A 57,671-nucleotide genomic window follows, 5' to 3' on the forward strand; every position below is an offset into this window, starting at 1 on the left:
CTTAAGCGGCTCGGGTGCGAATTTGGTCTACACCCCCGATGTGGGCTTTAGCGGCAGCGATTCGTTTACCTACAGTGTTACGGATAACGCCGGTGCCGAATCCGACCCGGCTACCGTGTCTATTGCGGTAGAGGCCGAAGCCGTGCCGTCAGTGGCAATCACTTCGCCGGCCAGCGGCGCCGAGGTAACACCCGGCAGCGATGTGCAGGTGCAGTTCGCTTTGGATAACGCCAGCGGGGTCAGGGTGCGCGTTAACGACCTGGTAGTGACCGACGTTACCGATGGCAATATGGTGACGGTGACTGCGCCATCCGCTGAGGGCAGCTTTACCATCAGCGTGACCGCCTTGGATGACGGCGGTGCGGAAACTCAGGCCAGCTCGTCTATCACCCTGAATGCGGTGAGCGAGCCGACCAATACCGCCCCTGTGGCTTGTCTGAGCCCGCTCAATGCCGAGGTAAATACCGGAGAGGCGGTCAACTTTGACGCCAGCTGCTCTTCCGACCCCGACGGCGATGCGCTGAGCTTCAGCTGGGACTTTGGCAATGGCCAGAGTGCCCAGGGCAGCACCGCCTCGGTTAGCTACGCTCAGGCGGGTACTTACACCGTAAGCTTAACCGCTGACGATGGCACCGACAGCGACACCGCCTCAACCACAGTAACCGTGGGTGAAACCGGCGGTGGCGAAGGCGCTCTGTGTGAATTTGTGGTCAGCAACGAGTGGAACAGCGGTTACATCGGCCTGATTCGCATCACTAACCAGGGCGACAGCGTCATTAATGGTTGGAATGTGAACTGGCAGTTTACCGATGGGTCCACCATGACCAACAGCTGGAATGCGGTTATTTCTGGTAGCTCGCCCTACAGCGCTAGCGATATGGGCTGGAACAGTCAGATTCAGCCGGGCCAGACCGTAGAGTTTGGTATGCAGGTACAAAAAGGCGGTAGCAATGCTGTAGTGCCAAATGTAACAGGTTCTATTTGCCAGTAATCTGAACCGGTACAGGGAGGTACCACCGAGTAAAGGGCCGCGTAAGCGGCCCTTTTTTATTCCGGGATAAACATTTGAAAGGTCTTGTCGGCGATCAGCTCGCCGTCAATAGCGAGGGTAATACGCCAGGGGCCGGCTTTGTTTTCAATGGGCTCCCAAATGGTATCGCCAATAAAAAAGTTCCAGTCGTTCTGGCGAATGTATTCCTCACCGGCAAAGGGCGCGAGCGGTTTGCCGTCGTCATCGGGAATATTGGGGTGGTAAATACAGTACTGCAGCTTGCGGTTCTTGGCTTTTTTAATATTGACGATATAACCAAACTCAATCCCCACTTCACAGGGGATGTCGTGGGTCACTTTAATCAGTTCGGGCAGATGTTTGGATTGATGATCCCAGGGAGTGTAAATCCCCCAGTTGTTAATCCGCACTTCGGGTTTCTTTTTGGCCATAAGGTAAGACGGGTAAAAAACGGCCTATTATACCAGTCGGCAGGGTTTGCTTATAGTCAGTGGTTGGGCTCTGCGCTAAACTGCCGCCTATGAAATGGTTGCTGGCAGTTCTTATCGCGGTTTTTCTAACCCTACAGTATCGGCTGTGGGTAGGAGAGGGGAGCTACGCCCATCGTGCGCGTCTGGTTCAGGAAATTGAGCGCCAGCAAATAGAAAACGAACGCTTGCGTGATCGTAACAGGGTGTTGGCGGTTGAGGTGGAAAACCTTAAAAACGGCCTGGATGTTATTGAAGAGCGCGCCCGCAGCGATATGGGGATGATTAAAGAAGGCGAGACCTTTTTTATGACCCAGAAAGAACAGTGAGCCCCCATGAGTTGTGATCTTTTTTACGCGGTTGTGCCAGCCGCAGGCATAGGTAGCCGCATGGCCGCCGACATGCCCAAGCAGTATCTGCCTCTTGCTGGCAGCACCGTCATTGAGCAGACCCTGAAAAAACTATTATCTATTCCTAATATTGCCACGATTGTGGTGGCCATTTCGGCGCACGACACTTTCTGGCGCAACCTCAGTCTCTCCCAGCATCCGCGAATCCAAACGGTGACCGGCGGCGCCGAGCGGGCGCACTCGGTGTTGGCAGCGCTGAGCCATTTACAGGGTCAAGGTCTGCGAGGCCGGGTACTGGTGCATGATGCGGCGCGCCCGTGTGTACGCGTGGCCGATATTGAGCGTCTTATGGCTTGTGCCCAAGGTGGGATTTTGGCAGCGCCTGTGAGCGATACCCTAAAAAAATCTGGTGCTAACGGCGCAATAGAGAACACAGTGTCGCGCCAGGATTTATGGTCCGCTTTCACGCCGCAGATGTTTGAACTGGATGGCTTGCTACAGGCTTTGCAGGGGGCGCTTGATGCCGGTTTTGAGATTACCGACGAAGCCAGTGCGATGGAATGGGCGGGTCAGCGGCCAGAGTTGGTGGAGGGACATCGCGACAATATTAAAATTACCCGGCCAGAGGATTTACTGCTGGCCAATCTTATTTTGAGTCAACAGCTAAACAAAGGGTGAATATGCGCATAGGTCAGGGCTTTGATGTCCATAAGTTTGGCCCGGGTGAAAAAATAGTCATTGGCGGGGTGGTTATTCCATACAGCCAAGGGCTGGTGGCTCATTCCGATGGCGATGTGCTTTTGCACGCGCTGTGCGATGCATTGTTAGGCGCCTGCGGTTTAGGCGATATCGGCCAACATTTTCCCGATACCGACCCGCAGTACAAAGGCGCCAACAGTCGCGAGCTGTTGCGTTTGGTGTATCAGAAAATTCGCGCCGCCGGCTGGCAGCTGGGTAATGCGGATATGACTGTTATCGCCCAGGCGCCAAAAATGGCGCCGCATATTCCCGCCATGCGCCAGGCGATTGCCGATGATCTAAACAGCGCGGTATCGCAGGTGAATGTTAAGGCCACCACCACCGAAAAACTCGGCTTTACCGGCCGCGGCGAGGGTATTGCCGCCGAGGCTGTTGTGTTGCTGAGTCCACTGTAATGCAAACTTATTCACTGGATTTTCCGCGTGCTCATGGTGACCCTTTGGGCGAGGCCGGGTTTCGCGAGCAGTTGGAAGATTTCTACGTTAACGAAGACCTGGGCTTTACCTGCGATGGTAGCGGCGAGCATGTATACCTTCAGGTGGAAAAGCGCGGCGATAACACCGAGTGGCTGGCCCGAACCATCGCCCGGTTGGCAGGGGTCGAACCACGCGATGTGGGTTATTGCGGGCTTAAAGACCGCCACGGCGTTACGCGGCAGTGGTTCAGCGTGTATTTTCCCAAAGGCGACGAACCGGATTGGCAGGCTCTCAATAGTGAGTCGGTCACGCTGTTGCAGGTGTGCAGACACAGGCAAAAACTCAGACGCGGCCAGCATCGCAGTAATTGTTTTGTGATTTTATTGCGCAATTTTACGGCCGATAAAGCGGCTGTCGAAGCTCGCTTACAGCGTATCGCTCGGCACGGGGTGCCCAACTATTTTGGTGTGCAGCGCTTTGGTATCGATGGCGGCAATTTGGAGGCGGCCAACCGTATGCTGGTGGATGGCATTAAGGTGAAAAATCGCCACAAGCGTTCTTTATACCTCTCCGCTGCTCGCAGTTACCTGTTTAATCAGGTGCTGGCAAAGCGCATAGAAATGAATATTTGGCACAGCGAGATAGATGGCGACATCAAGCTCGACAACATTATTACCGGCCCTCTGTGGGGTAGGGGCAGGCTGGCGACCACGGCCGAGGCCGGGGCATTGGAAGAGGCCGCGCTGCGGCCCTGGCAGCATTGGCTGGAGCCTTTGGAGTTTACAGGCCTAAAGCAGGAGAGGCGCCTATTGATAAGTCAGCCCCAGGCCCTGAACTGGGATTGGCAGGGGCAGCATTTGCAGCTGGCGTTCTCGCTGGGCGTTGGGGCCTATGCTACGTCGCTGCTGCGTGAATTAATCGTCTAGCCCTTGCTGGTCTCTGGCAGCTGAGCAGGGGCGGATTTATGCTATAGTGGCGCCAGAAAAAATCCGACCGGTTTTGGGTAAAAGCCCGCTAAGTCGGCACTACGGGGTGAATATAGGCGTGAGTAACTTAATTTTAGAAGGCGTGGGTATGACCTCCCTGCGCACTCGCGAGCGGCTGGTGCAGCGCTTAATGGACCAGGGGGTCAGTGATTATAAAGTGCTGGATGTTATTCGCAGCACCCCCCGCCACTTGTTTCTCGACGAGGCTCTGTCCCACCGCGCTTACGAAGATTCCGCGCTACCGATCGGTTATGGGCAAACCCTGTCCCAGCCCTACATCGTTGCTCGCATGACAGAAATTTTGCTTGCCGCCAGTGGTACCAAGTTAAAACGAGTCTTGGAGGTTGGCACCGGCTCTGGCTATCAAACCGCTGTGTTGGCGCAGTTGGTCGAGCAGGTGTTCAGTGTCGAACGCATAAAACCCCTGCAGGATAGAGCGCGCCAAAGGCTTCGCGACTTGGGACTGCGTAACGTGCAACTTAGTCATGCCGATGGCGGCTTCGGTTGGCCATCCATGGGGCCTTTCGATGGCATACTCAGCACCGCTGCGCCACAGTTTGTCCCTGAAGAACTAAAACAGCAGTTGGCTCCCAATGGCGTGCTGGTGATTCCGGTAGGAGGGCAAGCGCAAAGCCTACATCTCGTTATTCGCGATGGCGACTCAGAAAAATTTATAACCCAAGAGCTGGAACCGGTGAAGTTTGTTCCGCTGTTATCGGGGACTACGCGTTAATGCTGTTGGAGGTGCTTAAGCGTTACGCCCCCACCTTTTTAAAAGGCATGGCGATGGGGGCGGCCGATGTGGTACCCGGTGTCTCCGGCGGTACCATCGCTTTTATCACGGGTATTTACGAGCGCTTACTCAAGGCTCTCAAATCTTTTACCCCGCAGGTGTTGCTGATATTAAAACGCGAAGGTCTGGCTGCCGCCTGGCGTCACGTGGATGGCAGCTTCTTAGTCGCCTTGTTTGGCGGGGTTTTGTTTAGCATTGCCACCTTATCTCACTTTATTGCTCAGGCGCTAAGTCATTATCCGTTGCAGGTGTGGGGCTTTTTCTGTGGGCTGATTGTCGCCTCTACGGTGTATTTGGCCCGCAGCTTGGATTTACTTCACCCGAAAACTCTTATCGCAGTAGTCTTGGGGATACTCGCAGCAATGGCCGTTGCGGTATTAAAGCCTGTGGCGGTGCCGGTAAATTCACTGACCGTGCTGGGCGCCGGTGCCGTAGCCATCTGCGCGATGATTCTACCCGGTGTTTCGGGCAGTTTTTTGCTGCTGGTTATGGGCATGTATCCTGTGTTTGTACGCGCCGTGACCGAGTTGGATTTTAAAATTCTGGTGCTATTTGGCAGCGGCTGTGTGCTTGGTTTGCTGTTGTTCTCTCATGTTTTGTACTGGTTATTACAGCACTGGCGACGCGTCACACTCGGGGTGCTAACAGGTTTTCTCGCCGGCTCGCTGGTGATTGTCTGGCCCTGGAAGCAAGTGTTGGTTGAGCGGGTCAACCGTCACGGTGAGACCGTGCCGGTCGTGCAAGAAAATATTTCACCCTGGTTGTATGAAGCGGCTACCGGCGTTTCCCCAGATCTTGGGTCGGTATCTCTGTGCGCAGCGCTGGGGTTTGCTTTGGTGCTGGTATTAGAAGTGGTGGGACGTAAGCGCAAAGATAGTATTTAACATATGGTTGTTGTGACTATCTGGCTTTGGCGCTTTTGCAAGATTTTTTTCTGAAATTTAAGATAAATTTCTAATAACCCCATATTGCTAATCGCAATTGTAAATAAGGTGGGGTGTGATTGGAGCCAAGACCGGGAGCCCGGAATGCTAACAGTGCGGTGGAGGACAAGGTGGCACCCAATTAGGCTGTTCATTATATTGAACATGCTGTTTTTGGCGGCTTGTTCCTCAGCGCCGCCTGCGCAAGTGGCAGACCGACAGCAGCCGCCCACGCGCAAGATTCTCGTGCATACAGTCGCCCCCAACGAAACCCTCTACAGCATTGCCTGGCGCTATGGCCTGGATTTTCGTCAGTTGGCCAGGCACAACGGCATAGGCCCACCTTATACCATTTACGCTTCGCAGCAGCTGCGCCTGGATGTAGATGACGCCTCGAAACGCAAACCACCACCGGCTATTGCAGTGCGCCAGCCCGCGCCTGAACCGGTGCGCACAACCGCGGTTAAATCGCCCAGTAGGCCGGCTCCGGCAACACCTGCCAAAGCGCCGCGTTCTGAAAATAAAACACCGAGCGTTAGCGATAACACGCCGCCGCCCATGCTTACCGGTCCGGTGAAGTGGCAGTGGCCTGCTCGTGGCAGAGTGATAGCGGGGTTTAGTTCTTCGAGCGGCCTGAATAAAGGTATTGATATTGGCGGCAAATTGGGGGAGCCTGTAGTGGCAGCCGCTGACGGGCATGTGGTTTACGCCGGTACGGGGCTGCGCGGGTACGGTAAGCTGGTTATCGTTAAGCATAATGAAACCTTTCTCAGTGCCTACGCCCACAACCGGGCGCTTCAGGTGAAAGAGGGAGAAAGTGTGAAAGGTGGCCAGCAGATTGCCGAACTAGGTTCTAGTGGTACCGATAAAGAGAAATTGCATTTTGAAATCAGGCGCGAGGGCAAGCCAGTAAATCCGCTAACGTATTTGCCCAAACGTTAGCAGAAAAGTTTATTGAACTTGCACGGCCTGTCTTAAAAATGAAACCTACAGGAAGTAGCTATACGAGTACCACTTGAGTTGACAAAGGTCGGCAAGAGGTATTTGCCGGAGAGGACCAATAAGGGGACCTTGCCATGCCAGTAGAAAACAGGGAAACAAGTAGTAACGAACGGGACGATATCTTGATTGCTCAGTCTGTAGAGTCTGACGTTGAAGAGGTCGTATTAGAAGAACCCAAAACCACCCCAAACCGTACCAAACGAAAACGACCGGACGATCAGTTCGCCGCCGATAACTCCAATCTCGATGCCACCCAGCTTTATTTAAATGAAATAGGCTTTTCGCCGCTGTTGACCGCCGAAGAAGAAGTGTACTTTTCTCGCAAGGCGCTCAAGGGTTGTGAGGCCTCGCGCAAGCGCATGATTGAAAGCAATTTGCGCTTGGTGGTTAAGATTTCGCGCCGCTATGTCAATCGAGGACTGGCCTTGCTGGACTTAATCGAAGAGGGCAACCTGGGTCTGATTCGCGCGGTAGAAAAGTTCGACCCCGAGCGGGGCTTTCGCTTCTCTACCTATGCAACCTGGTGGATTCGCCAGACCATCGAGCGGGCGATTATGAACCAGACCCGCACTATTCGGCTGCCGATTCATGTAGTCAAAGAATTAAACGTCTATTTGCGTGCCGCGCGTGAGCTGACTCAAAAACTCGATCATGAGCCTTCGGCGGATGAAATCGCTACCATGCTGGATAAGCCAGTGAGCGATGTAGAAAAAATGCTGGGGTTGAATGAGCGAGTCACCTCTGTGGATGTGCCCATCGGCAACTCATCGGATCGCACAATTGTCGATACTATCGCCGACGCGCAGGACACTGATCCGGCGTCGCTGATGCAAGACGACAATATGAACACCAGCCTGGACTTATGGCTCGACGATTTAAGCGAAAAGCAGCGCGAAGTTTTGGCGCGCCGCTTCGGCTTGCGCGGCCATGAGGTTAGCACCTTGGAAGAAGTGGGCAAGGCGATTGGTCTTACCCGCGAACGGGTGCGGCAAATTCAGGTTGAGGCACTGCGTCGGCTGCGGGATATTCTGGAAAAGCAGGGACTGAGCAGCGAGAATTTATTTGGTGCCTGAGCTTTGTTAAAACTCCAGCCCTAAAAAAACCGCGCCAGGCGCGGTTTTTTTAGGGCTGCTGCTTGAACGGTTTTAGCGCTCTAAGTATTGCAGTTTATTCTCAACACCATCCCATTCTTCGGCGTCTTCTGGCGCGTCTTTTTTCTCGGTGATATTGGGCCACACTTCTGCCAGCTCAGCGTTTAGCTCCAGATAAACTTCTTGCCCCTCTGGCAGCTCGTCTTCCGAGAAAATGGCGTCTACGGGGCATTCTGGTTCACACAGGGCGCAGTCGATACACTCGTCTGGGTGAATCACCAAAAAATTGGGGCCTTCGTAAAAGCAGTCGACCGGACAAACTTCCACACAGTCGGTGTGTTTACATTTAATGCAGTTATCCCCAACTACGAATGTCATTGTGTGACTCCACGGTTACCAGTAGTTTTAAAAGTGGGGCATTTTACCAGCATTTGCAAGTTTTGGTAGGGGCACAGAGGCCCCTAATTCCTTGTTTGTACAGGTATTTTGCGCGATTGAAAATCGTTTTTATTTACAGTGATTTCAATTGATAAAGTGCTTCCAATGCTTGTCTGGGTGTCAGCTCATCCGGGTCGAGTTTATCCAGTGCTTCTACCGCCGGATGGGGTGCGCTATCGAACAGGCTGGTTTGCATTGGCGAGTCGCTGCTCTTTTGGCTGGTAACCGGCACTGAGCTATCGCTTGGCGCTGAAGTTTGCTCGGGTAGCTGGTGGTGGTTTTGCTCCAAATTCGCCAGCTGCTGTTGAGCCTGAGTCAAGACGTCGGCGGGAATGCCAGCCAGCTTTGCCACCTGAATACCATAGCTTTTGCTGGCTGGCCCTTCTTGTACCTTGTGCATAAACACAATGGAGTCTTTGTGCTCGGTAGCGTTTAGGTGCACATTGGCGATTCCCGGCAAGGTGTCGGGCAGCTCGGTCAGCTCAAAATAATGGGTGGCAAACAGGGTAAACGCGCGCAGATTCTCGGCCAGATGCCGGGCGCAGGCCCACGCCAGCGCCAGCCCGTCAAAGGTGCTGGTGCCCCGGCCGATTTCGTCCATCAGCACCAGGCTTCGGTCGGTGGCGTTGTGCAGAATATTAGCCGTTTCGGTCATCTCTACCATAAAGGTAGAACGGCCACCGGCGAGATCGTCCGAGGAACCTATGCGGGTAAAAATACGATCGACCATACCAATGTGGGCGGCGGCCGCAGGCACGAAGCTGCCCACATGAGCTAGCAGCACAATCAAAGCCGTTTGCCGCATATAGGTCGATTTACCCCCCATGTTGGGGCCGGTGACGATCAGCATATGACGCTCGCGGCTGAAGTCTAAATCGTTGGGAACGAAAGGGCCGTCCAAAACATCTTCGACCACCAGGTGTCGGCCGCCGTCTATTTTTATGCCGGGCGCTTCATTGAGGGTCGGCTTGGCTAAGTCCAGCGCCTGGGCGCGTTCGGCAAAATTACACAGTACGTCCAGCTCGGACACCGCAGCGGCGGAATCTTGTAAGGGCAGTAGTTGCTGGTTGAGCAGCTCCAGTAGCTCCTCGTAGAGTGCTTTTTCGCGCGCCAGCGCGCGGCTTTTGGCAGACAGCGCTTTGTCTTCAAACTCTTTCAGTTCGGGAGTGATAAAGCGTTCGGCGTTTTTAAGTGTTTGCCGGCGAATATAATCCGCTGGCGCCTGGTCTGACTGGGCGCGAGTCAGCTCAATGTAGTACCCGTGCACGCGGTTGTAACCCACCTTCAGGGTGGAAATGCCTGTGCGCTCGCGCTCGCGGGTTTCCAAATCGACCAGGTATTGGCCGGCGTTTTCGCTGATGCCGCGCAGCTCGTCCAGCTCGCTATCGTAGCCCTCGGCAATCACACCGCCGTCACGAATGACCACCGGCGGATTCTCCACAATGGCGCGATCGAGCAGGTCAACTAAATCTGGAAAGGTGCTGATAGTGGCGGCCAGCTCCTGCAGACGCGGCGTCTGGCAATCATTCAGTGCCGACTGTAATTCGGGGTAGGTGGCAAGAGAAATAAACAGGCGCGACAAATCCCGTGGGCGGGTCGAGCGCAGAGCCAGGCGGCCGAGAATCCGCTCCATATCTCCGATGCGTTTTAACTTATCGCGTACCGGTTCAAAGCGATAATTGTCCGCGAGGGTTTCCACCGCATCCTGCCGGGCTAACAGTGTGTGCATATCCCGAAGCGGGCGATTGAGCCAGCGGCGCAGCAGCCGCGAGCCCATGGCGGTGGCGGTTTTATTTAGCACCGAGAAAAGTGTATTGTCGTCGCCACCGGTTAAGTTGAGGTCGATTTCCAAGTTGCGGCGTGTGGCTGAGTCCATGGCCACGGCTTCATCGCGATTTTCATGGCCTAGCGTGCGCACATGGGGCAGGGCGGTGCGCTGGGTTTCGCGGGCGTAGCTGAGCAGGCAGCCTGCGGCGGCGATGGCGGTCTGCAAATGGTCGCAGCCAAAGCCGGATAGGTCTTGGGTGCCAAACTGCTGCGTGAGCAGGCGCTCGGCGGTTTCCAGTTCAAATTCCCAGGGGCCGCGGCGACGCACACCTTTGCGGTTTTCGGTAATCTCGGGCAAATCCAGCTCGTCGCTGATTAATAGCTCCGCCGGGTTTAAGCGCTGCAGCTCGCCACTGGCGGCGTCTAGCCCGTCGACTTGCAACACCAAAAAGCGGCCACTGGCGATATCCAGTGAGGCGATGCCATAGGTTTCATCATCGCGGTGAACGGCGACCAATAAATTGTCGCGCCGTTCGTCCAGCAGCGCCTCATCGCTTACCGTACCGGGAGTGACCACGCGCACCACTTTGCGCTCGACCGGTCCTTTGCAGGTGGCCGGATCGCCAATCTGCTCGCAAATAGCCACCGACACCCCAGCGCGCACCAACCGCGCCAAATAGCTCTCGGCGGCGTGGTAAGGTACACCGGCCATGGGGATAGGCTCGCCAGCGGATTTACCGCGCGCGGTAAGAGTTACGTCCAGCAACTCGGCGGCTCTTTTGGCATCGTCAAAGAATAACTCGTAAAAGTCGCCCATGCGGTAGAACACCAGTTCGTGGGGATGCTCAGCCTTAATTTTTAAGTACTGCTGCATCATGGGTGTGTGCTGGGCTGATTTTGCGTTGCTCATAATTTGCTATCGGGTCGCTTTTCGCTGCTCTTAAGATGGACGCGCTAGGATACTTGGATGCCCCAGACAAGGCCAGTCCTGTGCACTGACGGGCTCCTAGAGGCAAGCGCTGAAGATCCGGTTTTCCGTTGGAGTGAACTGGCCGGTATAATCGCCGCAGTCGAGCCGCTTAGGCGGTTATTTGGGATGCAAATTGGAGTGTCTATGTCTGAACACGCGGTGGTGCTGGTCACTGGTGGTGCCGGTTATATCGGAAGCCATGTGTGCGTTGAGTTGCTGCAGGCGGGTTTTACGCCTGTGGTGGTGGATAATTTATGCAATAGCAATCGCGAGGTGATGGAGCGAGTTGAGTCCATCACCGGCACACGCCCCGAGCTTTACGTAGCTGATATTCGCGATCGGGCGGCACTGGATAAGATTTTTGCCGCGCACAATGTGACCGCGGTAATGCACTTTGCCGGCCTTAAAGCTGTGGGGGAGTCCACCACAATTCCTCTGTCTTACTATCAAAATAATGTCGCAGGCTCTTTGACGTTATTTGAAGCTATGGCCGCACACGAGGTATGGAATCTGATTTTCAGCTCCTCGGCCACTGTGTACGGTGATCCGGCTAGCGTGCCCATCGATGAAACCTTTCCCATTAGCGCTACTAACCCCTATGGCCGTACCAAGTTGATGGTGGAGGAAATATTGCGGGATATGTCGCGCGCGCCAGAGGCCCAGTGGAACACTACTTTGCTGCGTTATTTTAACCCTGTGGGGGCCCACGAATCCGGTTTGATCGGCGAAGACCCGCTGGGTATTCCCAACAATCTGGTGCCTTATATTGCTCAAGTGGCAGTGGGTAAGCTGCCCGCGCTGCAGGTGTTCGGCGATGACTATGACACCTCCGATGGCACCGGGGTACGCGATTATATTCATGTAGTGGATTTGGCTCGCGGCCATGTGGCGGCGCTGCAAAAACAACAGCAGCAACAGGCTGGTTGTCGTGTCTACAACTTGGGTACGGGCATTGGCTATTCGGTATTGCAGGTTATAGATGCCTTTGCCAAAGCCTGCGACAAGCAAATACCCTACAAAATTGCACCGCGCCGCGCCGGCGATATAGCCCGTTGCTATGCCAAAACTGATTTGGCAGCGCAGGAGTTAGGTTGGCAGGCTGAGTTTGGTATCGAGCGGATGATGCTAGATACATGGCGCTGGCAAAGTAATAACCCCAATGGCTATCGGCAAAACTGATAGCAGCTGTGAGAGAGACCATGACCGTATTAGAAGATAAAAGTCATCGCCGCTATAACCCCTTGCTGGGTGAATGGGTGTTGGTATCACCACACCGCGGCAAGCGCCCCTGGCAGGGGCAGCAAGAAGCGCCGCAGCCCGCAGGCGCCGCCAGCTACGATGAGAATTGCTATCTGTGCCCAAGCAATACCCGTATTACCGGCGATGTGAATCCAGATTATCGCGGCACCTTTGTATTTCAGAATGATTTTCCTGCGTTGCAAGCTGACAATGACCACGAACACTCAGACGATGAGTTGTTCCGGTATCACGCGGCCAGAGGTGAGGCCCGGGTGATTTGTTTTTCACCGGATCACAGTAAAAGTCTGCCGCAGCTGTCGCAATCCGAGCTGTGCGGGGTAATCGACACCTGGAGTGAACAGATGGCCGAGCTTGGTGCTCGCTACCCCTGGGTGCAGATTTTTGAAAACAAAGGCGCCGTAATGGGCTGCTCTAATCCGCACCCGCACGGTCAGGTCTGGGCGCAAGATTGTCTGCCCACCGAAGCTGAGAAAATCGATCGTAACTTAAAAGAGTATTATCAGCGCAACAACACAAATCTTTTGCTGGATTATGTCGAGCGCGAAATCGACAACAACCAGCGGGTGGTAGAGGTCAATCAACATTGGGCGGTGGTGGTGCCGTTCTGGGCCTGCTGGCCGTTTGAAGTCATCTTGTTGCCGCGCTTTACGGCATTGAGTTTTGCCGATTTAGACGCTGCACAGCGGCAGTCGCTGGCGAGTATTCTCAAGCTTTTTTTAACCCGCTACGACAATTTATTTCAGTGCAGCTTTCCCTATTCGATGGGGTGGCGGGCAGCTCCTTTTAACGGTGCAGACAATCGCCACTGGCAGCTCCACGCGAGCTTCTTTCCTCCGCTTTTGCGTAGCGCCAGTGTGAAAAAGTTTATGGTGGGTTACGAAATGCTGGCTGAAGCCCAGCGCGATATTACGCCAGAACAAGCCGCCCAACGTTTGCGTGCCCTGAGCACTGTCCATTATTCAGAGAGTTAAATGATGCGAGAAAAAATTGCCGACCGCTTTGCGTCGGTCTATAAAAACAATGCCCGCAATATCTACTTTGCCCCGGGGCGAGTCAATTTGATTGGTGAGCATACCGATTATAACGATGGTTTTGTATTTCCCTGCGCACTTAAGTTTGGTACTTACATTGCCACTTCTGGGCGCGATGATCGCTGCATCAGGGTGTGCGCGGGTAATTTTAACGACGAATTTAACCAGTGGACGCTGGACCAAAGCATCGAGCCCGACCCCAATTGCCTGTGGTCAAATTACCTGCGCGGTGTGTGTGCGCTGCTGTTGGCTCAGGGGCATCGTCTTACCGGGTTGGATGTCTATATCGAAGGCGATGTGCCCCGCGGCGCCGGACTCAGTTCTTCCGCCTCTTTGTCGGTCGCTTTCGCCAAGGCTTTAAGCGATATTAATGGGCTAAATCTGGGGGTGAGTGATCTGGCGCGTGTTGCCCAGGCGGCAGAAAATGATTTTGCCGGATGTAGCTGCGGCATAATGGACCAGCTGGCCTCTGCAGGGGGGAGAGCGGGGCATGCGCTTTTATTGGACTGCGAGGATCTCGGCTTCGAGCTGGTCAGTATTCCGGATGACCTTACTATCTTGATTATCGATTCGCGCGTCGAACGCAATCTGGTGGGTAGCGAGTATAACGATCGCCGCAGCGACTGCGAACGCGCGGCAAAAGCCCTGGGTGTTACAACACTGCGGCATACCAACTTGAGTGCGCTTGAGCAAGGCCGCAGCCAGCTTGATGAGCTTGCCTATCGCCGCGCTCGACATGTGTTGAGTGAAAACGAGCGCACTTTACGTTGTGCTGCTGCGCTCAAAGCGAACGATATGGCCGTGGTTTATCAAACCATGCGTGACTCGCACATTTCAATGCGTGATGACTTTGAAATTACCGTGCCTGCCATCGATTTTCTTGTCGCAACTGTGGATGCGCAGCTGAACAACGACGGCGGCGTGCGAATGACCGGTGGCGGATTTGGCGGTTGCGTGGTGGCCCTGGTGCCTAAAACCAAAGCGTCTGAAATTGAGACGATTGTCAAGACAGCATACTGCGAGGCTTATGGCATAGAGCCTAATATCTATCACTGCGAGGCAGAAGATGGGGCGCGAACTTTACTTGAGTAAGTTTTTGTTTGCATCAGTAGGCAAGAAAGCCGGTTTGGGTTAGCCTAAACCGGCTTTTTTATAAGGTGAATTCTAATGATAAAAATACCCTCGTTGTGCGCCTTTTGCGCATGGTTTTTCTTAATATTCAGTCCAGTGGCTAGCGCTGCCAAAGAGTCGCTAAATATAGGCCGCGATGCCAGCTTATGGATGAACGTGTCCAGCTTTGGCGAGGCCCACTGGCTGGGCAATGAAATTCACTTATTATCCACCGCCAATTGGTTTTTTCTAACCAAGAAACGCTACCGCGACTTTGAGCTGGAGCTGGAAGTCTTAGTGCCTCAGCTGGATGATGAATATGTCAACTCCGGCATTATTTTCCGCGCCCAAACCAAGTACTCAGACGATATTAACAGTCAATACGCCTTTGGCTATCAGGCCGAAGTAGACCCCAGCGATCGGCGCTGGAGCGGCGGTTTGTACGAACAGGCCACCGAGCGGCAATGGTTGTTTCCGCTGCACGATGAGCGCTCAAATCCGGGCGAGCATTTTAAAGAAAATTACTCGCCCCAGTGGAGCGATGAGAAATCCGCGGCGTTTAAAAACGGCCAGTGGAACCACTATAAAATTCGCGCCCAAGGGCCCGAGATAAAAATTTGGGTGAATGATGTACTAACCACTCACGTAAAAGACACGCACTTGTCTGAGGGGCATATTGGTATTCAGCATCATGGGAGTACCAGCTTTGCCGAGCGGGGCGATACCCGCAATACGGTTAAATTCCGCAATATTTATGTGCGTGAGCTTTAACCATGAAAAGACTGCTGTTTCCTGCTTTGCTGTTAAGCCTCGCCACTGTGGCCCACGCGCAGACCTTTCAAGGGGATCGCGACGGTCATCAAATGGAAGATGTAATTCCCAAAAGTGAAATCCCGCCGGCGCCCGTGTTAAATCCCGAGCAGGCCCTGAAAAGCTTACAGGTTCAACCAGGTTTTTCGGTGCAGTTGGTTGCCAGCGAACCTCAGGTGTTCAGTCCGGTGGCGCTGGCCTTTGATGCGGCGGGCCGGATTTGGGTGGCCGAAATGACCACCTATATGCCGGATATTCAAGGCAAGGGCGAGATGAAACCAGAGGGGAATATCGCCGTTTTGCAAGACACCGATGGCGATGGTCGGGTGGATAGTCGTCAGGTGCTCATTGATAATGTAATGCTGCCGCGCACCATCAGTGTGGCGGAGGGCGGACTCTTCTACGCCGATCATCAATCGCTGTATTTTGCCGAGATAAAGCATAAAGATGGCGAGATTGCGCTGGGCGTCCACGACATGGTGGATGCCACCTACGCGGCAAAAGGCAGTGTTGAGCACAAGCCCAATGGCATGCTCTATGGTATGGATGGCTGGTACTACAACGCCAAAAGTGATCAGCGCTACCTGACGCTTGCCCATGATGCGGCCATCCCCGACGGCGCCCACGAGATTTACCGCAACCAATACTGGAAACTGGTACGAAGCAATACCGACTACCGCGGCCAGTGGGGGGTTACCCAGGATGATTTTGGTCGGCTTTATCACAATGGCAACAGCTCGCCCATTCACGGCGAATACTTAAGGCCGGGCGCTCTGTTGCAAAATCCCGGTTTCTGGCCCGATATGCCCGCTCACAGTATTGGTGATAATCGCGTTTATCCCGCGCGTATGACACCAGGGGTCAATCGTGGCTATATGGAAGGCGTGTTGGTTCGCGAGGGTAAAGACCGGGGCAAGCTGGTTAATTTTACCGCCGCCAGTGCCAGTTTGGTGTATCGCGGCGATAATTTTCCGGCGCAATTTTATGGGCTGGGTTTAACCCCCGAGCCCGCGGCCAACTTAATCAGCGCCCGCACTATTATTGAAGGCGAGGGCAAGCTTAGTGGTAAAGCGCTGTTTGCCCCTGGTGAGCTGTTAACCAGTACCGATGAGCGTTTTCGCCCCGTCAGTTTATACAACGCGCCCGACGGTAGTGTTTATATTGTGGATATGTACCAGGGTATTTTGCAGCACAAAGACTTTTTAACCAGTTATTTGGCCGAGCAAATTAAAAGCCGCGAGTTGGATAAGCACAACAATACCATGGGCCGCATTTATCGCCTGCATTGGCCCGAAGCACCGCTGAATAAAACACCTGATTTAAACTCGCTAAGTGCCGAGCAATTGGTGCCTTTTATAAAACACCCCAACGCCTGGCACCGGGATACCGCCCGGCGGTTGTTGGTGCAACGCGGGGCCCAAGACATTGCACCTGCCGTGCGCAAGCAGCTACGGCAAAGTGACACGGTCTACGCCCAGGCCAATGGCTTGTGGACCTTGTACGGATTGCACGCCGTTGATCTGCAAACAGTGAAGCATTTTATTCGCTCGACGGATGATCGGATTGCTATGTTGGCCGCCGCCGTGGGGGAACGTTTGCCTAAGTCAGACCACAAGGCTTACTTAAAACTGCTGACGTCTATGGCGCAACAGGGATATCCGCGCGCATTGCAAGCGGCGGTCTCGGTTGCGGCTATCGACGGCGGCCACGAGCTCTCTCAGCGGATACTGGAAAACTATGCAGACCAACCCTATGTACGCGAGGCAGTGATCAGCGGATTGGGCAGTGAGTCTGCCGAGTTTATAAAACAATTGGATGGAGATTATCCCGACAAACAAAGCCAGGCACTTTTGGCCAACTTGGGCAAAAAACGCCAAGATGCCAACAATCGCGATTCGCTGAGTGCGGCCGCGCAAATGTTGTTCGACCAGGGTAAGCAGCTGTATCACGGCAAAGGCGCCTGTGCCGGCTGCCATGGTGAATACGGTAAAGGTATGCCGGGCCTTGGGCCCACATTCTGGGACAGTCAGTGGCTTCACAATAAGCAAACCTTGGCTAAGGTATTACTGCACGGTTTAACCGGCCCTATTTGGGTCGGGCCAGATTACTACAACCCTGCGGCGGTTATGCCGGGCTTTGCCGCGCGCGAAGACATCTCGGACAATGACTTGGCCGCTATCGCCGTGTTTATCCGCAACAGCTGGGGCAATAGCGTAAAAGCCGACGACAGCTTTACCCCCGAGGAAATCGCCCAGGTGCGCCGGGAAACCGCCGAGCGAAGTCAGCCCTACACCGCCAACGAGTTTTAGGGTATTTAACGGATGTTGCCTGCAATAAATTGGGCGTAGACTGAGGGTTTTCGTTATTTACGCCGTTTAGAGAGGTTAGAGTGAAAGCAGAGCAGCCGGTTAAAATCGTTGGCGGCGGTCCAAAAAAAGTTTTATACACGCTCCAGACCATTAAGCGCATCGGGTTGCTGGATTCGGCCAAAGCGCTCAAAAGCCATAACGCCTGCAAAGCCTGTGGTTTGGGTATGGGTGGGCAGCGCGGTGGCATGGTGAATGAAAAAGATGAATTCCCATCCGTGTGCAATAAAAGTATTCAGGCGCAGTCTACGGATATTCAACCGCCCATCCCCGCCGAGCTGTTTGCGCACAACTTATCTGAGTTTAATGAGCTGACAGACCGCGAGTTGGAAACCATGGGGCGTTTGAATACGCCCGTGTATAAGCCCGCAGGCAGTGATAAATATCAACCGATTGGCTGGGATGAAGCGCTGCAGATGGCGGCCAGCCGCCTGCGCGCGCAGCCCGCTGAGCAGAGCTTCTTTTATGCCTCGGGGCGCTCGTCCAACGAAGCCGGCTTTTTGCTGCAATTGATGGCGAGACTGTATGGGAGCAACAATGTTACCAATTGCTCCTACTACTGCCATCAAGCTACCGGTGTGGGGCTGCAGGGCACAGTCGGTACAGGCACCGCTACGGTGCAGCTGGAAGACTTGGCACATGCAGATATGGTCTTTGTGATCGGCGCAAACCCGGCATCGAACCACCCGCGCTTTATTCACCAGCTAAAAAATTGCCGCGACCGCGGCGGCAAGGTCATGGTGATTAACCCCGCTAAAGAGCCGGGCCTGGTGAAATTTGCCGTACCTAAAAGTCCCAAGTCCATGTTGGTGGGCGGTACTTTGATTGCCTCGCGTTTCTTGCAGCCTAATATCGGTTCCGATTTGGCGTTGCTCATGGCGCTTGCCAAAGTGTTACTCGAGACTGAAGCCTATGCGGCAGACTTTATCGCCAGTCACACCCGGGGTTTTACCCAGTACAGCGAGTATTTAGAAACCCTTGAGCTGGCTGATTTGTCTGCCCAGTGTGGTATTAGTGAACAGGATATTCGCGAGCTGGCGGCGGACTATGCCCGTGCTGAAAATGTGATTTTTGCCTGGGGTATGGGCATCACCCATCATCTGAATGGCGTTGATAATGTCGAGGCGATTGCCAATCTGGCGCTGTTACGTGGAATGTTGGGTAAACCGGGGGCAGGTTTGCTGCCCTTGCGCGGCCACAGTAATGTTCAGGGTATTGGCACCATCGGCGTAAAGCCGGTACTGGCCGACGATGTGTTGGCCGCCATAGAAAAGCATCTGGGGGTGAGTCTGCCGCGCCAGCCGGGCATGGATACCCTGGCGTGCCTGCGCGCTGCTGAGGCAGGCGGTATGCGCAGCGCCGTAATGATGGGGGGCAACTTATTTGCCGCCACGCCGGATACCGAGTTTGCACGTCGTGCACTCGATAGCGTGGACTTTAAACTCTACCTGACCACCACCCTAAACCGTGGCCATTTTAACGGTATGGAAACCAGTGAAGCGCTAATTCTGCCCGTGTGCGCCCGCGATGAAGAGCCCCAGAGCACCACCCAGGAGTCTATGTTCAACTATGTGCGCCTCAGTGATGGTGGCATTACCCGTTTGAATAATGTGCGTTCTGAGGTGACGGTACTGGCGCAGCTGGGGGAAAGGTTACTGCCTGATAGTGGGCTTGATTTTGTCGCCCTGCAACAACACGACGCGGTGCGCGAAGCGATAGCGGCGACAATTCCCGGCATGGAGCAATTGGCGGATATCGGCGCAACAAAGCGCGAATTTTCCGTCGCAAACCGGGTACTGCACACGCCGTCTTTTAATATGCCTGAGCAGCGCGCCAATTTTAAAGTGCACCAGCTTGAGCAGCAGACAGATAGCGATTACCCCTACCGTCTCGCCAGCATTCGCAGCGAGGGTCAGTTTAACTCCATAATTTATGAAGAGGCTGACAGCTATCGGGGGACCTCGCATCGCTGGTGTGTGCTAGTATCCCATACCGACTGCGAGCGCCTGCAGTTAAGTAAGGGGGCAAAAGTGGCTCTGGTCTCTCGCCATGGCAGGATGGACGAGCTGGAGGTGGTGCCTTTTGATTTGCCCGCTGGCAGCGTGATGGCCTACTACCCGGAGGCCAATGTACTGATCGGCACCGAGCATGACCCGCGCAGCAAAACCCCGGCATTTAAGTCGGTGCCGGTTTCCCTTCGGGTTTAGTCTAACCCGCGTTTTTTCCGCCCGCCGCCGTCTGCGGCGGGCTATCGCTTTTGCGGCAAGACTCTTAAAATGCCCGTTCCATTCGCCCGAGCGGAGGCCGCTGTGACTTCTACCGATACGGAAATAACCCGACTGCACCTCACCCGTGAGCTGGGCGCGTGTTTGAGCGCGCGCGGTTGGCAGGTGGCGACGGCCGAATCCTGCACCGGAGGCATGATTGGCGCTGCCATTACCGAGGTGCCCGGCAGCTCGGCCTGGTTCGAAATGGGTTGGCTAACTTACTCTAACCAGGCCAAGGTACAGCTGTTGGGCGTAGCGCAAGCGGCATTGGATGAACACGGTGCGGTCAGCCAAACTGTGGTAGAGCAAATGGCCTTGGGCGCCAGGCAGCGCAGTGGCGCCGAGCTGGCGGTGGCGGTCAGCGGCATAGCCGGGCCCGACGGTGGCAGCCGCGACAAACCAGTGGGCACAGTATGGCTGGCCTGGGCCGGGCCCGGCGATAAGCTGGTGTCTGAATGCTATGTTTACCAGGGCGAGCGCCAGCAAGTGCGCGCGCAGGCTTGTATTACCGCACTGCGTGAACTGATTAACCTGTGCAAACACTGAGTTTGCAAAGGCTCTTCAAGCCAACTACTGTATAAATTCATAGTACTGTTTTCATATACAGGTTTTTCCTGTATGCTGGATTCATAAGCTGATGTATCGACCACGTAAGCGCTGGGCGCATCAGACAACAACAGCATATTTTCGTTTTTTCAGTTGAGGTGATTATGGACGCGAATAAAGAAAAGGCTTTGCAGGCAGCACTGGGTCAAATTGAGCGCCAGTTCGGTAAGGGTACCGTAATGCGCATGGGCGATCGCGAACATGTCGCCATTCCCGCTATTTCCACAGGTTCGCTGGGGTTGGACGTTGCCCTGGGTATTGGCGGCTTGCCCAAAGGCCGTATTGTTGAAATCTACGGGCCGGAGTCGTCCGGTAAAACCACTTTAACTTTGCAAGTGATCGCCGAGGCCCAGCGCGCTGGTGGTAACTGTGCCTTTATCGATGCCGAGCACGCGCTAGACCCTATCTACGCCGAAAAGCTGGGCGTAAATGTCGACGATTTGATCATCTCGCAACCGGATACCGGAGAGCAGGCGCTGGAAGTATCCGACATGCTGGTGCGCTCGGGCGCGGTCGACGTGCTGGTAGTGGACTCGGTAGCAGCGCTGACCCCCAAGGCCGAAATTGAAGGTGAAATGGGCGATCATCACGTGGGCTTGCAGGCGCGTTTGATGTCGCAAGCACTGCGTAAAATTACCGGTAATATTAAAAATGCCAACTGTCTGGTTATCTTTATTAACCAGATCCGGATGAAAATTGGCGTTATGTTCGGTAATCCCGAAACCACCACCGGCGGTAACGCACTTAAGTTTTACTCATCTGTACGCTTGGATATTCGCCGTATCGGTTCGGTGAAAGAGGGCGATGAAGTGATCGGCTCGGAAACCCGGGTGAAGGTGGTAAAAAACAAAGTGGCGCCCCCCTTTAAACAAACCGAATTCCAGATCTTGTACGGCCAGGGTATCAACCGCATGGGCGAGGTAATCGACTATGGGGTTAAGTTGGGCATGGTCGACAAAGCCGGTGCTTGGTACAGCTACAATGGCGATAAAATCGGTCAGGGCAAAAACAACGTTATGAAGTTTTTGCAGGAAAACCCGGATATCGCTACCGAGCTGGAAAGCCGGGTACGCGGTGAGCTTTTGGGCACAGTAAAACCTGCTGAAGCCACCGAGGAAGAAGAGGCTTAACGGCGCTTATGGACATGGATGCCACAAGCCCTGAGCAGATCCGCGAGCGAGTGCGCAATAGCGCGCTCGCTTTTTTGACCCGGCGTGAGCATGCTCGGGCCGAGCTGGCGCAAAAACTCAGCCAGCGTTATAGCGCTCCGGAGTTAATTGACGAAACTTTGGATTGGCTGACGGACCTGGGCTATTTGGACGACAGCAGGTTTACCGCAATGTTTGTGCGCAGCTCTGTCGGCAGTGGCAGAGGGCCCATAAGAATTGCCCATGAACTGCGCCAGAAAGGGGTGGCCAATGCCCAGGTAGAGCAGGCGTTGGCAGAGTGTGAAGTAGACTGGACAGAGCTGGCTGCTGATGTACTGGCGCGAAAGTTTTCCGCCGCTCCGGTCGACGCCAAAGAAAAAGCGCGCCAAATCAGGTTTTTGCAGTACAGGGGGTTTCGCCCCGACCATATCTTTTGTCAGTTTGAGCGCTGAAGCCCCCGCCAGGCGGCTAGCTTAACCGCTAAAATCCACAAGAATGACAGTACCGCCCCGCCCAGGGCGCCGTATAAATGCGCAACTGACAGTACCGGCCCGGCAATAAGTACTTCGGTAGCGCTGTGACCGCCCGGGATAATTCGTTCATAGCAAAGCTTGACTCCCAGTGCCAGTATTACCGCCCAGCCAACTGGGTCATTGCGGGTACAAATGGGCGCCAGCAAAAATACCAGCAGACCGTGTAGCACACCGGATAAACCCACGTAGTAACTCACCTGTGGCTGCCATACGTACAGACAAACGCTGATAAACAGTGCGCAGAATAATGCGCTTACCGCGATAGAGACGGGTTGTCGCTCGGCGCCAGCCCAAAATAAAATCAGCAGCAAGGCGGCGGCATTCATGGCCGAGTGAATTAAATTCAAATGCACAATGTGCGCACTGAAAAGGCGCCACAGCTGTCCGTCATCCAGTGCCGCGCGCTGATATTCCAGCAGCGGGTTCAACAGCTCGGCATTATATCCCAGCAGAAGCAGTGGTAGCCCCAGGGCGAAAGCAATCAATAGGTGGTGTACGAGGGTTTTCATGGTAGGCCACTATAACCCAATTGCGTCGCGCTGGGCTGATACCGTTTCGCGCAGCGATCTATCTGTGCATTTGTGCGGTGTCACACCATAGACCGAGCCGCCGTCAGCTGGCATAATCAGCGCCCGATTTTTAACCTGCGGTGGTGTCTGAAGCGCCCCGTAGCCGCACCCTTACTGGACTGTTCAGAGGAATGCCATGCAACCTTCGGTAAAACCGCAAAACCCTAACTTCTCTTCCGGCCCCTGCAGCAAACGCCCGGGCTATGATGTCGCGAATCTGGACGTGTCTACTCTCGGTCGTTCGCACCGCTCAAGCATTGGTAAAAATGCCCTGGGTAAAGCCTGCGAGCAAACCAAACAGCTGCTGGGCCTGCCCGAGGGTTATCGCGTGGGTATTGTCCCCGGCTCGGACACAGGTGCGGTGGAAATGGCTATGTGGTCAATGCTGGGGCAGCGCCCGGTAGATGTACTGCAGTGGGAATCCTTCGGTAAAGGCTGGCTGACCGATGTGACCAAGCAGCTGAAGCTGGATAATGTGAATGCGCTTGAGGCCGACTACGGTGAATTGCCGGATTTGGGCAAAGTTAATTTCGATAACGATGTTATTTTTACCTGGAACGGTACTACCTCGGGTGTAAAAGTGCCCAATGGCGATTGGATTGCCGATGACCGCCAGGGTCTGACTATTTGCGATGCTACCTCAGCGGTATTTGCCATGGAGCTGCCGTGGGAAAAGCTGGATGTTGTGACTTTCAGCTGGCAGAAAGTGCTGGGCGGCGAAGGTGCGCATGGGGTTTTGATTTTAGGCCCCCGTGCGGTTGAGCGACTGGAAAGCTACGAGCCACCATGGCCTATGCCCAAGCTGTTCCGCATGACCAAAGGCGGCAAGCTGGTAGAAGGTATCTTTGAGGGCGCCACTATCAATACTCCCTCTATGCTGTGTGTGGCCGATTACCTGGATGCCCTCAACTGGGTTGAGTCTATCGGTGGCGTGGCCGAAACCATTCGCCGCAGCGAGGCAAATCTGGAGGTGCTGGAAGAGTTTGTCGCCGCCAATGACTGGATTGACTTTCTCGCCGCCGACAAAGCCACCCGCTCGAACACCAGCGTGTGCTTTAAGTTAAATGCCACCCCCGAGCAGGGCAAAGCACTGGTTAAACTGTTGGACACCGAGGGCGTAGCCTATGACATAGGCGCCTATCGTGATGCGCCTCCGGGGTTGCGTATTTGGTGTGGTGCGACCGTGGAGACCGACGATCTAAAAGCGCTGCTGCCCTGGTTGAGCTGGGCCTACGCCCAGGTCACTGCCTGATTTACGCTTACAATCTTTACATTTAGCGCGCTCAACTGAGCGCGCTTTTGTTTACAAACACTGGGAATGCACTATGTATAAAATTAAAACCTACAACAAAATTTCGGTGAAAGGGCTCAATCGTTTCGACCGCGCCCAGTACGAAGTGGCCAGCGATATCAACAACCCCGATGGTTATATTCTGCGCAGTCATAAATTGCACGATGAAGCTCTGCCCGAATCGGTAAAAGCCGTGGCCCGCGCCGGTGCCGGCACCAACAATGTGCCAGTGGCCGAGTACAGCAAAAAAGGCGTAGTGGTGTTCAACGCCCCGGGTGCTAACGCTAACGCGGTAAAAGAGCTGGTGTTGACCGGTATGCTGCTGGCTTCGCGCGGTATTATTCCCGGTATGAACTGGTCTAACTCTCTCACCGATATGAGCGACGCCGGTGAGATGAGCAAGCTGATGGAGAAGCAAAAATCCCAGTTTGCCGGTAGCGAGCTGATGGGTAAAACCCTGGGCGTTGTCGGCCTGGGCGCTATCGGTTCTCTGGTGGCTGAAACAGCCCTGGCCCTTGGTATGAACGTGGTAGGTTACGATCCGGCGCTGTCGGTGGAAGCCGCCTGGCGTTTGCCAAGCCAGGTGATGCGTGCAGAGAACCTGCAGTCGCTGTTATCCCGTTGCGACTATGTCACCTTGCACGTGCCGGCCATTGAGGCGACGCACCACCTGATTAACGAAGAGTCTCTCAAATCTGTAAAAGCCGGTGCGGTGCTGCTCAACTTTGCCCGCGAGGCGATTGTAGACGCCGAAGCGGTAGTGGCGAGCCTGGATGCGAAGCAGTTGCGCATGTACATTTGCGACTTTCCCGAGCCTATCTTGCTTAACCGCGATGATGTTTACGCCATGCCGCACATTGGCGCGAGCACCGCCGAGGCAGAAGAAAACTGCGCCATTATGGCCGCCGATCAACTGATGGACTACCTGGAAAACGGTAACATCAAAAACTCGGTTAACTTTCCCGCCGTACAGATGGAGCGCACCGGTACGGACAGCTCGCGAATTACGTTCTGTAACGAGAATGTCTCGGGCGTGCTGGGCCATGTACTGTCGGTATTGGCCGACAACAATGTCAATGTGATCGACATGGTCAACAAAAGCCGAGGCGAGCTTGCCTACAATATTATCGATGTAGAGCAGAGCCCAGGCGATGACGTAATAGCCGCGATTAAAGCGGTTGAGCATGTGATTACGGTTAGAGTGATATAAACGTCGGAGACCTCATGTCGGATGTCCGATGCGGTTGCGCGTCAGACATCTGACTCCCGACTTCAGACGGAGTGTCCCATGTACAAATTCGTCTTTTTTGTCCCCGACAGCCACCTTGAGACAGTTAAGCAGGCCGTGTTTGCCGCCGGTGGCGGGAAAATTGGTAACTACGACCAATGCTGCTGGCAGGTACTCGGCCAGGGCCAGTTTCGGCCCTTAGCGGGCAGTGACCCTTACAGCGGGGCGCAGGGCAAGCTGAGCTGCGATCCCGAGTGGCGGGTCGAGCTGGTTTGCGACGCTGAGCATATTCAGTCTGCCAAGCGTGCCCTGCTTGAGGCCCATCCCTTTGAAGAGCCAGCGTACGATATCTGGCATTTGGCCGATGTCTGAAGCGCTCTGGACGCATCTTTCCAGTCAACTATTGCCCGCCGCCTACGGGCGAGAAGAGCCGCCTGCACGAGGCCAAGCCGCCGTGTTGGTGGCCATCACCTGCGAGGCCGGTGAACCCTCACTGATTCTTACCCGGCGCGCGGCCCATTTGCAGCATCACCCCGGGGAGATTGCCTTTGCCGGCGGCATGTGGGAGTCAGAAGATCGCAATCTCGCCCAAACCGCACTGCGTGAAGCGTTTGAAGAAATCGGCCTGGCGCCGGATGTCGTGCGGCTGCTGGGGCGCATGCCGGCCTTTCAAACCAAGCGCGGAGTGAATGTGACGCCGGTGGTGGGGCTGGTAACCGAGCCGGTACAGCTCGCCCCCGATCCGGCCGAGCTGGATTTGATTTTCCAGGTGCCACTCAGTCAGCTGCGGCCCGAGTGCGCCGTGCGCCGCGATAGTTTTCAACGCGGTGAAACTCGGGTAAGCGTGCCTGTGTTCGAATCGCAAGGGCAAACTATTTGGGGCCTGACCGCGGCGATAATCGCGTATTTGACATCGTTAATCTGCTAAGCTCTGGATATATACCCGTAGGTGAAGACTTACGTTATGATCTGGTCACTCAATAAGTACAAAAAGGAGAGCGTGGTATGACTCTGGACTGCAATCGCACCATTGTCGATGTATTTACCGAGGCCTGCGCCGAGTTCGCTGACAGCCCCGCATTTACCTGCCTGGGACATACGCTGACTTATCGCGATATCGATCGGCTGAGCGGTCAGTTTGCGGCTTATTTGCAGCAGTGCACACAGTTGCAGCCAGGAGACCGGATCGCTGTTCAGTTGCCCAATGTGCTGCAGTATCCCGTGGCGGTTTTCGGTGCAATTCGCGCCGGTATGGTAGTGGTAAACACCAATCCGCTTTACACCGCCTCAGAGCTTAAGCACCAGTTAACCGACTCGGGCGCCAAGGCCTTGGTGGTACTGGCGAATGTTGCAGCCGCCGCTTCCGAGATTATTGAGCAGACAGATGTTGAGCATGTAATCGTGACCGAACTGGCCGATTTGCATCCGCCACTCAAGCGCACCTTGGTTAACTTTGTGGTAAAGCACGTTAAAAAGCTGGTGCCAGATTTTTCTTTTGCCAAGTCCGAATCGTTTACTCAGGTTATTAAAGCCGCAAGCCAGGCGCCCAAGCCGCACAGCGCTACTCCCGACGATGTTGCCGTATTGCAATACACGGGGGGGACTACCGGTGTCGCCAAGGGCGCGATGCTGACGCACCGCAATCTGGTGGCAAACATGCTGCAAGTAAACCTGCATATGCAGGATTGCTTTCGCAAAAACCAGGATTTATTTGTTGCGCCTCTGCCGCTGTATCATATTTACGCCTACACCATTCACTGCATGTGCGCCTTTTCTTTGGGCAACGAGAATTTATTGATTCCCAACCCCCGCGACATTCCCGGCTTTGTTAAAGAGTTAAAAGGCAAACCCTTCTCCTGTTTTGTCGGTTTGAATACTTTGTTTAACGCACTGTGCCGCAACGAGGATTTCCGCAACCTGGACTTTTCTCATATGCGTTTGTCATCTTCCGGTGGTATGGCGCTCACTAAGGATGCCGCCAAACGCTGGGAAGAGGTCACCGGCACTCCCGTATGTGAGGGCTATGGTTTAACGGAAACCTCACCGGTCGTTTGTATTAATCCGCGTCAGGCCATCAAGCTGGGTACCGTAGGTTTGCCTGTGCCGCAGACCGAGGTTAAAACTATCGATGAAGATGGCACCGACCTGCCGGTGGGTGAGGCGGGTGAGCTGTGTGTACGTGGTCCCCAGGTCATGAAAGGTTATTGGCACCGCGAGGAGGCGACGCGCGAGATTCTCGGTGACGACGGCTGGCTTAAAACTGGCGATATTGCAGTTATCGACGCCGAGGGCTATGTCAAAATTGTCGACCGTAAAAAAGACATGATTAACGTGTCTGGGTTTAAAGTTTTCCCCAATGAAGTGGAAGACGCCTTAACCGCACACCCGGAAATTGTCGAAGCCGCTGTGGTCGGGGTAGACGATGAAGAGAGCGGTGAGTTGGTGAAAGCGTTTGTGGTGGTCAGCAATCCCAACCTCAGCGAGCAGGATGTACGTGATTTTGCCCGCCAGTCGCTGACGGCCTATAAAGTGCCCAGCAGCGTCGAGTTTCGCGATGAGCTGCCCAAAACCAATGTGGGTAAAGTACTCAGACGTAAACTCAAGGAATAACAAAATCCGGGGGCGGCGCATTTGAGCCAAACAGCGTTAATACTGTCCGGCGGCGGCGCCCGCGCAGCCTACCAGGTTGGTGTGTTACAGGCGATTGCCGATATCATGCCCGACGGCATAGACAATCCCTTTCCTATCATTTGTGGTACCTCCGCGGGCGCCATTAATGCCATGGCGCTCGCCGCTCACCCCGGCACCTTTCGCCAGGCGGTTAATCATTTGTCTATCTTGTGGCTTAAGCTTTCTATCGATCAGGTGTATCGCCACGGTTGGTGGGATATAGGCAAAAGCTTCGGGCGCTTGGGCTTGTCTTTGTTCAATGACGGTATCGGCCGCCACAGGCCTTTGTCACTGCTGGACAATGGCCCTTTGTGGGAGTTGCTGGCGGACAAAATTGCCTTCGGCAACATTGAAAAAAACATCAGCGCTGGCAAGCTACGCGCCGTGAGTATCACCGCCATGGGGTACACCTCGGGCCGTTCTGTCAGTTTTTTTCAGGGGGAGCCTCAGTTAGCCGGCTGGCGCCGTTTTCGCCGCGAGGGTGTGCCTACCCCCATTCGCCTGGAACACTTATTGGCTTCATCGGCGATTCCTACTATTTTTCCCACCGTGCGCATTAATCGCGAATACTTTGGCGATGGCGCCCTGCGTCAGCTGGCGCCCTTAAGCCCCGCGCTGCACCTGGGGGCTGATTCGCTATTCGTGATTGGGGTCAGTGGCAACCGCAACCCCAAGCACTGGGGCAAGCGTATGCCGATAAGGCACTCGCCCTCCATGGCGCAGATTGTCGGGCATTTGCTCAACAGTGCGTTTATCGATGCCCTGGAAAACGATATTGAACACATGGAGCGCCTTAACCGGTTGCTCAAGCTTATCCCCCGCGAACAGTTAGAGGCCGAAGGTATAGGCTTAAGGCCCGTGCAGAGTCTGGTGGTTTCACCCAGTAAAGCTGTGGATGCAATCGCGGGGCGCAAGGTGCGCTACTTGCCTGCGAGTGTGCGCTACTTTCTCCGCGCTACAGGTGCAACGGCTAAGGGTGGAGGGGCGACGGCCGCCAGTTATCTGTTGTTTGCCAACCCTTTTATCACTGAGCTGATTGAGCTTGGCTATCAGGATACAATGTGGGAGGCGAGCGCGATTAGAGAGTTTTTTACCGACCCTAAGCTTGATGCAAATCAAGAGGTACACCCCGTTCACAGCTTATAGTAGCTACTGGCAAGAGGGCTACTATGAACACATCTATCCCGGCGCAGCAATGGCGCGATTTAGTGGGTCGCTATGATTTATCCGGCCCACGTTATACGTCTTATCCTACCGCCTTACAGTTCCGGCCGGAGTTCGCTCTGGCCGATCAGCTTGAGGCTATGCTCAACAGTCAGCGCCACAATAAACCGCTGTCGCTGTATTTTCATCTGCCTTTCTGCCAAAGCCTCTGCTACTACTGCGGTTGCAATAAAGTAGTGACCCGCAATCGCAATCGGGTCGATGAATATTTGCAAAGTCTGGCGCAGGAAATGGAGCATTATCGCGAGCTTGTGGGTATTTATCGCGAAGTGCGTCAGTTGCACTGGGGCGGTGGCACGCCCACTTATTTAAGCCATAAGCAAATGGCGCAGCTAATGGCGCTAACGTTGCGTTATTTTAATCTTGCTTGCGATGACAGCGCCGAACATGCGGTGGAAATTCATCCGGGCCAAACTGCAGTGGAGACCATTGAGGTATTGCGAGGCCTCGGTTTTAACCGCTTGAGTATGGGGGTGCAAGATTTTAACCCACAGGTGCAGGCGGCGGTGAATCGCTTCAATAGTGAGGCCCAAGTGCGCGATCTGGTTGAGCGCGCACGACAATGCGGTTTTCATTCAATCAATATGGATCTTATTTACGGCTTGCCTCATCAAAGCCTGGCAAGTTTTACCCAAACCCTGGACAGTGTGATTCAGTTACGGCCCAACAGATTGAGTTTATTTAGCTATGCTCACATGCCGGCGCAGATAAAAAGCCAGAGATTGATTCACTCGGTGGATTTACCGGCCGCCGAAGTAAAGCTGCAAATATTCAGTCATGCGCTTGAGCAGTTGCAGCGCGAAGGCTATGTGCACATTGGTATGGACCACTTTGCCTTGGAAACCGATGATTTGGTGCTCGCCCAGCGGGAAAATCGGCTGCAGCGAAATTTTCAGGGTTATGCCACCGGTCGCGAATGCGACCTCATTGGCCTGGGGGTTTCGTCCATCAGCTCGGTGGGAAATGTTTACTGGCAAAATCAAAAGTCGGTAAAAGACTATCAGCAAGCGTTGAACTCAGGTCGGCTCCCGGTAGAGCGGGGCGTTTGCTTAACTCGTGACGATGTTATTCGCCGCTGGGCGATTACGCAGTTGATGTGTCATTATCGGCTTGACTGGCAAGAGCTGGGTGAACACTTTGGGGTGATCGCAACCGACTATTTTGCCACAGAGCTTGAGGCTCTGGCTGAGCTTGAGAGAGATGGCCTGTTAACCTTGAGCGATGACGGATTAGAAGTCAGCCGCCTGGGCAAGATGGTCATACGGCGTATCGCCATGGTGTTTGACGCCTACCTTGCAAAAAATCCGCGGCATGGGGCCGGTCGTTACTCCAAGGTTATTTAAGTCAAGTCGAGTAGACTGTTAAATCGGCCAGTGGCGCAGCTCTAAAGTATCCGTATCAGCGTACAGGCTCCAGCCGTAGTCGTGCCAGTCGCCCAGTACTATGCGCTCGCCCGTACCATGATTTAAGGTCAGTGGGTGGCGCGCTGGCCTGTGGGTGTGGCCGTGAATCATCAGCGACACTTTTTCTTGCTCCATTAGTTCCACCACAGCCTGCGGAGTGACATCCATAATGTCTTCAGCTTTAGAGCTGTTCATGGTTTTGCTTTTGCTGCGCAGCTCGGCGGCCAGGGCTCTTCTTACATCAAGTGGCTGAGAAAGAATTTGCGCCTGCCACTGGGGTGAGCGAAGTTGCTGGCGCAGTGCCATATATTCGCTGTCGCGGGTACATAAACTGTCGCCGTGGAGCAGCAGCGCTGAGCGCCCATAAAGATCAATCAGCGTCGGGTCCTGCAGCAACGTTAAACCGGCGCGGCGTGCAAAGTCATCGCCGAGTAAAAAATCCCGATTGCCGTGCATAAAGAAAATGGCCGTGCCGCTAGCGGCGGTGGCATTCAGTTTTTCTGCCACCTCAGCAATAAACGGGTCGTCGTCATCGTCGCCAATCCAGGCATCGAAAAAATCACCCAGAATATACAGGGCATCGATGTTATGCGCGTGCTGTTCGAGAAACCGGTAGAACGCCTGCGCCGCCTCGGGGCGCGAGGCGTGCAGGTGCAAGTCAGAGATAAACTGTGTAGCCATAGGGCTTAAGCAACACTGACCTTTTCGATAATAACCGCATCCACGGGTACGTCCTGGTGGAAACCGCGGCTACCGGTGGGTACGTTTTTGATTTTCTCCACCACGTCCATGCCATCGGTCACTTTGCCAAACACACAATAGCCCCAGCCCTGGGCGTTCTTGCCGCTGTGGTTTAAAAAGTCGTTGTCTTTGACGTTGATAAAAAACTGCGCTGTGGCGCTGTGGGGGTCGCCGGTGCGCGCCATGGCAACAGTGCCTTTATCGTTTTTCAGACCATTGTCGGCTTCGTTTTCAATGGCCGCACGAGTTTCCTTTTGCTGCATGTTTTCGTCCATGCCGCCGCCTTGAATCATAAAGCCGTCAATAACACGGTGGAAAATGGTGCCGTCGTAAAAGCCGCTTTCGGCGTATTCTTTAAAGTTGGCGGCGGTGTTGGGGGCTTTGTCGAAATCCAGTTCCAGGGCAATATCGCCGTAGTTGGTGTGCAGGGTGATCATGGTTCATCCTCGTTGTCGATGTTGTATCAATTTGGCGTTGTAGCGGATAGGCGTGGTATCGGTTAAACGCTATGCCGTAAAAAATCGGCCGTCATAATAAGGTTACGGAGTGATTTTCGCCACCGCCGCTTTTAACCCTTCCACCTCAATGGTAAGCAAGTGCTCAAAGGCGCGCGCCTGCGACTGCGGGTGCGCGGCGCCAAATTCCTCGGGCCAGTGTCCGCAGTAGATGGCGCCCTCAATGCTGCCGGTTTTCACCAGCATGGTGAGCCCGTGAATCAAAGACCAGGAACTTAGGGTGGCGACATAGGTAGCGTATTCGTTCGAGGGCAGCTGATGTTGTTGCAACATTTCCACAATCGCACCACGCAGCAGCTGAATGCTGTCTACGCCAGCTTCAATGCACTCTTGCTTAATGCGGTCGCGCTCCGGAGTCCAGGCGAACAAATTGTCGAACAGGTTGGGGTTTTCTCGGGCAAACGCCATGTAGCCATGAGCCAATAAGCGAACCTTTACCTCGCCAGTGGCGTCGGGGGCAGTGTCGAGTGTGGCACGAAGATGCGCACTTAGTATTTCAAAACCCTTGGTTCTGAGGTCAATCAGCAAATCGGTTTTGTCAGTAAAATGGCTGTATACCGCTGTAGCAGTGACGCCGAGAGTTTTGGCCAGGCTTCTCAGACTAAGGTTATCCAGACTGTCGTGCTGTAGGTACTCCAGCGCCGAACTCAGCAAAGACTCGCGCAAATTGCCGTGGTGATAGCGACTTTTTGCCGCCGCGCTCGCTGATTCGGTTTTGGGATAATCTGTTGCCATAAACCCATTTTCTCGCGCAAAACCCTCATTTTAACAGAAGCCGGCGCTAACTGGATAAAAGTATCGTCGGATTCAAACGCGTGTTAACAGCCGCTATAGTCCCCAGCGTAGGTTGATTAGCACGGCGTCGTTATGCCGGTAAGGGTATATTTGTTGGCTGGGGTTGCTACCGCGATATTCTACGGCGGTAATTCCCAGCGAAACGGCATCGTTGATCTGCCAATCGGCCGATAGCCGTACGACATCCCCCTGGTTGCCGGTCATGCGCAGCGCGAAGGCCTCCAGGGTGAGTCTTTCATTCAATAGGGTGTAGGTGGCGCGCCCCGAGGCGCCGGGCTGCCAGCGATCAGCGGCGAGGCCGCTCTGTTGGTTTGCAATGTATTGCCAGCTGAATTCGGCGCTGAGCTGTAAATCATCAATGCCGCTGTAATCGCCCCCCAGCATGCCGCGCCACTGATCGGTTTTTTGCCAGGGTGCGAGGGGATCTTGCGCCGCCACCTTGCTGTGATGGTGCCAGGCCTGCTCGGTGCGCAGCAGAAAATTGCCGTACACCGCCTGCAGGCCAAGCCCGGCGACTTGGGTGCGCCAGCTCTGCAGCTGAACCTCAGCCGGTTGGGTAGTGAAGTCCGCCGCGGTGGGCGCCAGCTCGTAGCTGGCGACATCGGCGATCAAGAGCTGGCTGTCGACTCCCTGCCAGTGTTGGCGATAGCGCAGCGCCAGACCGGGTCGGTTGTCGCGTTTTTTTATCAGTACTGGATCTTGCGCGGGGTTGCCGGTACGCAGGGCGATATAAGGGTCAAACTCATCATAGGCCGCAGGCAGGCGATCTGGCTCGGGTTCGATCAGTGTTACCAGGTCTAACTTATTTGCCCAGGTGATACGCACCGAGCCCACCGGTAGGCGCAGTTTCTCCAGGTCTTCCTGCCCCGGCCAGCGCTGGTCCCGCCGGGCCAGCACATCGGTTATTTTAAGTGATTCCGCTTCGCCCCAGGCTAAGGTCTGGTAGCCCGCCTTTAACCACCAGTCGCCCTGTTGCCAGGAGACAAATGTGTCGGCCATCTCCAGGCGCAGGCGGCGGTCGCGCAATTGCTCGCCCGTAAATGGGTAACCCTGCCAAATGCCGGCATCGCGCAGCTGCGGCAGCCAATCTTGCACCAGTGAGCCACCAATTTGCGCCCGCCAGGGGCCCTGGCGCCAGCCCAGCTCGGCAAATAAGTGGGTTTCCGTACGGGTCAAATCACTTTGCTGGCGGCTCGCCGGCAATGACGGTGTGTGCCAGCCATAGCCTGTTTTCAGCTGTAGCCAGGCGCGATGACTCCAGGGGCTTTGCAGGTTAGGGCGCTCGGTGTCGCTGGTTTGCACGGCGGCAAAAAAATCCTGCGCCGATGCATTTGCCGCGCCCAGCAAAGCGAGCAGAAGCAGTTGTTTAGTGTTAATCATTGCATGCCACGCTGCATACTTTGCGTGGTAAACAGCGCCGGGTCGGTATGCTGGTTGTAGACAAAATTGCGAAACTCAAACACGCTAGCATGCTCTTTTTCATCGCCGCGCACGGTAATCATTTGTAAGCGATGCGCTGTCCAGATGTCATCGATAAGCTCCAGCTTAGATGCGCTGAAGTATTTGGTGCGCCCGCCGCTATCGAGCCAAATCTTGCCCTGAACCTGGACAAAGTTGTCTTTGCGAATCCAAAGGTGTGATTTTTTATAGCCGGTTTCGCTGGCGACTTTGTCGGCAAACTCAGGCTTAGGGGTGGACTCAATCAGCCAGGTATCGGCGCCATCTACCTGTGCGTTTTCCTCCAGTATCTGATACTGGTACCAATCGGTATTGACGCCGTTAATATCCGAATAGGTGAAATCACTGCCCATAAACGAGCCAGATTTATCGCCGGCGGCGACTCTGCGTACTTGCTTTAGCGCCGGCAGGTAAAGCCAGGAGTCATCCTCGCGACCGTCGGCATAGTCGAAATTCATGTAGGTGGTGCCGGCTACATCGGTTGGGGAAACAAAAAATGAAATGGATTTTTCCACCTCTGAATTTTCTAGCGTGTACAGACGAATATCGCGCACACGCTCGCGCTCTTTGCGGTCAATTAAAATAAGCTGGGCATCGGCGCGCGAAGAGTCGCCGGTATAGCGGGTGTCCATTTTCTCCACAATGGCGCGGGCCGATAGGCTGTCACCCCACGCCGGGGATGAGATAAATAATGCGAGAAAGATGCTGTTTAGTATCCGCAATTTCATGGTGTTACCTCCTTGGTGATTGCTTGGGGCTGGTCGGTGTTACTCTCTTTTTTGCCGTCAATCCAAAACAAAAGTGCGGGTAGGAAAAGCAAATCTCCCAGTAGTGCCAGCGCCATAATGGTGGCGGCGAAAAGACCTGTGTAGATGTAGGGAATAAACGATCCCAGCAACATAACGCTGAAGCCCGACACTAAAACCAGCGAGGTGAAAACCACCGCGCGGCCGGACTCATTCATAGCGCGGGCGATGGCATCGCGGGTAGACGCGCCGCCGCGCTTGACGCGCAGATAGCGGTTCATCACGTGGATTGCATCGTCTACCGCAATCCCCATGGTCATGGCGCCTACAATCATGGTGCCGAGGTTGAGTGGAATACCCAGCACCACCAACAGGGCTCCGGTGATCAGAATGGGAACTATGCTCGGTACCAGGGCGATAAGGCCGTATTTCACCGAGCGAAACAACACCACAAAGGCAGCGCCGATTAATCCCAGGGCTATCAGAAAAGAGCGCGACATGCCTTGGTTGATATACATGTCCTGGGCGTTATACATGACCAGCGAGCCGGTCAGTTGTACTTGCAACTGCGGGTAATGCAGCTCCAGCTGCCGTTCTATCTTATCCAGTAGATGACGGGTTTCACTGGCGGCCATATTAGTCACCGGCACGCTTAGTCTGAGATAGCGCTCGTAAAAATCTTTGCTGTCGGTTAAGTCTTCGTTGGGGCCGGTGTTGTCGTACAGGAGTAAAAACTGGGCGGCCATAGCGCGATCGCTGGGTAGTTGATACCAAGCGGGATCGTCGTAGTGCAGGGCTTGATTGATTTCTTTATGAAAATCAATCAGCGAATTGACAGCGCCGGTTTGCGGCAGTGATTCCAGCCATTGTTGCAGCGCCTCGATGCGTTGCAAAAAATCCGGCTCGTGAATCCCACCTTCGCTGCCGCTGTCGATCATCACGTCGATGTTCTGCAGGCCGTTGTAGGTATTATCGAAATACTCTAAATCCTGCCGGGTGGGATTATCCTCTTTAAAATAAGTAATAAAGTTAGAGTCGATCTCAAGCTTGGGAAGTAGCACCAGACTTACCAATAGAAGCAGTGCGCCGCCAGCGAGCAATGGTTTTTGCAAACTCTGAGTGATGCCGGGCAGGCGCGAGGTCAGCGTTGCGATAGTGCCGTTGCTTACGACCTTGGCGGTGCGTTTGGAAAAGGGTTTTATAAAACTCAGAACTGCCGGCAGTACCGTTAGCGCAACAACGAATAACGTCATTGCACCTATGGCGCCCAGCCAGGCGAACTGTTTCATGGGAAGCAATTCGGTAACGCCGAGGGCGAGAAAGCCCGCACTGGTGGTAAGGGCAGTATAAAAAGCCGGGAGCCACAACTGCTCTATGGTGTGTTGCGCCGCCTGTGGTGGCGTCAGCCCCTGGGCCCGGGCGTGGTAAAACTCCACCAGCACATGCACAGAAATACCGATACCGATAATAATCAATGCGGGTACCAGCGCTGATTCGACCACTGAGTGAGGCCAGCCCAGGCTCGCCTGAATCCCGGTGACATAGGTAATGCCACTGCCGATCACCAGCCAGGGTAGCAGCATGGCACTGATAGAGCGAAAGCTGAGAAACAAAATGATGATCATCACCACCGCCATGGTGGGGTTGATCCAGCTTTGATCGCGTTTGGTCAAAACCTCAAATTGCTCGCTGAAAACCGGCTGGCCGCTCAAGCGAACATCAAACCCGCGCTGTGCGAAATCCTGTTGGGCGAGAAATTCGCGCACTTTTGCTACCAGTTCCACCTTGGCGTCGCTGCTGCCAACTTCGTATTTCACCCGTGCGGCGATGCGCGTGTGTTGCAAATCTTCGCTCACCAGAGTGCCCAGAGCCATGGGCTGGTGGTGAATCAGTTCGCGGGCACGCTTTATATCATCGGGGTCATTGAGCGAAGCGAGCAGATCATCGGTGGCCATCATGGCGCCTTCCGAGTGGGTGTACTCGTAGCGCGTAAGGGAGCGAACCTGGGTAACCTGAGGTTGTTCCAGTAAAAAGTGGCTTAGCTGGTCGACCACCGTGAGTAGGTCTGGGTCAAAAACATCCCGCCCGGGCGGCGCCTGCAGCCCCAGGGTGAGATATTCGATATCGCCAAACCGCTCCAGTAGTTGATTAAACGCCACCAGATTTGGATCGCCCTCTACAAAGAAGCGCTCGTTGGCATTGTCGTAATAAAGTTTGTCCATGGGTACGAACGCCAGGGCAAGCCCTAATGCCGCGCAGAGCAGAATGATCCAGCGGCCCCTGATTACCGCACGGGCCCATAGTTTGGTCAGTGTGTGCATATAGCCTTCTCCCTTTCTAGCTGGCTTCGCCAGGTGAATTTGTCCCGCGTACGGCCTGTCAACTCTTGTTAACAGTGTTAAGTTGTTGGAGTTAAGTTAACACTGCAAAGTTATTGGTGTAAAGATTGATGCGGAGTTTTTTTAAACTGGCGGTCGTGCTGGCCGCCCAGTCTGTGTAGACTTCGGCGAAGCAAGTCAGCCGCCGATGGGGCGGAGCGAAAATTAAGAGGTTGAGAGGGCAGTGGCAGAGCGCGGCAGATTTATCACAATGGAGGGCACCGAGGGGGTTGGAAAGAGTACCAACCTTGCTTTTGTCAAAGCCTGGATAGAAGCCGAGGGGCATAAGGTGTTGGTGAGTCGGGAGCCGGGCGGCACTCCGCTGGCCGAAGAAATTCGCAGTTTATTGCTGGCTCAGCGCGATGAGCCTGTGGACGCTGCGGCCGAATTACTCTTGGTATTTGCCGCCCGCGCCCAGCACTTAGAGCAGGTTATTAAGCCCGCCCTGGCGCGCGGCGAATGGGTGTTGTGTGATCGCTTTACCGACGCTACCTATGCCTACCAGGGAAACGGCCGCGGCCTGGATACCGATTTAATTACCTCGCTGGAGCAGCAGGTGCAGGGAGATTTGCGGCCCGATTTGACCATCGTACTGGATATAGAACCCGAGCTTGGCCTTGCCCGCGCCAGTGCCCGGGCCGAGCTGGATCGATTCGAGCGCGAGAATCTGGATTTTTTTCAGCGCGTGCGCCAGGGCTACCGCGAGCGAATTGCCGCAGCGCCTGAGCGTTATGGCTTAATTGATGCCGGGCAGCCCCTTGCCAATGTACAGGTGGATGTTGCCGCGCTACTGCAAGCGGCTAAAAAGCGCTGGGACAGTTAACTTCGAGCGTCTCACCGCTGTCGGGGTGGGTAAAAGCTATCTTCTGTGCGTGCAGCAGCAGCCGATCAGACGCAGCGACGACCGCCTCGGGGGCATAGAGATTATCTCCCAGAATCGGATGGCCCAGTGACAACATATGCACCCGAAGCTGATGGGAGCGGCCGGTAACCGGCGTCAGTAGTACTCGCGAAGTTTGCGTCTGGTTATTGCGCTCAAGCACTTGATAGCGGGTCAGGGCGGGTTTGCCGTGCTCAAAGTCCACCATCTGTCGGGGCCTGTTGGGCCAATCGCAAATGAGGGGGAGCTCAACCTCGCCGCTATCGTGCGCTACCAGCCCCGCCACCACGGCGATATATTCTTTGCTCACCTGCCGCGTCTCAAACTGACGGCCGATGTGTTTCAGCGCTGCGTAACTTTGCGGCACAATCACCAGGCCCGAGGTGGGCTGATCCAGCCGGTGCACAATGCGACTGTTAGGGTAGGGGATGAGCAAGCGGTTGATCAGGCAATCTTGTTTTTCTGGCCCTCGTCCGGGTACGGTCAGCAGCCCCGGTGGTTTATTGACCACCAGCAGGTGATCATCCTGCCAGAGAATTTCCAAAGTCTGCATCCAACCGCCTCTTACAAAAATTAAGGCCGGGCATTATCGCAAAAGCAGCGGTGCCTTGGTAAGCTTCGGCTAAACAGCAGTAGATTGATTTGATGAGTGATTTTCCCGCACTACCTTACCCTTGGCAGCAAGATATCTGGCGCAGCTTCTACCAGCAGCTGCAAGCTGACCGCTTGCCTCACGCTATTATGCTTGCCGGCCCCGCTGGGTTAGGCAAGCGGCATTTGGCGCGAGTGCTGGCGCAGTTTCTGTTGTGCAGCTCGCCGCGCGCCGAATCCGCCTGTGGTCAATGCAAATCCTGTGAACTGAATCGCGCCGCTACTCATCCGGATTTTGTCGTGGTGGAACCGGAGGAGCCTGGCAAAGCCATTCGCGTGGACGATGTGCGGCGCCTGGCTGAAACCCAAGGTAAAACGGCGCAGCAGTCGGGCTATAAAGTGGTGATACTGCAGCCCGCTGAGGCCATGAATGTCAATGCCGCAAACGCTTTGCTAAAAACCCTGGAAGAGCCGGCTGCGCGCACATTACTGATGCTGGTAAGCGACTCCCCCAGCGCCGTTCTGCCCACCATTCGCAGCCGCTGTCAAATTCGCACCCTGGCAATACCGTCTGCCGAGCAAAGCCTGCACTGGCTCACACCCCTGGTGTCCGGCACCGATTACAATGCCAAAGAGTTACTGGACATCGCCCGCGGTGCGCCTTTGGCGGCGCGGGATTTAATGCAGGGCGACGAGTTGGAAACCCGCCGCCAGTGGCAGGATGATTTGCTTCAGCTTAGCCTGGGACAAACCGATGCCATCGCCTTAGCAGCGAAATGGCAGGGTGGCGATGCAGCCGGCTCGGTCAACTGGTTAATTGGCTGGCTGCACGACTTAGCGCGCTGGCAGCTGGGTGTGCCGGTTGCTCCCATGCAACAGATGGATAACGGCAGCGCTGAATTGCTCAGAGCTATTCAGCCGAATCTGTTGCATCGCTACCAAGAAAAACTGTTAGATTGCAAAAAACGATTGGCCAGTGGCGCCAACCCCAATAAACAATTGTTGCTTGAAGAAATCCTGCTCGACTGGGGTATTCTGATAAAGCGCCGAGCCTAAGTGAATAAGTTATGAAGTACTCTTTAAAACGCTCGATTGTTACCGGCTTTTCCCTGTTGTTGCTGGCAGTTGGTGCCGTGCACGCCGAGCAAAGCGAAGACGATGCCGCTTTTTATCAGTGGCTGGAAGCGCTAAAAGCCGAAGCCCTGGAGCAGGGGGTTAGCCAGGGTACCGTCGATCAGGCGTTCGCCGATATTACCCCGCCGGTGAAGCGTGTGATCAAACAAGATCGCTCGCAGGCCGAAGTGGTAGAAACCTATGATATGTATTTAGGGCGCCGGCTCAGCGACTGGAAAAAACAATCTGGCCGCAAGCTAATGGCAGAGCACAGTGAGCTGTTACAGCAGGTCGCTGAGCGCTATGGGGTGCAGCCTCGGTTTATCGTTGCTATTTGGGGGATGGAAACCAATTACGGCACCTTTAAACTGAAAGAGTCGCTATTCAATGTGCTGGCAACTCTCGCCTATGACAAACGACGCGGGGCCTATTTCCGTTCGCAGTTTCTTGCCGCGCTGGAAATGATGGACTCGGGCTTCCCTTCATACGACTTAATGAAAAGCTCCTGGGCCGGGGCCATGGGGCAGCCGCAATTTATGCCCGACAGCTACCAGCGTTACGCGCAGGACTTTGACGGTGACGGCAAGAAAGATATCTGGAACAACGAGGCAGACGTATTCGCCTCTATCGCCCACTATTTTAGCGTGCGCGGCTGGCGCGCCGACCAAACCTGGGGCCGCCCGGTGCAATTGCCGCCCGGGGGTGAGCAGAGCCTACCCGCCGAACAAAGCGAAGGCCTGACGCCGGATGCGGACTGCAAGCGTTTTAAAAGCCTGGGTGTGTGGCGTGATTTGCGTGACTGGCAAAAGTTGGGTGTGCGCCGCGCCGATGGCTCGGACTTGCCCGATGTGGCTATTCCGGCAGCTTTGGTGCTGGCAGACAAAGGCGATAATGTGGGCTACATTGTCTATCGCAATTTCTGCACCATCATGAGCTACAACCCGGCGTTTAAGTACGCGCTGTCCATTGGTCTGTTGTCGGATGCAATAAAACCAGCGGCTGGACACTAACAGGCTTATCTATTACTGTTAACGGCCAAAATTCACATCGGATTGACACCTATGCAAGCACTTGGCGGCGCCCGTAACGGCATACTCTCGCTGACCATTAAGGACAAGGCGGTTCTTTATGCCGCCTATATGCCCTTTGTGCAAAACGGCGGTCTGTTTATTCCCACCAATAAGCCGTACAAGTTGGGGGATGAAGTGTTTATGCTGCTCAATCTGATGGACGAGCCGGAAAAAATTCCGGTGGCGGGTAAGGTGGTGTGGGTAACACCGCGCGGGGCTCAGGGTAACCGGGCCGCCGGTATCGGGGTACAGTTTACCGATGAAGACAACACCGCCGTTACCAAAATTGAAAACTACCTGGCGGGTTCGCTGGAGTCGGATCGCCCGACTCACACCATGTAATCCGCTCCCATTCTCACGCACCAACCTAATGGCAAGATTATGCTAGTGGATTCCCATTGCCATCTCGATCGTCTCAAACTTGAGCCCTACGACGGCAAATTACAGGGCGCGATTGATGCCGCCCACGAGCGCGGCATCGGACAGATGCTGTGCATCAGTATTAGTCTGGATAACGTTGAAACCGTGCTGGATATCGCCCAGCAGCACCCCACGGTATTGGCCTCGGTGGGGGTGCACCCCTGCGATGTTAGCGCCGGCACTGCCACCCGCGAGCAGTTAACCGCCTGGTCACAGCGCGATAAAGTGGTGGCCATTGGTGAGACCGGGTTGGATTACTACCACGAGACCGAATCGGTAGCAGAGCAAAAAGCCAGCTTTGCTCTCCACCTTGAAGTGGCCGGTGAGCAAGGTCTGCCGGTGGTGGTTCACACCCGCGCTGCGCGGCAGGATACGCTGGATTTGATTAAAGCCCACGGCAACCCGGAGCATGCCGGTGTTTTGCACTGCTTTACCGAAAGCTGGGAAATGGCCCAGGCTGCTATGGAAATGAACTACTACATTTCTCTGTCCGGCATTGTTACCTTTAAAAACGCCAAAGAGCTGCAAGAGGTGGCCCGCAAAATGCCGCTGGATCGTCTGCTGGTGGAAACTGATTCTCCCTATCTGGCGCCGGTGCCTTATCGCGGTAAACCCAACGAACCCAAAAATGTGCGCGAAGTAGCCGAGTTTGTCGCCGATATAAAAGGCATTAGCTACGACGAGCTGGCCGAGATTACCACCCGGAACTTTTACAAGCTCTTCTCGCGCGCACAGCAACATCGCCCCCAATAACATCTCTTTTTAAAACCGAGGAAGCCCCGTGTCACTGGATACCATCAAGCAACAAACCCGCACCATGCTGCAACTGCAGGACGATATGAACAGCAAGGTGCACCCCGAGTGGCGTACCCAGGGCAATGCCTGGTACCGGGCCATCTGGATTGAATGTGGCGAGCTGATGGATCATTACGGCTGGAAATGGTGGAAACATCAGAGCCCCGACACCGAACAGGTTGCCCTGGAGTTAGTGGATATCTGGCATTTCGGGTTAAGCATTCTGCTTGAATCCGGCGCCTCGGTCGATGCAATTGCCGAGCAGGTGGCCACGACCCTGGACATTAACACCGACCAGCCCGATTTTCGTTTGGACGTAGAGGCCTTTACCGCCGCCACCCTCACCGATAAACAGTTTCATCTGGAGTTGTTCGGCCGCTTAATGGCCGGGGTCAACATGAGTTACGCCGAACTCTATCGCCGTTATGTGGGCAAAAACGTGCTCAACTTTTTTCGCCAGGATAACGGCTATAAAGACGGTAGCTACCGCAAGCAGTGGTTTGATGGCCGCGAAGACAATGAGCATCTGGTTGAAGTGGTGGATGAACTAGACGTCTCGGCGGAGGATTTCTCTAAGGCGGTTTATCGGGCGTTGGGAGAAAGATACGCTAAGTAATCTGGTGGTTGTGGGAATAGCGTCCCCACCCATGGGCACCAATGTCATTCAACAAAGCATTGGTGACTTAACCTAAAAGTGCAGCGAGCCTCACTTTGACAGTTAGGTGCCCGCCTGTCATCGACTTGGCCTCCGCTGTCTGCTAGCTTAAGTGGTTGTTAATAGTGCGCCTGTTGGCAACCTTGGATTGCAAGCATCTTGTCTACTTCTGCAAACGGAGAATATACCATGGAATGTAAACGTTTATTGTTAGTCGCCGCCTTAACCTTGGCAAGTGTACCGGCCTTAGGCCGCGATGCTGTCCCCCCAGGGCAAGTCCCGGCGCCGCAGTCGGCCGCGGATGTTCCCAAGCCAGTAGCCGGAGCGCCCGTTTCCAAAGAGTATGCTCAGGCCATTGGTCGCATGGCCTATATTTGGGGTTGGCCTTTGGTGAATATGCACAATCGTCAAACCTTGTTTGCCACCGCTCCGCATCCAGGCCTGTTGGGCGGGGTGTTACCGGTAGCGCCTCTCAATCACGTTAGCATGTTGTCGGATTATCTGGCGCCCGAGCAGCGCTTTATTACCTCTCCTAACCAGGATGTCGTCTATGGCGCTGGTTTTCTCGAGTTGGATAAAGAACCGGTAGTCATTCAAGTGCCGGATTTTGGCGACCGGTTCTGGGTGTATCAGATTGTCGATCAACGCTCCGATTCTTTTGCTGAAGTGGGTATCCAGTACGATACCGAGCCGGGCATGTATTTGCTGGTGGGGCCGGACTGGCAGGGGAAAAAGCCCAAAGGTATTAACGCCGTGTTTCGCTCACAAACTAATTTAGGTGCGGTGTTTCCCCGCATTTTTATGGACGATACCGCGGAAGATCGCAAGGCTATTCAGCCGCTGATCGACCAGGTGTCAGCCTACCCCTTGTCCGAGTACACCGGCGAAATGAAAACCGTCGATTGGTCAGAGTCGCCCACTATTCCCAACCCCAACAAAGGTGGCGATGGTGAAACTCAGTGGGTCGTACCAGAGGAATTTTTCACGCTGTTGCCCGAGGTTATGGAAGAGACGCCCCCCTTACCCGGTGAGGAGGCGCTTTACGCCAGCATTAAGTTTGTTTTAGAGGCGGCCCAGGACAACCCCGAGTTGCAGCAAGCTTTGCAAGAGGTGGCAGTCGCCACTGAGCAAGACGTTATTCAGCCCATGTTCGAATTCCGCAACAACGGGGTAGATGCCGGCAACGGCTGGCGTACGCAGAAAAACGCGGCGCGTTTCGGCTATGGGTATTTTCAGCGTACCGCTACCGCCAAAGGTAATATGTTTTCCAATGTGCCGGAAGAAACCATGTATTTCGGTGCCGATTTTGACAGCGCCGGTGAGCGTTTAAACGGCAAGGAAGAGTACACGGTCACCTTTCCGGCAGAAGAGCTGCCTCCGGTGGACGGCTTCTGGTCACTTACCCTGTATAACAAACAGCACTTTTTCTATCCCAATGAACTGGATCGTTATTCACTGGGCACCAAGAACAAGTCGCTGGTAAAAAATGACGACGGAAGCTTGACCATTTACGTGCAGAACAAAAATCCTGGCGGCGCTAAAGAGGCAAACTGGCTACCCGCGCCCAAGGATGATTTCTCTTTGTATATTCGCGCTTATTGGCCCAAAGAGTCGATTCCTAATGGCACTTGGGTTCCACCAACCATAGAGCAGCTTGACTAACTTCTTTACCTGAGTGAGCTGCCGTATTATTAAGCGTAAGTACGGCAGCTCTCAGACCTGTGCATTCCATCCTGCGTTCAAATACGCCCCTTCGACACCGCCATTTGTTTAATTTACAGATAAGATATTTTTCATTAAAAGCTATCAACGCGTTACGAACTTACCGATGCTTTGAGCGTCCGAGCTTAACTCGATCAACTTGACCGATGAAAAATACTATACCCAGGTAGGACAAATACATTCTTTCCGCTTTGGATCGCCGCGCAATTACCCGCTGGCGTTAAACTACCGGTTTGATTGAGTTGCCTTGATAACACAGGCCGCTATGGCTTGTGGGTAAAAGTCTTACGGCGCGAGTACTGGAGTGCTCCAGGGTATCCAGCGCTCGCGCTCCGCGTTAAATTCGCCGTCGCTTTCCCATACATTGGTCTCGGTGTTTTGTTGCAATAAAAAGCGTTCGACAAAGGCGTTAATCGCCGGTTTTTGTGACTCGGGAACCTGGCAGTGCTGGTGCCCACCAATTTGAGTCATGCCTATATTATTATCCGCTCCCAGCGCCCGATATATCTCCCGCGCTGCCAGCGCTGATACGTAAGCGCTTTGATTGCCCAACCATTCCATATCGGTGTTTTCCAATAACAGCAGCCCCCGTGGCGCCACTAGTCCCATCAACTGGTGATTGTCGACGGGTAGCTTACTGACGCTCTCCGCAAAGCGCGCAAAATCTTTTTTAAGCCAAGTGTTCTCGGTCACAATTTGCCGCGCGGTCTGAACATTGTCACCGGTGGCTAACTGCGCATCAGACACTCGCCAGGAGGCAGTGCCCCCCGCGCCACTTTCCTGAATAATGGACAGAGCAAGGCGTTCATCCAGGGCGGCACTTACCAGTGCGCCTTTGCCGTTGCGCGAGCAACCGGTAATACCCAGGCTGTTGGTATTTATTTGGTTTCCTTGAGTTTGCTGCAAGCCGTCTATCAACCGACTAACGCCCCAGGCCCAGGCAACCGTTGAGGCGGCAGAATGATCCTCGCCAAACAACGCATAGAACTTGCCCTTGCCCCGGCTACTGGCATCGTGTTGTTCGCCCAGCTCGTCGTTGGGAAAATTGATAATCGCGATCCCCTGTTGTAGCAGTGCCTGGTTATCCAAAAAAGATCGACCTACAGCGATAATGGCCGGATAGGGTGGTTTGCCCGCAGAGGGTAGGGTGATTTCTGCGGTGTAAGCGATTCGCTTTGTGCCTTTAGTGACGTTGATGGTTATTGAGCGCGCGTTGACTTGGGCGCTGACTCCGCCCTGGGGGGCGGGCTTTTCGCCGTACACCCAGTGTTGTAGTTGTTCGCTTAAATAGGCTCTTTGACAGCGCCATTGTCGGGTGTGGCTGATTCGCTCACCGTGTGGGGTTAGAAACGGATCCGGCAGGGCAGAGATGGCGGTTAAGCTCTGATAGTCAGTGGCGGCTAGCACCGAGCAGTCGCCACTTGAGTCTTCTTTCAGCGGCGCAGCTTGCGTGGCGAAGCTTGCTAGCAGCATGCAAAAAACGCCTGCGCGGATAGATTGTCCGATTGCCATAATCGATTCCTGGGTTGTTTATTGTTATCGGATGAATCCGTTATAGCGGCTATCTTGCCTTTATATGGTTCTTGTGACAATAAGGGGCGGGCCTAATGAGAAGTTTGTAACTGCTGTGGCGTTTATGGTCTCAATTGTATTATTATATTTTCAATTTATCGTTTTTATAAGAATAGTAAGTAGGAGAATATTCATGTCCATCTGTTTTAAGCGTACTTTAAGCGCTGCCCTAATCGGTCTGGCGAGCGCTGGCGCTCTAGCTGATAACCCCACCATTACCGAGCGCTTTAGCGCAGACCCCGCCGCCATTGTTCACGACGGCAAAGTCTATTTGTATGTGGGCCACGACGAGGCGGCAGAGGACGGTGATTTTTTTGTTCTGCGCGAGTGGAACATTTATTCATCCACCGATCTGGAAAACTGGACCTTAGAAGGCGAAGTGCCGCGCACTATTTTCGAGTGGGCCGAGGCGGATTCAGCCTGGGCGTCTCAGGCGGTGGAGCACGACGGCAAATTCTACTGGTACACCACCGTGCGCGGGGTAGACCCGGAAGACGAGCTGGGTGGTTACACCCTGGGGGTCGCGGTATCGGACGACCCGGTCACGGGCTGGAAAGACGCGCTGGGTAAGCCCATGCTAAACCCCAACGAAACCGACCCCGCACCACACATGATTGAGCACAGCCACAGTTGGGACGATATTGACCCCTCGGTGTTTATCGATGACGACGGCGAGGCTTATCTTTATTGGGGTAATTCGCACCTGTACTACGCCAAGCTCGCCGACAATATGATCGAGTTCGATGGCGAGATTCACAAGGTCGAGATTCAGAACATGCCCGGCACCTTTACCGAGGCGCCCTGGGTGCACGAGAAAAACGGCACCTATTATTTAACCTTCGCCATGAACTACCCCGAGGAGCTGGCCTATGCCACCAGCGACAGCCCCACCGGCCCCTGGGAGTTTCAGGCGGTGATTATGGATACCCTGGAAGACAGTGGCACCAGCCACCAGGCGATTTTAGAGTTTGAAGGCGATGATTACTTTATCTACCACACCGCAGCTTTGCCCACCGGCGGCAACTTCCGCCGCTCGGTATCCATCGAGCACTTAAACTACAACCCGGACGGCAGCATTCAGAAAATTACCCCCACGGCATCGGGCATTACCCACGCCGCCCAGGCGCTGCAAAGCGCGGCGGATATGGACGAGTACCTGCGCTACGGCGACGATGCTTCGGTATCTTTGGAGGAGCTGAACGCCGACGATCGCTGGAACTTCCAGTGGCACTTAGCGGCGCTGGTAGAAGGCGACAACACGGTCTCCTTCCAGCCGGAAACCCGCATGGGCTACTATCTGAGCAACCAGGACGGCGAGCTGAGCATCGAGCGTCACGATGGCACAGATGCTTTCGCCCGCAGCGCCACCTTCACGCAAGTGGACGGCCTGGCCGGGCAGGGCAGCTCTTACCGTTTGCTGGATGACAGCTCGGTATACCTGATGACCCATGGCGACAGCCTGACCCTGGGCAAGCCCGGCACCACCGCCGAGCGCAAGGCGGCGAGCTTTATGGCGATGCCGGTGGAGTAAGTAGAAGAGTCTGACGTCTGACGTCGGACGTCCGATGTCAGACGCTTTTTTGTTGTGTGTCACCATTTTTGACTCCTTTCGAGAAGCCATACAACAAAGCACAATTGTCGTTCAGCGTCTGACGTCAGACATTCGACTTCAGACGCTCCCCCTCCAATAGATGAAATTTTTTCTCAATAGCCTATAATACCCGCCCGTCGCCGTGCTGCGGATTTATCCCGCATGCTCAGCCTGAGCCGATACCGGAGCCCACCGCGCTTTGGGAAGTGGGGTTCAGGCGGGTCTGTCAATTCACAGTAGCGGTTCTAACCTAATAACAGGCGGGCAGCGGCCATCCCGCGGCCACCTGCAAACTACGGAGATCTATCGTGAAAGCACCCGTTCGAGTTACCGTCACCGGCGCCGCTGGTCAAATCAGCTACTCACTTCTGTTCCGCATCGCCTCTGGCGCCATGCTGGGTGAAGACCAGCCTGTGATTCTGCAACTGCTGGAAATTACGCCCGCTCTGGAAGCGCTTAAAGGCGTAGCCATGGAGCTGGACGACTGCGCTTTCCCGCTGCTGGCTGGTATGGTTTGCACCGACGACCCCAATGTGGCTTTTAAAGACACCGATTACGCTCTGCTGGTAGGCGCGCGTCCTCGCGGCCCGGGCATGGAGCGTAAAGATCTGCTGTCGGCCAACGCCGAAATTTTCTCCGTACAGGGTAAAGCGATTAACGATCACGCCTCGCGCGACGTTAAAGTGCTGGTCGTGGGTAACCCCGCCAACACCAACGCCCTGATTGCCCAGCGCAATGCGCCGGACATTAACCCCCGTCAGTTCACCGCAATGATGCGTCTGGACCACAACCGCGCCCTGACTCAGCTGGCGCAGAAAGCGGGCAAAACCATTTCTGATATCAAAAACCTGGTGGTGTGGGGCAACCACTCGGCCACTCAGTACCCGGACATCCACAACGCCACTGTTGACGGTGCCGATGCCATGGGTCTGATCGATCAGGCGTGGTACGAAAACGACTTTATCCCCACCGTTCAGCAGCGCGGCGCCGCCATTATTAAAGCGCGTGGTGCGTCTTCTGCCGCTTCTGCCGCTAACGCTGCGATTGACCATATGCGCGACTGGGCCCTGGGCAGTGCCGAAGGCGATTGGGTGAGCATGGGTATCTACAGTGATGGCAGCTATGGCATCGAAGAAGGCCTGATCTACTCTTTCCCTTGCGTGTGTAAAAACGGGGATTGGGAAATTGTGCAGGGCGTAGAGACCAACGACTTCTCGAAAGAGCGCATGAAAGCGACCGAGAAAGAGCTGGCCGAAGAGCGCGATGCGGTTGCACACCTGTTGCCATAACAGTTTGCTCCCGTGGCTTGAGATAAAGCCTGGAAAAAAACCCGCGTTTTTACGCGGGTTTTTTTATGGTCATACGATTTACCCTTAATACCCGGCTCTTTATAATTAGTATTATAAAAATTTTAGGGCACCTCTATTAATCCAGAATTGTCTCTGCGCGAGTTCAAAACGTTCACTCCGCACGGCGCTCTTCGCCGCTAATGGCCGTAGCCCTTAGCAAGAAGAGCAACACAGCGGATGGGCGTTTTGGCCGCGCCCTTCGGGGCTTTCAGGGCTTCCCGATCTCTGTGTTGGCTTTACTCGGCGGGCAACCAGCCCGACGTCGCAAAGCCGCCTTGATCTTTGAAAGCCAGAGGCAACTCTGGATTAATAGAGGTGCCCTTATATATAAAAAGGCGGAGCAATGAAACCTACCCGAATCAAACCTATCCTGGTGCGCAGCGCCATTTTACTTGCCGTATTGCTTACGCTAATGCAGGCAAAAGCTGACGACACCGAATCAGTCCACACTGCGCGTTTAGTACCTTTAACCGCTGAAGCCTACGCCGGAAGTTCGGTCAATGTGGTTGCCGGAGCCCAGCCTTTGTACACCGATAGTGTGCACCAGTATGCGGCTTTCTATAACACTGACGCCAAGCTGGTGTTGGCCAAGCGTCGCATGGGCGAGGATGATTGGGATACTTCGGTGACGCCGTTCAGTGGCAATGTCAAAGACGCCCACAACAGCATCAGCCTAATCGTCGATGGCGAGGGCTACTTGCACCTTGCCTGGGATCATCACAACAACCCACTCAATTACGCCGTTAGCGAGCAGCCCGGATCGCTCAGCCTCAACCGCGCGTCCATGCTGGATAATCGTCAATCCAGTGTCACCTATCCGCAATTTTTGCGTCTGCCCTCGGGCGATTTGCTGCTGTCTTATCGAGACGGTGGCTCGGGCAAAGGGAATCTCGTCCTCAACCGCTACCACACTAAAACTGGCCAGTGGCAGCGGGTGCAGAACAATTTAATCAGCGGTGAAGGGCAGCGCAGTGCCTATTGGGATTTAACCGTCGACAGCCAGGGTGGGCTGCACCTGGCCTGGATTTGGCGCGAAACCCCCGATGTGGCCAGCAACCACGATCTGCTGTATGCCTTTTCCGCCGATGGCGGACAAACCTGGCAAAACAGCGCCGCAAAGCCCTACAAGTTGCCGATAACCGCGCAAACCGCCGAAGTCGCGGCTGCTGTCGCGCAAAAATCCAATTTAATGAATCCGCCGCGTGTGGCGACCGATCGTTTGGGTAAGCCCTACATAGTTTCTTACTGGTCCCCCGCCGAGGGGCAGCCACCGGCGTTTCATTTGGTGTACCAGAGCGATAACGGCTGGACGACTCTTAAAGGCCCCGCCGCCGGTGAAAACTTCACTTTAGCGGGCTGGGGCACTAAACGTCCGCCGATCTCGCGCGCCAGCCTGTTGATCGAGTACGATTGGGATAAAAGCTGGGCGCATATTATTTACCGCGATGATACCGCCGGTGGGCGAGTGATTATTGCCACGGCAAACGATTTAACCAAGCCCGAGTGGCACAAGCGCTTTTTAACCGAGCAGTCGGTGGGCGCCTGGGAGCCAAATATTGACCCGGCCCAGTGGGCGCGCTTAAAGCAGGCGCATTTGCTGGTGCAAAACGTGCGACAGCTTGATGGCGATGACAGTCGAGGTGCCGGTAGCGCCGGCGCACCGATTGATGTGCTGATGTTTAAACCCGATTGGGAGTCCCATCAGGCGCGTGAGGCGGCGGGCGACACCGCCATCGTAAAGCGCCAAGAGCCCAAGCCCATTGACCCGAGCCAGGTGAGCGAACTGGCGCAACGCGTGGCCGATTGGCAGTGGGCGAATATGCCCGATGGCTGGCACTTTCATCCTCAGGGGTGGGGCGTGTGTCCGCTGTATATCGGTATGCTGGATATGGACCCCTATCTTCCCCAGGGGCAATTACAAGAGCGGCTGGCTCAGCGTGGGCGCGAGCTAAACTTCGCCCCGCGCGATAACAACCCCTTTGATGCCGATGATTATTGTGTGTCACAGGCTTGGATTCGTCTTTATCAGGACAGTGGCGATAAAGCCATGTTGACCCCGAGCAAACAGTGGCTGGATAACATATTGCAAAATCCACCCAGCCACTCGTTGGACTGGGGCTATGGCCACAGCCGCCACCGCTGGAGCTGGAGCGATTCGCTGTTTATGGGGCCCATGGCCTGGGTGTTAATGTGGGAGGCCACGGGTGACGATAAGTATCTGGATTTTATGAATCGCGAGTGGTGGGCCACCACCGAGCGTTTGTACCGCAGCGACATCGGTCTGTATTTTCGCGATGAGTCCTATCTGGATGTGCGCGAGCAAAACGGCAAAACCGTGCACTGGGCTCGCGGTACCTCGTGGGTGATTGCGGGGCTGGCTCAGGTACTGGAACACCTGCCGCAGGATTATCCGGATTACCCGCGTTATAAAGCCCTATTTGAGGAAATGTCGGCGGCGTTTTTGGCCGCGCAGCAGGGCGATGGCCTGTGGCGCCCCGGCTTATTGGACCCCGACACCCATAACGCCCGAGAGACCAGCGGCAGTGGTTTTATTGCTTTCGCGTTTGCCTCGGGTATTAACCAGGGGCTATTGCCTGCCGAGACTTATTTGCCCGCCGTGCAAAAGACCTGGGCGGCGCTAACCGACAGTGTTCTGGAAAACGGCAAGCTGACTCAGGTGCAGCCGGTAGGGGCGGGGCCTCATGGCTTTGACCCGAATAATGCCGCCCCCTTTGCCAGTGGTGCCTTGTTGATGCTCGCCAGTGAGTTGATGGAGCTTACCCCTTCAGCGAGCGATTAGTTTACCGGCCGGTCGGAGTAGCGCACATTGCCGTCTTCGTCGGTGTATTGGTAGATGGTGTCTTCGTCGTCTTCGGTCACGGTGGCATCATCACCCGCTTGCATTTCGCGAATTCTCACCTGACTGTCTTTTTCCAGACTGGATAAATTATCGGCGCCCTCGACAAAAATAATTTCCGCCAGTTGGTTGAATTTAGGATTAGTAATCAGCGCAATTTTATTGTCTGATTGCATCTGCGCTTTAAATTCCGGATCGTTGATAATTTCCTGTACCCGCGGGTCATCTTTCATCAACTGTACGCGCTGATAGCCAAGGGAGACTTTGCGCGCGGTTTCGCGAGCGCTGTCTTTGTTGTCTACATCAAGCCCCGACGCGGCCATCAAATGTTTCATATCCGGGTCGTTCATGAGGCGGCGAAACTCTGGGACTTTCATGAGTTCATCGACATCGCCTTTTTTCAACAGCTGTTGAGTGCGTCTGTCTTGCAACAGTTTTTGTAAGTCCGGGTTATTGGTAACGCGGTTGACACGATCCACATTGGCTACCGGGTCGGCAATAAAGGCTTCACCCAGTTGCACGCTGTTATCGCTGACGCCCGACAGTGCCATAATTGCGCCCGCCGACTTGCTTACGGTAAGTTTCGCCGCCTTGCTCACAGGATTGTTCTGTGGTGCAGGGCTCTCGGTGGTTGCCGGGGCTGCGCTGTCGGGCTGGACGCGATCGGCTTTTAAGTCTTTAGCCGAGCTGTACACATCCAGGGTATATACCAGCAGTAAGCCGATAAACCCACCGATAATGCCGCCTATCACCAAACCACCAAAGCGCGAGGCCACCCCGGGCTTGTCTCCTCCGCCCGGTATCATGTGAGACAGTAGCCAGAACAAGAGCCGCAGCGCGACCATGGCTAGAATAAACAAGGCTATGCCGCCGGCCAGGTATGCGGCTATACCGTCGATGGAGGTGTTGGCTTTAATCAGTGCGGCGGCATCTTTGCTGAAGTAAAACGCGGCGGCATAGGCGCCGATAAAGCTGATGCTGCGCGAAAGCGAGCCCCAAAATCCATTAAAATAGCCGCGCACAGCAAAAAACGCGGTAATGGCAAGGAAAACAATGGTGGTTACGGCCATAACAGGACCCTTTTTTCGTTATCGATGACAGTGGCAGGATAATATACTACCGCACTGGCTGCGCCCAAGACTAAGGAGCTCTATGTATTTATGTCCGGTGTGTAAAACGCCACTTGAAAAGCAGGCATCCACCTGGGTGTGTGAAAACCGGCACAGCTTTGATATTGCCAAAAAAGGCTACGTCAATCTGCTGCTGTCCCACAAAATGAAATCCAAAAGCCCGGGCGACAGTAAAATGATGATTCAGGCCCGCCAGGCTTTTTTATCGGCGGGGTATTATCAACCCCTGGCAAATGCGGTGGTTAAGCTAGCGCGCGAGTATGGCTTGCAGCGCATGCTGGACGCCGGTTGTGGCGAGGGTTATTACACCGCCGAATTGGCCCGCAGCGGCGTGCAAATGGCGGGTTTGGATATCTCTAAAGACGGTATCCAAGCTGCCTGCAAGCGCGATAAAAGCATTGACTGGTGTATTGGCAGCGTAAACGATTTGCCCTACCTTAGCGGCTATTTTGATGGTGTGCTGTCGGTTTTCTGCCGCGTGGACGACGCCGAATTTCAGCGGGTGGTGCGGCCCGGTGGAGTAGTTGTTTTTGTCGGCCCCGGGGATAATCACTTGCCCAATTTGCGCGCCGGTTTATACGAGACGGTACGCCCTTACGAAAAGTCCAAACAGGCTGATTATTTGCCCTCGTTTGAACCCTTGGCTGATGTGTCCATTAATTTTCCCGTTCGTCTCGATTCTAGCGAACAGGTGCACAACCTTTTGTGTATGACGCCGCACTATTGGAGCACCAACCCGGCGCAGCAGCAAAGGCTGTTGAGCCAGGGCGGCTTGTGCGACAGTGCAGATATTCAAATTCGACTCTACCGCCGGCTGGCAAACTGAGGCCAGTAGCGGTATTGTGCTTTTTATTTAAAGGAAAAGGATCTGTCAATGTTTAATAACCGCTTTCGTCAAACGCAGCTTCAGCAACTACCCCAAAGGGGCTTTACCTTGATCGAGCTGATCTTGGTGATCGTGATTATCGGCATTCTGGCGGCGGTGGCGATTCCACGCTTTACCGATCTGGAGTCCGACGCGCGCGCCTCATCCATTCAGGGGCTGCTGGGGGCGGTTAAATCCGCGGCGATGCTGGCGCACGCCAAGTCTTTGACCCAGGGCGATCCATCGGCGGCGGTGGATATGGAAGGCGTAAGCGTGGCTATGGTCAACGGCTATCCCTCGGACGCCGATGGCGGTATCAATAACGCGGTAGATATTGACGCTATTGACTACACTTTCAGCGCCGGTTCGCCGGCCGTATTTACCCTTACTGGCTATAGCGGCAATAACTGCGAGGTCACCTATACCGATCCCGCCGCCGCCAACACATCTCCGGCTATTAATTTCGACATTAGCGGCTGTTAAGCCACTGGCTGTTCAATAAAGTGCAGGAGGCATTATGCGCACCAAGGATAAACTATTCGGCCTGCTAGGTTTGTGGGCCCTGCTATTACTGCCAGCCTGTGTCTTAGCTGTCGAGTGGCCGCAGCAAATCGAGGCAGAAGAGGGCAATATTGTGGTTTACCAGCCGCAGCCGGAAAAGCTCGCCGGTAATCTGCTCACTGGCCGCGCGGCTATGTCACTTGAATTGAAAAATAAAGATGAGCCCATCTTCGGCGCCTTTTGGTTTTCCGCAAAGCTGGATGTCAATTCGGCCACAGGCAAAACCCTGGTCCGGGATATGAAAGTCACCAAGGTGACCTGGCCCGATTCCAGTGCCGCAGACGAGGCTCGCTTTACTCAGGCGGTAGAGGCAGCCTTGCCGCAAACGGGTTTTGTCATAGACAACGACGCGTTGAGTTCCAGCTTGAAGGGCGCCGAACTGGAGCGCAAAAGTCTGGATCAGCTGAAAAATGACGCACCGGAAATTCTCTTTCGCGAGCAGCTGGCGGTTCTGCTGCTGTACGACGGTGAGCCGCAATTTACCGATGTCGACAACAGCCATTATGAGCGTGCATTAAACACCCCGTTTGCCGTGGCGCACGATAAAAAGAGCGACAATTATTTCCTTACCAGTGGTCAGTTTTGGTACACCGCCCAGAGCCCTGAGGGCCCTTGGCAAATGACCGGTAACCCGCCCGCTGATTTACAGCAAATGATGCCCTCCGCGGATCAAGACAACCAGGCCGCCTCGGGTAAACCCCCAGAGATTGTCACCGTCACTAAGCCTTCCGAATTGGTGGTCACCGATGGCAAACCAGAGTGGAAAAGTCTGCCCGGAGGACAGTTACTGTATGTGGTAAATACCGAAACTCCCTGGATTCGCGACGTTGCGGCGGGGAGCATGTATCTGCTGCTTTCCGGGCGCTGGTTTGAGGCGAAAAAGCAGGAGGGACCGTGGCAGTTTGTGCGTGCCGACGAGCTCCCGGAAAGCTTTGCTGCTATTCCACCCGATTCTGATATCGGCGGGGTGCGTACTTCGGTGGCGGGTACCGAGGAAGCCGAAGACGCGGTGCTGGATTCTTATGTACCGGAAACCGCCGCCATCAAGCGCAGTGAGGCCGAGCTTGAGGTGAGCTATGATGGCGCTCCCGAGTTTAAGAGTATTCCCGGCACCGAGGTGGCCTACGCGGTCAATACCGGTGCCCAGGTGTTGCGAATCGATAACCACTATTATGCGGTAGACAATGGTGTGTGGTTTGAGTCGGACGCCGCCAAAGGACCGTGGGAAGTGGCCGACTCTGTGCCCGAGGATAAAATTCAGCAAATCCCGCCTAGCTCGCCGGTGTATAACACCACCTATGTGCATGTGTATGAGTCTACCCCCGAGGTGGTCTACGTCGGTTACACTCCGGGCTATCTGTGGTCATTTCCCTACTATGGTGTGCCTGTGTACGGCACAGGTTGGTACTACCCGCCGTATTGGGGCAGCTATTACTATCCGCGTCCACCCACTTGGGGCTTTCATGTAGGTTATAACCCTTGGACGGGGTGGAATTTTGGCGTCAGCTGGAGCAATGGTTTCTTTAGCTTCGGCGCCAGCTGGAATGCTGGTTGGCACGGGCCCTATCGCCCCTGGGGGTGCTGTAACGGCTGGTATGGCGGCGGTTATCACCGCCCGCCGGTGGTCATTAACACCGGTAATATCAATATTGGCAACAATGTGAATATTGGCAACCGCACCCTGGTGAGTAACCGAATCGGCAAAAATCCGCAGCTGGTTAATCGCAACAAGAGCGTTTATCACCGCCCCGAGAATCTGACTCGCAACGCCAAACCTGCTGAGGTGCGCAACCAGCTGAAAATGGCGCGCCCTGCGCCCAACCGCGCGAACAATGTGTTCGCCGATCGCAATGGCAATGTAGCCCGTCGGGTGGATGACAATTGGCAGGTGCGAAACCAGGGGCAGTGGAGTGACAACCATCCGGCGGCGGCCGAGCGTTTATCATCCCCCGAGGTGAAACAGCGCGCTTCGGATTTCAAACAGTCACATCCCGACTATCAGCGCCCGGATATCGACCGTCAGCAGATTAACAATTATCGCAATAATCACCCCAGCCCGCAGTTTGATCGCTCGGGGCTGAACCGCGATTTTCAGTCACGCCAGCGCGGTATGCAGAGGTCCATGCCTCGCGGCGGTGGCATGCACGGTGGCGGTGGAGGTTTCCACGGCGGTGGCGGCGGGATGCGTTTTCAACGTTAAGGAAGACAGAAAAAGCCGGTTTTTACCGGCTTTTTTTAAGGTTTGTTAAACCTTCTTGAGCCGTTCGCCAAGTACGCGTTTAATGATGCGTTTACTGTAAAGGAGTTGTTATGAGCGCAAATCTTTCTCTCCCGCAGCCTGGTTTAGGCACCTTTCGTCTGCAGGACGATGTAGTGATTGCATCGGTGAGTTCAGCGTTGGAGTTGGGCTATCGTCATATTGATACCGCCAGTTTTTACAACAACGAAGAGGCCGTGGGCAAAGCTATTGCTGCAAGCGATGTTGAGCGTGAGTCACTGTTCGTTACCACTAAAGTGTGGCACGAGCATTTGGCGGGTGATGGTGTGATTGAGAGTGTGAAAGCCAGCTTGCAACGCTTGGGGCTGGAATATCTGGATTTGGTGCTCATCCACTGGCCATCGCCCCATGATGAAGTGCCTATGGAACATTATATCGCCAAGCTCAACGAGACGCGTGAAGCCGGGCTGACCCGTCACATCGGAATTTCCAATTTCACCATGGCGCAGGTCGACCGGGCACTTGCCTGTCCCGGCGGCGAGCATATTATTACCAACCAGATTGAAGTGCATCCGTTTCTCGCCAACAAAGCCCTGGTGGAGCATTGCCAGAGTAAAGGTTTAACTGTTACCGGCTACATGCCTTTGGCCGTGGGTAAGGTAATGCAGGAACCGGTATTGCAGGAAATTGCCGATCGCTATCAGGCGACAGCTGCGCAGGTGGCCCTGGCGTGGGTGGCGCAGAGAAATATCGTGGTGATTCCCTCTTCGACCAAATCCTCGCACCAAAAAGCCAACCTTGAGGCCCTTGAGTTGCAGTTAAGCGACGCGGATATGCAGGCCATTAATTCTCTCGATTGCGATGACCGCATCGCTAACCCCGATTTCGCTCCCAGCTGGGATTGATTCAAACGCGTGAAGCCTTAGTCAGAGCCCTTTAAGGCTTCACGCTCTGCCGATTCACCTCTTTTCTCCTGCTATAGTGATCTCTAGCATCAGCCTATGTGCATCCGTTCGGGCTGTTGTCCCGTACCCGAGATACCACACAATAAAAGACCTTAGGGGACTCTATGGAATTGGAATCACAACACGTCAAACTGCTTTGCGCGACCGCAGAAGGAGATAGGCGCGCCTTTGCAAAATTGTATCAAGCGACCTCCGGT

The 57,671-nt window shown here is 54.6% G+C and carries 53 protein-coding genes (2 of these 53 only partly in view); 40 read left to right on the top strand and 13 right to left on the bottom strand.

Going from position 1 to position 57,671, the window contains the following annotated elements:
• Positions 1–991 carry the 3' portion of a glycoside hydrolase family 9 protein gene (locus NHM04_RS16915; protein WP_254264929.1) on the top strand. 2,150 nt of this gene lie to the left of the window's left edge, so the window shows 991 of its 3,141 coding nt (coding positions 2,151–3,141); its start codon lies off the left edge, out of view; it ends in the stop codon at positions 989–991.
• Positions 992–1,047: 56 nt separating this feature from the next.
• On the opposite strand, the gene NHM04_RS16920 is transcribed toward NHM04_RS16915, so the two are convergent.
• The gene (locus NHM04_RS16920; RefSeq protein WP_254264930.1) at positions 1,048–1,440 is read right to left on the bottom strand and encodes a DUF3859 domain-containing protein; all 393 of its coding nucleotides are present in this window, start codon (positions 1,438–1,440) and stop codon (positions 1,048–1,050) included.
• An 89-nt stretch (positions 1,441–1,529) separates the two neighbouring features.
• Here NHM04_RS16920 and NHM04_RS16925 point away from each other — a divergent pair, with 89 nt between their 5' ends.
• The 8 genes from NHM04_RS16925 (at position 1,530) to rpoS (ending at position 7,778) form a co-directional block, all read left to right on the top strand.
• Positions 1,530–1,805 (top strand): septum formation initiator family protein, encoded by a 276-nt coding sequence (locus NHM04_RS16925; RefSeq protein ID WP_254264931.1) that lies wholly within the window; start codon positions 1,530–1,532, stop codon positions 1,803–1,805.
• Positions 1,806–1,811: 6 nt separating this feature from the next.
• Entirely contained in the window at positions 1,812–2,504 is a 693-nt protein-coding gene (ispD, locus tag NHM04_RS16930; protein ID WP_254264932.1) for a 2-C-methyl-D-erythritol 4-phosphate cytidylyltransferase, read from the top strand.
• Between the two features lie 2 nt (positions 2,505–2,506).
• The gene (gene ispF, locus NHM04_RS16935; protein ID WP_254264933.1) at positions 2,507–2,980 is read left to right on the top strand and encodes a 2-C-methyl-D-erythritol 2,4-cyclodiphosphate synthase; all 474 of its coding nucleotides are present in this window, start codon (positions 2,507–2,509) and stop codon (positions 2,978–2,980) included.
• Complete coding sequence (truD, locus tag NHM04_RS16940; RefSeq protein WP_254264934.1) at positions 2,980–3,927, top strand: tRNA pseudouridine(13) synthase TruD; 948 nt, start codon at positions 2,980–2,982, stop codon at positions 3,925–3,927. Before ispF ends, truD begins: the two co-directional genes overlap by 1 nt.
• 148 nt (positions 3,928–4,075) lie before the next feature.
• Complete coding sequence (locus NHM04_RS16945; protein ID WP_254266660.1) at positions 4,076–4,720, top strand: protein-L-isoaspartate(D-aspartate) O-methyltransferase; 645 nt, start codon at positions 4,076–4,078, stop codon at positions 4,718–4,720.
• Positions 4,720–5,664: a DUF368 domain-containing protein gene (locus NHM04_RS16950; protein WP_254264935.1), complete on the top strand. Its 945-nt coding sequence runs from the start codon at positions 4,720–4,722 to the stop codon at positions 5,662–5,664. The genes NHM04_RS16945 and NHM04_RS16950 overlap by 1 nt, the downstream gene beginning before the upstream one ends.
• A 144-nt stretch (positions 5,665–5,808) precedes the next feature.
• On the top strand, positions 5,809–6,645 hold the full coding sequence (locus tag NHM04_RS16955; RefSeq protein ID WP_254264936.1) for a peptidoglycan DD-metalloendopeptidase family protein: 837 nt from the start codon (positions 5,809–5,811) through the stop codon (positions 6,643–6,645).
• A gap of 134 nt (positions 6,646–6,779) precedes the next feature.
• Positions 6,780–7,778 carry an RNA polymerase sigma factor RpoS gene (gene rpoS / locus NHM04_RS16960; protein ID WP_254264937.1) on the top strand — a complete coding sequence of 333 codons (999 nt, stop codon included), beginning with the start codon at positions 6,780–6,782 and terminating at the stop codon, positions 7,776–7,778.
• 72 nt (positions 7,779–7,850) lie between these two features.
• Here the strand turns inward: rpoS and fdxA are convergent, their stop codons facing one another.
• Both fdxA and mutS read right to left on the bottom strand, forming a co-directional pair.
• On the bottom strand, positions 7,851–8,174 hold the full coding sequence (gene fdxA, locus NHM04_RS16965) for a ferredoxin FdxA (protein ID WP_020210935.1): 324 nt from the start codon (positions 8,172–8,174) through the stop codon (positions 7,851–7,853).
• 133 nt (positions 8,175–8,307) lie between these two features.
• Complete coding sequence (gene mutS, locus NHM04_RS16970; protein ID WP_254264938.1) at positions 8,308–10,911, bottom strand: DNA mismatch repair protein MutS; 2,604 nt, start codon at positions 10,909–10,911, stop codon at positions 8,308–8,310.
• 204 nt (positions 10,912–11,115) lie between these two features.
• Here mutS and galE point away from each other — a divergent pair, with 204 nt between their 5' ends.
• From galE to NHM04_RS17015, 9 genes are all read left to right on the top strand, one after another.
• Positions 11,116–12,150, top strand: coding sequence for a UDP-glucose 4-epimerase GalE (gene galE, locus NHM04_RS16975; RefSeq protein WP_254264939.1), 1,035 nt, complete (start codon positions 11,116–11,118; stop codon positions 12,148–12,150).
• Between the two features lie 20 nt (positions 12,151–12,170).
• Positions 12,171–13,202: a UDP-glucose--hexose-1-phosphate uridylyltransferase gene (locus tag NHM04_RS16980; protein WP_254264940.1), complete on the top strand. Its 1,032-nt coding sequence runs from the start codon at positions 12,171–12,173 to the stop codon at positions 13,200–13,202.
• A complete protein-coding gene (gene galK, locus NHM04_RS16985; RefSeq protein ID WP_254264941.1) occupies positions 13,203–14,354 on the top strand; it encodes a galactokinase in 1,152 nt (383 codons plus the stop codon).
• Positions 14,355–14,429: 75 nt separating this feature from the next.
• Positions 14,430–15,143, top strand: coding sequence for a DUF1080 domain-containing protein (locus NHM04_RS16990; protein WP_254264942.1), 714 nt, complete (start codon positions 14,430–14,432; stop codon positions 15,141–15,143).
• 2 nt (positions 15,144–15,145) lie between these two features.
• Positions 15,146–17,491, top strand: a complete 2,346-nt coding sequence (locus NHM04_RS16995; RefSeq protein ID WP_254264943.1) for a PVC-type heme-binding CxxCH protein — start codon at positions 15,146–15,148, stop codon at positions 17,489–17,491.
• Between the two features lie 80 nt (positions 17,492–17,571).
• Positions 17,572–19,755 (top strand): FdhF/YdeP family oxidoreductase, encoded by a 2,184-nt coding sequence (locus NHM04_RS17000; RefSeq protein WP_254264944.1) that lies wholly within the window; start codon positions 17,572–17,574, stop codon positions 19,753–19,755.
• A gap of 102 nt (positions 19,756–19,857) precedes the next feature.
• Positions 19,858–20,361: a CinA family protein gene (locus NHM04_RS17005; RefSeq protein WP_254264945.1), complete on the top strand. Its 504-nt coding sequence runs from the start codon at positions 19,858–19,860 to the stop codon at positions 20,359–20,361.
• A gap of 164 nt (positions 20,362–20,525) precedes the next feature.
• Positions 20,526–21,551: a recombinase RecA gene (recA, locus tag NHM04_RS17010; protein ID WP_254264946.1), complete on the top strand. Its 1,026-nt coding sequence runs from the start codon at positions 20,526–20,528 to the stop codon at positions 21,549–21,551.
• Positions 21,552–21,565: 14 nt separating this feature from the next.
• Positions 21,566–22,021, top strand: a complete 456-nt coding sequence (locus tag NHM04_RS17015) for a regulatory protein RecX (protein WP_254264947.1) — start codon at positions 21,566–21,568, stop codon at positions 22,019–22,021.
• Here NHM04_RS17015 and rrtA read toward each other — a convergent pair.
• Complete coding sequence (gene rrtA / locus NHM04_RS17020) at positions 22,006–22,611, bottom strand: rhombosortase (RefSeq protein ID WP_254264948.1); 606 nt, start codon at positions 22,609–22,611, stop codon at positions 22,006–22,008. The genes NHM04_RS17015 and rrtA overlap by 16 nt on opposite strands.
• A gap of 196 nt (positions 22,612–22,807) precedes the next feature.
• Between rrtA and NHM04_RS17025 the strand changes: the two genes are divergently transcribed.
• From NHM04_RS17025 to hemN, 7 genes are all read left to right on the top strand, one after another.
• Positions 22,808–23,923: a phosphoserine transaminase gene (locus NHM04_RS17025; RefSeq protein ID WP_254264949.1), complete on the top strand. Its 1,116-nt coding sequence runs from the start codon at positions 22,808–22,810 to the stop codon at positions 23,921–23,923.
• A 73-nt stretch (positions 23,924–23,996) separates the two neighbouring features.
• Positions 23,997–25,172 carry a phosphoglycerate dehydrogenase gene (locus NHM04_RS17030; RefSeq protein WP_254264950.1) on the top strand — a complete coding sequence of 392 codons (1,176 nt, stop codon included), beginning with the start codon at positions 23,997–23,999 and terminating at the stop codon, positions 25,170–25,172.
• 78 nt (positions 25,173–25,250) lie between these two features.
• Positions 25,251–25,562, top strand: a complete 312-nt coding sequence (locus NHM04_RS17035) for an NGG1p interacting factor NIF3 (protein WP_254264951.1) — start codon at positions 25,251–25,253, stop codon at positions 25,560–25,562.
• Positions 25,555–26,118 carry a CoA pyrophosphatase gene (locus tag NHM04_RS17040; RefSeq protein WP_254264952.1) on the top strand — a complete coding sequence of 188 codons (564 nt, stop codon included), beginning with the start codon at positions 25,555–25,557 and terminating at the stop codon, positions 26,116–26,118. The genes NHM04_RS17035 and NHM04_RS17040 overlap by 8 nt, the downstream gene beginning before the upstream one ends.
• A gap of 77 nt (positions 26,119–26,195) precedes the next feature.
• Positions 26,196–27,800, top strand: coding sequence for an AMP-binding protein (locus tag NHM04_RS17045; protein WP_254264953.1), 1,605 nt, complete (start codon positions 26,196–26,198; stop codon positions 27,798–27,800).
• A 21-nt stretch (positions 27,801–27,821) separates the two neighbouring features.
• The gene (locus NHM04_RS17050; protein ID WP_254264954.1) at positions 27,822–29,006 is read left to right on the top strand and encodes a patatin-like phospholipase family protein; all 1,185 of its coding nucleotides are present in this window, start codon (positions 27,822–27,824) and stop codon (positions 29,004–29,006) included.
• Between the two features lie 23 nt (positions 29,007–29,029).
• Entirely contained in the window at positions 29,030–30,427 is a 1,398-nt protein-coding gene (hemN, locus tag NHM04_RS17055) for an oxygen-independent coproporphyrinogen III oxidase (RefSeq protein ID WP_254264955.1), read from the top strand.
• 18 nt (positions 30,428–30,445) lie between these two features.
• On the opposite strand, the gene NHM04_RS17060 is transcribed toward hemN, so the two are convergent.
• The 6 genes from NHM04_RS17060 to NHM04_RS17085 form a co-directional block, all read right to left on the bottom strand.
• The gene (locus NHM04_RS17060) at positions 30,446–31,168 is read right to left on the bottom strand and encodes a UDP-2,3-diacylglucosamine diphosphatase (RefSeq protein ID WP_254264956.1); all 723 of its coding nucleotides are present in this window, start codon (positions 31,166–31,168) and stop codon (positions 30,446–30,448) included.
• Between the two features lie 5 nt (positions 31,169–31,173).
• Positions 31,174–31,665 (bottom strand): peptidylprolyl isomerase, encoded by a 492-nt coding sequence (locus NHM04_RS17065; protein WP_254264957.1) that lies wholly within the window; start codon positions 31,663–31,665, stop codon positions 31,174–31,176.
• Positions 31,666–31,767: 102 nt separating this feature from the next.
• The gene (locus NHM04_RS17070) at positions 31,768–32,478 is read right to left on the bottom strand and encodes a TetR/AcrR family transcriptional regulator (RefSeq protein ID WP_254264958.1); all 711 of its coding nucleotides are present in this window, start codon (positions 32,476–32,478) and stop codon (positions 31,768–31,770) included.
• A 93-nt stretch (positions 32,479–32,571) separates the two neighbouring features.
• A complete protein-coding gene (locus NHM04_RS17075; protein WP_254264959.1) occupies positions 32,572–33,918 on the bottom strand; it encodes a DUF1302 family protein in 1,347 nt (448 codons plus the stop codon).
• Positions 33,915–34,724 carry an outer membrane lipoprotein-sorting protein gene (locus NHM04_RS17080; protein ID WP_254264960.1) on the bottom strand — a complete coding sequence of 270 codons (810 nt, stop codon included), beginning with the start codon at positions 34,722–34,724 and terminating at the stop codon, positions 33,915–33,917. Before NHM04_RS17080 ends, NHM04_RS17075 begins: the two co-directional genes overlap by 4 nt.
• The gene (locus NHM04_RS17085; RefSeq protein WP_254264961.1) at positions 34,721–37,063 is read right to left on the bottom strand and encodes an RND family transporter; all 2,343 of its coding nucleotides are present in this window, start codon (positions 37,061–37,063) and stop codon (positions 34,721–34,723) included. The genes NHM04_RS17080 and NHM04_RS17085 overlap by 4 nt, the downstream gene beginning before the upstream one ends.
• 241 nt (positions 37,064–37,304) lie before the next feature.
• Between NHM04_RS17085 and tmk the strand changes: the two genes are divergently transcribed.
• Positions 37,305–37,943 (top strand): dTMP kinase, encoded by a 639-nt coding sequence (gene tmk, locus NHM04_RS17090; protein WP_256526918.1) that lies wholly within the window; start codon positions 37,305–37,307, stop codon positions 37,941–37,943.
• Here the strand turns inward: tmk and NHM04_RS17095 are convergent.
• Positions 37,921–38,553, bottom strand: coding sequence for an RluA family pseudouridine synthase (locus tag NHM04_RS17095; protein WP_254264963.1), 633 nt, complete (start codon positions 38,551–38,553; stop codon positions 37,921–37,923). The two genes, tmk and NHM04_RS17095, sit on opposite strands and share 23 nt — an antisense overlap.
• A gap of 92 nt (positions 38,554–38,645) precedes the next feature.
• On the opposite strand from NHM04_RS17095, the gene NHM04_RS17100 reads away from it, so the two are divergent.
• From NHM04_RS17100 to NHM04_RS17125, 6 genes are all read left to right on the top strand, one after another.
• Positions 38,646–39,647, top strand: coding sequence for a DNA polymerase III subunit delta' (locus NHM04_RS17100; protein ID WP_254264964.1), 1,002 nt, complete (start codon positions 38,646–38,648; stop codon positions 39,645–39,647).
• 11 nt (positions 39,648–39,658) lie between these two features.
• Positions 39,659–40,714 (top strand): lytic transglycosylase domain-containing protein, encoded by a 1,056-nt coding sequence (locus NHM04_RS17105; RefSeq protein ID WP_254264965.1) that lies wholly within the window; start codon positions 39,659–39,661, stop codon positions 40,712–40,714.
• A gap of 51 nt (positions 40,715–40,765) precedes the next feature.
• Positions 40,766–41,116, top strand: a complete 351-nt coding sequence (locus tag NHM04_RS17110) for a PilZ domain-containing protein (protein ID WP_254264966.1) — start codon at positions 40,766–40,768, stop codon at positions 41,114–41,116.
• A 39-nt stretch (positions 41,117–41,155) separates the two neighbouring features.
• Positions 41,156–41,947, top strand: coding sequence for a TatD family hydrolase (locus NHM04_RS17115; protein ID WP_254264967.1), 792 nt, complete (start codon positions 41,156–41,158; stop codon positions 41,945–41,947).
• 43 nt (positions 41,948–41,990) lie between these two features.
• The gene (locus NHM04_RS17120; RefSeq protein ID WP_254266661.1) at positions 41,991–42,605 is read left to right on the top strand and encodes a dUTP diphosphatase; all 615 of its coding nucleotides are present in this window, start codon (positions 41,991–41,993) and stop codon (positions 42,603–42,605) included.
• 228 nt (positions 42,606–42,833) lie between these two features.
• Positions 42,834–44,306, top strand: a complete 1,473-nt coding sequence (locus NHM04_RS17125; protein ID WP_254264968.1) for a DUF1254 domain-containing protein — start codon at positions 42,834–42,836, stop codon at positions 44,304–44,306.
• A gap of 345 nt (positions 44,307–44,651) precedes the next feature.
• Here NHM04_RS17125 and NHM04_RS17130 read toward each other — a convergent pair whose 3' ends face one another.
• On the bottom strand, positions 44,652–45,878 hold the full coding sequence (locus NHM04_RS17130; protein WP_254264969.1) for a dockerin-like protein: 1,227 nt from the start codon (positions 45,876–45,878) through the stop codon (positions 44,652–44,654).
• Between the two features lie 193 nt (positions 45,879–46,071).
• On the opposite strand from NHM04_RS17130, the gene NHM04_RS17135 reads away from it, so the two are divergent.
• The 3 genes from NHM04_RS17135 (at position 46,072) to NHM04_RS17145 (ending at position 51,678) form a co-directional block, all read left to right on the top strand.
• Complete coding sequence (locus NHM04_RS17135) at positions 46,072–47,469, top strand: family 43 glycosylhydrolase (RefSeq protein ID WP_254264970.1); 1,398 nt, start codon at positions 46,072–46,074, stop codon at positions 47,467–47,469.
• 368 nt (positions 47,470–47,837) lie between these two features.
• A complete protein-coding gene (locus NHM04_RS17140; RefSeq protein WP_254264971.1) occupies positions 47,838–48,818 on the top strand; it encodes a malate dehydrogenase in 981 nt (326 codons plus the stop codon).
• 403 nt (positions 48,819–49,221) lie between these two features.
• Positions 49,222–51,678, top strand: coding sequence for a BNR-4 repeat-containing protein (locus NHM04_RS17145; RefSeq protein ID WP_254264972.1), 2,457 nt, complete (start codon positions 49,222–49,224; stop codon positions 51,676–51,678).
• On the opposite strand, the gene NHM04_RS17150 is transcribed toward NHM04_RS17145, so the two are convergent.
• Positions 51,675–52,805, bottom strand: a complete 1,131-nt coding sequence (locus tag NHM04_RS17150) for a CvpA family protein (RefSeq protein ID WP_254264973.1) — start codon at positions 52,803–52,805, stop codon at positions 51,675–51,677. The genes NHM04_RS17145 and NHM04_RS17150 overlap by 4 nt on opposite strands.
• Positions 52,806–52,887: 82 nt before the next feature.
• Here NHM04_RS17150 and NHM04_RS17155 point away from each other — a divergent pair, with 82 nt between their 5' ends.
• The 5 genes from NHM04_RS17155 to NHM04_RS17175 form a co-directional block, all read left to right on the top strand.
• The gene (locus tag NHM04_RS17155) at positions 52,888–53,691 is read left to right on the top strand and encodes a putative RNA methyltransferase (protein WP_254264974.1); all 804 of its coding nucleotides are present in this window, start codon (positions 52,888–52,890) and stop codon (positions 53,689–53,691) included.
• Positions 53,692–53,739: 48 nt separating this feature from the next.
• Positions 53,740–54,213 carry a prepilin-type N-terminal cleavage/methylation domain-containing protein gene (locus NHM04_RS17160; protein ID WP_254264975.1) on the top strand — a complete coding sequence of 158 codons (474 nt, stop codon included), beginning with the start codon at positions 53,740–53,742 and terminating at the stop codon, positions 54,211–54,213.
• A 34-nt stretch (positions 54,214–54,247) separates the two neighbouring features.
• Positions 54,248–56,491: a carbohydrate-binding family V/XII gene (locus NHM04_RS17165; protein WP_254264976.1), complete on the top strand. Its 2,244-nt coding sequence runs from the start codon at positions 54,248–54,250 to the stop codon at positions 56,489–56,491.
• Between the two features lie 110 nt (positions 56,492–56,601).
• Positions 56,602–57,414 carry a 2,5-didehydrogluconate reductase DkgB gene (dkgB, locus tag NHM04_RS17170; RefSeq protein WP_254264977.1) on the top strand — a complete coding sequence of 271 codons (813 nt, stop codon included), beginning with the start codon at positions 56,602–56,604 and terminating at the stop codon, positions 57,412–57,414.
• A gap of 164 nt (positions 57,415–57,578) precedes the next feature.
• Positions 57,579–57,671, top strand: partial view of a sigma-70 family RNA polymerase sigma factor gene (locus NHM04_RS17175; RefSeq protein WP_254264978.1) — the beginning only. It continues 447 nt past the right edge of the window; 93 of the gene's 540 nt are visible here — the first part of the coding sequence; it begins with the start codon at positions 57,579–57,581; the stop codon falls past the right edge of the window.

It is taken from the genome of Gilvimarinus sp. DA14 (genome assembly GCF_024204685.1).
Lineage (GTDB): Bacteria > Pseudomonadota > Gammaproteobacteria > Pseudomonadales > Cellvibrionaceae > Gilvimarinus.

Bases quoted from the DNA above. Each gene is read 5' to 3' on its own strand.
- NHM04_RS16925 (WP_254264931.1), top strand. From the start codon at position 1,530: ATGAAATGGTTGCTGGCAGTTCTTATCGCGGTTTTTCTAACCCTACAG.
- NHM04_RS17080 (WP_254264960.1), bottom strand. From the start codon at position 34,724: ATGAAATTGCGGATACTAAACAGCATCTTTCTCGCATTATTTATCTCA.
- NHM04_RS16950 (WP_254264935.1), top strand. From the start codon at position 4,720: ATGCTGTTGGAGGTGCTTAAGCGTTACGCCCCCACCTTTTTAAAAGGC.
- hemN (WP_254264955.1), top strand. From the start codon at position 29,030: ATGAACACATCTATCCCGGCGCAGCAATGGCGCGATTTAGTGGGTCGC.
- galE (WP_254264939.1), top strand. From the start codon at position 11,116: ATGTCTGAACACGCGGTGGTGCTGGTCACTGGTGGTGCCGGTTATATC.
- rpoS (WP_254264937.1), top strand. From the start codon at position 6,780: ATGCCAGTAGAAAACAGGGAAACAAGTAGTAACGAACGGGACGATATC.
- NHM04_RS17135 (WP_254264970.1), top strand. From the start codon at position 46,072: ATGTCCATCTGTTTTAAGCGTACTTTAAGCGCTGCCCTAATCGGTCTG.
- NHM04_RS17125 (WP_254264968.1), top strand. From the start codon at position 42,834: ATGGAATGTAAACGTTTATTGTTAGTCGCCGCCTTAACCTTGGCAAGT.
- dkgB (WP_254264977.1), top strand. From the start codon at position 56,602: ATGAGCGCAAATCTTTCTCTCCCGCAGCCTGGTTTAGGCACCTTTCGT.
- galK (WP_254264941.1), top strand. From the start codon at position 13,203: ATGATGCGAGAAAAAATTGCCGACCGCTTTGCGTCGGTCTATAAAAAC.
- NHM04_RS16920 (WP_254264930.1), bottom strand. From the start codon at position 1,440: ATGGCCAAAAAGAAACCCGAAGTGCGGATTAACAACTGGGGGATTTAC.
- recA (WP_254264946.1), top strand. From the start codon at position 20,526: ATGGACGCGAATAAAGAAAAGGCTTTGCAGGCAGCACTGGGTCAAATT.
- NHM04_RS17075 (WP_254264959.1), bottom strand. From the start codon at position 33,918: ATGATTAACACTAAACAACTGCTTCTGCTCGCTTTGCTGGGCGCGGCA.
- NHM04_RS17095 (WP_254264963.1), bottom strand. From the start codon at position 38,553: ATGCAGACTTTGGAAATTCTCTGGCAGGATGATCACCTGCTGGTGGTC.
- NHM04_RS17160 (WP_254264975.1), top strand. From the start codon at position 53,740: ATGTTTAATAACCGCTTTCGTCAAACGCAGCTTCAGCAACTACCCCAA.
- NHM04_RS17110 (WP_254264966.1), top strand. From the start codon at position 40,766: ATGCAAGCACTTGGCGGCGCCCGTAACGGCATACTCTCGCTGACCATT.
- NHM04_RS17025 (WP_254264949.1), top strand. From the start codon at position 22,808: ATGCAACCTTCGGTAAAACCGCAAAACCCTAACTTCTCTTCCGGCCCC.
- NHM04_RS17015 (WP_254264947.1), top strand. From the start codon at position 21,566: ATGGATGCCACAAGCCCTGAGCAGATCCGCGAGCGAGTGCGCAATAGC.
- NHM04_RS17150 (WP_254264973.1), bottom strand. From the start codon at position 52,805: ATGGCCGTAACCACCATTGTTTTCCTTGCCATTACCGCGTTTTTTGCT.
- NHM04_RS17105 (WP_254264965.1), top strand. From the start codon at position 39,659: ATGAAGTACTCTTTAAAACGCTCGATTGTTACCGGCTTTTCCCTGTTG.
- fdxA (WP_020210935.1), bottom strand. From the start codon at position 8,174: ATGACATTCGTAGTTGGGGATAACTGCATTAAATGTAAACACACCGAC.
- NHM04_RS17085 (WP_254264961.1), bottom strand. From the start codon at position 37,063: ATGCACACACTGACCAAACTATGGGCCCGTGCGGTAATCAGGGGCCGC.
- ispD (WP_254264932.1), top strand. From the start codon at position 1,812: ATGAGTTGTGATCTTTTTTACGCGGTTGTGCCAGCCGCAGGCATAGGT.
- NHM04_RS17115 (WP_254264967.1), top strand. From the start codon at position 41,156: ATGCTAGTGGATTCCCATTGCCATCTCGATCGTCTCAAACTTGAGCCC.
- NHM04_RS16990 (WP_254264942.1), top strand. From the start codon at position 14,430: ATGATAAAAATACCCTCGTTGTGCGCCTTTTGCGCATGGTTTTTCTTA.
- NHM04_RS17035 (WP_254264951.1), top strand. From the start codon at position 25,251: ATGTACAAATTCGTCTTTTTTGTCCCCGACAGCCACCTTGAGACAGTT.
- NHM04_RS17100 (WP_254264964.1), top strand. From the start codon at position 38,646: ATGAGTGATTTTCCCGCACTACCTTACCCTTGGCAGCAAGATATCTGG.
- NHM04_RS17065 (WP_254264957.1), bottom strand. From the start codon at position 31,665: ATGATCACCCTGCACACCAACTACGGCGATATTGCCCTGGAACTGGAT.
- NHM04_RS16980 (WP_254264940.1), top strand. From the start codon at position 12,171: ATGACCGTATTAGAAGATAAAAGTCATCGCCGCTATAACCCCTTGCTG.
- NHM04_RS17130 (WP_254264969.1), bottom strand. From the start codon at position 45,878: ATGGCAATCGGACAATCTATCCGCGCAGGCGTTTTTTGCATGCTGCTA.
- NHM04_RS16995 (WP_254264943.1), top strand. From the start codon at position 15,146: ATGAAAAGACTGCTGTTTCCTGCTTTGCTGTTAAGCCTCGCCACTGTG.
- NHM04_RS16955 (WP_254264936.1), top strand. From the start codon at position 5,809: ATGCTAACAGTGCGGTGGAGGACAAGGTGGCACCCAATTAGGCTGTTC.
- NHM04_RS17070 (WP_254264958.1), bottom strand. From the start codon at position 32,478: ATGGCAACAGATTATCCCAAAACCGAATCAGCGAGCGCGGCGGCAAAA.
- NHM04_RS16945 (WP_254266660.1), top strand. From the start codon at position 4,076: ATGACCTCCCTGCGCACTCGCGAGCGGCTGGTGCAGCGCTTAATGGAC.
- truD (WP_254264934.1), top strand. From the start codon at position 2,980: ATGCAAACTTATTCACTGGATTTTCCGCGTGCTCATGGTGACCCTTTG.
- NHM04_RS17060 (WP_254264956.1), bottom strand. From the start codon at position 31,168: ATGGCTACACAGTTTATCTCTGACTTGCACCTGCACGCCTCGCGCCCC.
- NHM04_RS17165 (WP_254264976.1), top strand. From the start codon at position 54,248: ATGCGCACCAAGGATAAACTATTCGGCCTGCTAGGTTTGTGGGCCCTG.
- NHM04_RS17030 (WP_254264950.1), top strand. From the start codon at position 23,997: ATGTATAAAATTAAAACCTACAACAAAATTTCGGTGAAAGGGCTCAAT.
- NHM04_RS17155 (WP_254264974.1), top strand. From the start codon at position 52,888: ATGTATTTATGTCCGGTGTGTAAAACGCCACTTGAAAAGCAGGCATCC.
- NHM04_RS17045 (WP_254264953.1), top strand. From the start codon at position 26,196: ATGACTCTGGACTGCAATCGCACCATTGTCGATGTATTTACCGAGGCC.
- rrtA (WP_254264948.1), bottom strand. From the start codon at position 22,611: ATGAAAACCCTCGTACACCACCTATTGATTGCTTTCGCCCTGGGGCTA.
- NHM04_RS17145 (WP_254264972.1), top strand. From the start codon at position 49,222: ATGAAACCTACCCGAATCAAACCTATCCTGGTGCGCAGCGCCATTTTA.
- ispF (WP_254264933.1), top strand. From the start codon at position 2,507: ATGCGCATAGGTCAGGGCTTTGATGTCCATAAGTTTGGCCCGGGTGAA.
- mutS (WP_254264938.1), bottom strand. From the start codon at position 10,911: ATGAGCAACGCAAAATCAGCCCAGCACACACCCATGATGCAGCAGTAC.
- NHM04_RS17040 (WP_254264952.1), top strand. From the start codon at position 25,555: ATGTCTGAAGCGCTCTGGACGCATCTTTCCAGTCAACTATTGCCCGCC.